This window comes from Gemmatimonadota bacterium (genome assembly GCA_016713785.1).
Lineage (GTDB): Bacteria > Gemmatimonadota > Gemmatimonadetes > Gemmatimonadales > GWC2-71-9 > JADJOM01.
The window spans coordinates 57,672-114,054 of record JADJOM010000001.1 but is presented as its reverse complement, the minus strand read 5'-3'; the positions used below and the strand labels follow the sequence as shown (position 1 = coordinate 114,054).

Genomic DNA, 56,383 nt, shown 5'->3' with positions numbered 1-56,383 from the left:
GAAGCTCACCACCACGCCGTCGTCCCCCTCGCGGGCCACCTCCATGGCCAGCCGCGCGCCGGCCACGCTCCAGTCGGGGTCGTAGTCCCCCCGCTCGAACATCCCCTGGTCCACCTCGAGGTCGAGGCCCCGTTCCCGGAGCAGCGCGCGCGCCTCCGGGTCCACCGGCGGGAGCTCGTTGTGCCGCATCTGCTCGCCCAGGGCGCTGGCCACGGGGGTGCCATCGGCGTCGTGGTGGCTGACCCGGGCGCTGCCCGGGGCGGGCTCGTGGTACGCCTCGCGCCGCCGGGTGAGGGTGTTGGCGTAGTTGATCCCGTGCGCGAAGACCGTGTACTCCTCGATCAGGCCGCCCCGGGCGGGGCTCAGGATGGCGGAGTAGGTGGCGTCATGGATCCACAGCTCCTCGTGGCCGTCCTGGTCGATGTCGCGGAGTTCCCACGCCACGCCTTCGCCCTGGCGCAGGATGGCCTCCGCCCGCGCCAGCTCGGCCCAGATCGCGTCGCGCAGGTGGGGCAGGTAGAGCCCGCCGAAGACGCCGTGCCAGTAGGCGTCGTTGCACTGCGCCCGGCCCACCGCCCGCCGGGCCTCGGGGGGGTCGCCGGCGCGGCGGCACAGGGCCGAGAGCGCCACCATCTTCTTGTGCATCCGGTTGGACTCGGGGTACTTCACCAGGAAGTTGCGCCAGTGCGCCCCCCGGAGGAGCGCGCCGTCCGGTCCCGCCAGCCGCTCCTCGCCGAGCTCCCGCTCCAGGGCATGCAGCCGGCGGGCGCCTGGGGCCGGCAGGGACCACGCCTCCATCTCGCGGTAGGACGCGGTGGGGAGGTACGCCAGCCCGCCGGAGGGGATGGCCTCGAGCGCCTCCGCGAAGGTGGTGAGGTGCACCTCGCCGCCGTCCACCAGCGCGCCCAGGGTGGAGAGGAACTGGTCCAGCCAGCCGTCCTCGTACACCCATTTCCGGGTGCCGGGCCAGCCGCCGAACTTCTCGCCGTCATCGGCGAAGACGGCCAGGGGCTGGCCGGCCGCGGCCAGCTCGCGCAGGTGCGCGGCGGTCTCGGCCGGGGGGCGGAAGGGGATCAGGTAGCGGAGCCGCTCGTCGATGGGGAAGAGCGCCAGCTGGCGGCCGTCGTGCTCGGTCCGGAAGGGGACGTGGAGCCGCTCCCGCTCGAACCCGCCGACCAGGAAGTGCCGGTCGTCCACCAGGGCGTAGCGCACCCCGGCGTCGACCAGGTCGGCGGTGAGGTCGGGCTCCCACACCCGTTCGGTCAGCCACAGGCCGGTGGGGTTCACCCCGAAGCGCCGGGCGATCGCCTCGCGCAGCCAGCCCACCTGCTCCACCCGGTCCTGCCGCGGCAGGCTGGCGAGGATCGGCTCGTACATCCCGCCGCAGAGGAGTTCCAGGCGCCCGTCGCCCGCCAGCCGCGCCAGCTGGTCGAGGTAGCCCGGGTCGTGCCGCTCCAGCCACTCGAGCAGCGGCCCGGAGAGGTGCAGCACCACCGGGAGGAAGCCGCGCTCGTCCACCTTCTCCAGGAAGGGGCGGTAGACGTCGGCCAGGTGCTGCTCGAAGACCGAGTCGAAGTTGCCCACCGGCTGGTGCAGGTGGACGGCGAAGACGAACCGGATGGGGTTGGGCATGCGGGAAAGCTAGGGGCGGAGCGGGCGGGGGGGGAGGACGGGGCCCCGCCGGCGTGTGGCTGGGCACGGTGTCGGTCGTCCCCAGCCGCGACCGGTTCCGGCTCACCCCTCACTTCGAGTCCCCTCATGCCCCTCCCAATGCTGCCTGCCTGGGCCCTCGCTGCCCTGCTGGTGCCCGCCCCCGCGCCCAGCCACGTCTCGATCACCCTGGGTACTCTCCACGCCGCCGCCCTCACCACGGCCCGCGGCAGCGCCGACCAGGCCGACGCCCCGTACTTCCTGGTCTCCGTGGTCGGCCCACGGGTCTCCAGCAGCGCCCGGCTCCCGGCCGGGGCCCGGTTCGGCATCGTGAACAACGGCATCGTCCAGCCCACCGAGCTGCAGCGGCTCGAGCTGGCCCCGGGCGACTCGGTGCGGGTGGTCATCTCCGTGCTGGAGGCCGAGTCGGGGGAGCTGGCCCCGGAGACTGACGCCGCGAAGGCCGCCACCCTGGCGCTCTCCGGCCTGCCGCGGCCGCTGCTTGATCCGGCCGGCCCGGCGCTCGGGCCCACGGTGGCCGGCCTCCAGGGCGCCGGCGCCCACTGGATCGGCGCCGTGTCGCTCCTGCTCACCAACGAGGGGGGGAGCCCGTACTGGCGCCGGATGGAATGCGCCCAGGACTGCGAGGTGCTGCAGGGGCTCCCGGGCGCCGCCGGGGCCGCCCTCACGGGGCCGGTGAACGGCGTGTTCGAGCTGCGCGGGGCAGGGGGGACCTACCACATGCAGCTGAGCCTGCGGCCCGCGGCCTAGCCGCCGCCGGACCGGCCGCCGCCCCGGCGGCGGCGCCGCCCGCCGGGGGCGCGGCGCCGGGGGGTGGGGGGCATGGAGGAACGGCCGTTTTGGGGTAGATTCTCCCGCGCTGGAACGGGGGCCGCCCGTTCCTCCGGTTCCCCCGACTCCCCCGTCTTCCCGACATGCATCACGAAACCGTGAGCTGGCAGAGTCCCCTGCTGGGGCGCGAGATGACCCTGCAGGTGATCGGCCACGCCGGCGCCCGCGTCCTGGTCTTCCCCACCAGCATGGGCACCCACCGCGAGTGGCCCGACCGCCGGATGCACCTGGTGCTCCAGGACCACATCGACAACGGCTGGATCCAGCTCTACTGCCTGGACCAGCCGCACCACGAGAACTGGGGCAACGAAGAGTGCTCCCCGGGGCACCGGGCCTGGACCCACGTCCAGTACTACCGCTACGTCCGGGAAGAGGCGCTCCCCTTCTCCGCCTGGCGCAACCCCAATCCCTTCGTCATCGCCACCGGCGCCAGCCTCGGCGCCAGCCACGCGGTCACCTTCGGGCTCAAGTACCCCGAGGCGGTGCACCGCATCCTCGGCATGAGCGGATTGTACGACCTCACCCGGATGACCGGCGGGTACGCCGACGACAACGTGTACCAGGTCAACCCGATGCAGTTCATGCCCCACGAGCACGACCCGGGCCGCCTCGCCGCCTTCCGGCGGCAGGACATCATCCTCGCCATCGGCCGCACCGACCCGATGTACCAGAACAACAGCGACTTCTCCGGGATCCTGTGGCAGAAGGGCATCGGCAACGCGCTCCGCGTCTGGGACGGCCACGCCCACGACTGGCCCTACTGGGAGCAGATGGTCCGGATCTACCTGCAGGGGCACGACTAGGCGGTAGGGCGGCGACCGAGCGCCCTTCAGGAGCCGCGGAGCGGCGACTCGGGCGCGAGGGAGTGGCGGTAAGGCGGTAGGGCGGTAGGGCAGTAGGCTACGGCCGAGTCGCCGAGCCGACATCTCATCACCTGACTCCAGGATTCGATTTCCCATGACCAAGCGCGTCGGACTGCTGGTGGGCCGCGAGTGGAGCTTTCCGCCCAGGTTCCTTGAGGAAGTGAACCGCCGGGAGGCCGGCGTCACCGCCGAGATGGTCTCCGTCGGCGCCGTGGCGATGGACCAGCCCTGTCCCTACGACGTGATCGTGGACCGCATCTCCCACGAGGTGCCGTTCTACCGCACCTACCTCAAGCAGTGCGTGCTCGAGGGCGTCGCGGTGGTGAACAACCCCTTCATGTGGACCGCCGACGACAAGCTCTTCGGCGCCGCGCTGATCACCAAGCTCGGCGTGGCCAGCCCGAAGACCGTGGTGCTCCCCAACAAGGACTACGTGCCGGGGATCGTGCCGCAGGAGAGCCTCAAGAACATGCAGCTGGTGGACTGGGAGGGGCTGGTGCGGGAGATCGGCCTCCCCTGCGTGCTCAAGGACGCCCACGGCGGCGGCTGGCGCGACGTCTACATCTGCCACACCCTCGAGGAGCTCCTCCGGCGCTACGACGAGTCCGGCCTGCTCACGATGATCGTGCAGGAGTTCATCCACTTCGAGCAGTTCGTGCGCTGCATGTGCCTGGGCCAGGAGGAGATCCTGGTCATGCACTACGACCCCAAGGGCCGTCGCTACGTCCCCGACGACGACTACCTCGCCCCGGCGCTCAAGGAGCGGGTGACCCGCGACTGCCGGACCATCGTGCGCGCGCTGGGGTACGACATGAACTCGATCGAGTTCGCCATCCGGGATGGCGTGCCCTACGCGATCGACTTCATGAACCCCGCGCCCGACATGGACATCTACTCGCTCACCCCGAAGTACTTCGACTGGGTGGTGACCCACATGGCCGACCTGGTCATCCGCCTGGCCCAGGGCGGCCGGCGCCAGGTGGCGCAGGCGGGCTGGGCGCAGCTCTTTGCCCAGAGCCGCCGGCCGTAGCGGCCGGGACTGCCATGACCGACGCCATCCAGGCCTACCACGACCTCCTCGCCGACGCCGACCTGGCCGAGGCGAGCCACGCCATGCTCGACGCCGAGCTGCGCCGCCGCCACGTGGTCTTCGGCGGGCGGCCGCTCTGCACCGTGCTCCGCCCGCGGTTCCTGACCCCCGAGCGCCATCGGGCCATCGCCACCGGCATGGAGCGGCTGCTGCGCGCCTTCGGGCGGGTGCACCAGGCCGCGATGGCCGACCCCGCCCTCCGGGCCCAGTTCCGCCTGGCGGAGTGGGAGGAGCCGCTGGTGCTGGCCGATCCCGGCTACGGCAGCCCGAGCCCGCACGGCCGGCTCGACTGCTTCGAGGATCCCGTCACCGGCGCGGTGATGCTCACCGAGTACAACGCCGAGACGCCCGCGGGCGCCGGCTTCAACGACGCGCTCACCGACGCCTTTGCCGCCATCCCGGTGATGCGCCGCTTCCGGCGCCAGTTCGACCTGCGCCCGCTCCCGGCGCGGCCCGGCGTGGCCACCGTGCTCCTCGACGCCTGGCGCGAGTTCTCCGGCGGCTGGAACCGGCCCCGCATCGCCATCGTGGACTGGGACGACGTCCCCACCGTGGTGGAGTTCGAGATCTTCCAGGCCTACTTCCAGTCGCTGGGCCTCGAGACGGTCATCGTCGACCCACGGACCATGGAGTACCGCGGCGGGCGGCTCTACGGCGGCGGCGGCCCGGTGGACCTCATCTACAAGCGGGTGCTCATCAACGAGCTGGTGGAGCGCGAGGGGCCGGAGCACGCCATGGTGCGCGCGGTCCGCGACCGCGCCGCCTGCATGGTGAACCCGTTCCGCTGCAAGATGCTGCACAAGAAGGCGAGCCTCGCGGTGCTCTCCGACGAGCGCAACGCCCGGCTCTTCCCCGCCGCCGAGCGCCTCACCATCGCCGCGCACATCCCGTGGACCCGCGTGGTGGAGGAGCGGCACACCGTCTACCGGGACGAGCGGATCGACCTGCTCCCGTGGATGGTGGAGCAGCAGGCCCGCCTGGTGCTCAAGCCCAACGACGACTACGGCGGCGCCGGCGTGGTGCTGGGCTGGACCGTCTCCGCCACCGAGTGGCAGGCCGAAATCCGGAAGGCCCTGGCGGAGCCGTACATCGTGCAGGAGCGGGTGGGGATCCCCGCCGAGCCGTACCCCACCTGGGCCGACGGCACCCTGCACCTGCTCGACCGGATGATGGACACCGCGCCCTTCGTGCTCCACGGCGCGGCCATGGACGGCTGCCTCACCCGCCTCTCCACCGCCGCCCTGCTCAACGTCACCGCCGGTGGCGGGAGCACGGTGCCGGTGTTCGTGGTGGAGCCGCGGACGGCCTGACGGCGGGAAACGGGAAGCGGAAAACGGGAAGCGGGAAACGGGGAACGGAACGCGGACGCGCGCCTGCGGATGGGCCGGCCGCTTCCCGCTTCCCGCTTCCCCTGATTGCTCGACCATCTCCACCCCAGGGACTGCAATGAAAGCCCCCAGCCTCACCCTCGGCGTCGAAGAGGAATACCAGATCATCGACCCGGTGACCCGCGAGCTCCGCTCCTACATCACGGAGATCCTCAAGGAGGATTCCGTGGTCCTGGGCGAGGTGAAGCCCGAGCTGCACCAGTCCATGGTCGAGGTGGGCACCAAGGTCTGCCACCACCCCGCCGAGGTGCGCGCCGAGCTGGTCCGGCTGCGCCGGCTGGTCATGGACCTCGCCGCCAAGCAGGGGCTGCAGGTCATCGCCGCCGGGAGCCACCCCTTCTCCTCGTGGCTGGAGCAGCAGATCACGCCGCTCGACCGCTACATCGGGGTCAAGGAGGACCTGCAGGAGCTGGCCCAGCGCCTGCTGATCTTCGGCACCCACGTGCACATCGGCATCGAGGACCGGGAGTTCCTCATCGACGCGATGAACGTCTCCCGCTACCTGCTCCCCCACGTGCTCTGCCTCTCCACCAGCTCCCCCTTCTGGATGGGCCGCCAGACCGGGCTCAAGAGCTACCGCAGCATCGTCTTCCGGGACTTCCCCCGGACCGGCATCCCCCGGTCGCTGCACAGCTGGTCGGAGTTCGAGGGGCTGGTGAACACCATGGTGGGAACCAACTGCATCCCCAATGCGTCCAAGATCTGGTGGGACGTGCGGCCCAGCTGGAGCTACCCCACCCTCGAGTTCCGGGTGTGCGACGTCTGCACCCGGGTGGACGAGGCGGTCTGCATCGCCGCCATCTTCCAGGCCATCATCGCCAAGCTGTGGAAGCTGCGCCGCGACAACCTGACGTTCCGGGTCTACCCCTCGGCGCTGATCGACGAGAACAAGTGGCGGGCGGTGCGCTACGGGCTGGACGGCAAGCTGATCGACTTCGGCAAGAGCCAGGAGCTGCCGGCCCGCGCCCTGATCCGGGAGATGATCGAGTGGTTCCTCGACGACGTGATCGACGAGCTCGGCACCCGCAAGGAGGTCGAGTACGCCTTCAAGATCCTCGACGGGGGCACCAGCGCCGACCGCCAGATCGCGGCCTTCAAGCAGACCGGGGACATGAAGTCGGTGGTGGACCACCTGGTCCGGGAGACCGCCGAGGGGGTCGTCTGAGGGGGGGACGGGCCCCGTGGCGCGGATGTTGCCAGCGGAATATGAAGGATTTCACGACCCGACTTCATCGTGTACTCGCGGACCCGGGACGATAGTATTCCCCATATGCCACAGCGCCAGAACCGCCCGGTCATCGGGCTGACCACCCAGACGCTGCACTCCATCGACGGCATCCCCGCCGGGCTGCCGGAGTCCTGGGTGATGAACCAGCGGTACTTCCTGGCCACGACCATCGTGGGCGGGGTGCCGTGGATGGTGCCGCTCCTCGACGACGACGAGGACACCCTCTACGAGATCTACCGCCACCTCGACGGCATCCTGATCCCGGGCGGCGTGGACATGGACCCCGCCACCTTCGGCGAGGACCGCCACCCCAAGCTCGGCGCCGTGGACCCCGCCCGCGACCGGGTGGAGCTGCAGCTCACCAAGTGGGCCATCGAGGACCGCAAGCCGGTCCTCGGCCTCTGCCGCGGCATCCAGGTCATCAACGTGGCCCTCGGCGGCACGCTGTACCAGGACATCGCCGACCAGATCCCCCAGGCCATCAAGCACGACTACTTCCCCACCGCGGGCTTCGAGCGCGATCACCTGGCGCACGAGGTCACGGTGGCCCCGGGGAGCCGGCTGCATGGGGTGATGGAACGGCAGACCTTCAAGGTGAACAGCATGCACCACCAGGCCATCAAGGCCCTGGCGCCCGACCTGGTGCCCTCCGCCACCTCGCCCGACGGGGTGATCGAGGCGGTGGAGTCGCCCTCGGACCACTTCCTGGTGGGGGTGCAGTGGCATCCGGAGGTGTTCGAGCTGACCGACCCGCACACCCGCCACCTGTTCCACGAGTTCATCAGCGCCGCCAAGCAGTGGCGGCGCCAGTGGGTCGGCTGACCCGCTAGCCCGCCACGAACCCCATGCGGTGGGCCAGGCGCGCCATGGCGCCCTCGTCCGCCCCATGGGCCTGCCAGACCCGGTAGAACGCGGTCTGCGCGTCGAACGGCACCGCCTGTCCCAGCTGGTCCAGCAGCACCAGCAGCTCCGTCACCGCCGCCAGGGCCGCGGGGCTCCGGTCCTCCGCCAGCCCCTGCACCCGCCGGGTGAGCGCCTGCCGCACCAGCGGCCGCAGCTCCTCCCCCTGTTCCAACCGGGCGTGCTCCTCCACCGTCAGCAGCCGGCGCAGCTCGCCCCCCCGGATCGCCCCCGCGATGGCGCTGCGCTGCCGCTCCGGGAGATCCGTCAGCGCCAGCACGATCCCGGCCCCGTCGGGGAGGGCTCGCACCGTGGCCCGCAGCTCGAGCCCCTCCCGCTCCAGCGCCACCGCCAGGCGGATGCCCCGGCCGGTGCGCCGGTCGGTCAGCGTCAGGTCGCCGTCCGGGCCGCTCAGCTCCCAGGCGGGGCTCGCCGCCGCGGCCGGCGCCAGCGCCCGCGCGGCGGCCAGCCCCGCCGCGATCCGGAGCGGCGGGTCGAGGTGCGGCCGGGCCCGCTGGAAGTAGATCTCCCGCCCGCTGCCCAGGGTCCGGGCGTTGCTCTCGGCGGCGGCCAGCCGGGTGGTAAGGCCATCCTCCAGCGCGGCCGCCTCCGGCCCCGCCAGCCCCACCACCCGCGCGGCGTAGCGCAGCACCTGCAGCGCCTCGATCCCCCCGATGTCGTCGAAGAACCAGGCGCACGAGGTCAGGCTGCGCAGCGCGCCCCGCTCCAGTTCCAGCAGCTCCGCCGCCCGGCAGAGCTGCTCCGGGGCCAGCCCCGGGCGGGCCGCCGCGAGGGCGTAGGCGTGCACCGCCGCCGGCCCCTGGCCCATCACCTCGCCATAGCCCGCCAGCGCGGCGGCGGGGTCGGTGAACAGCGTCGGGGCCTCGTGATCGTAGATCCGGTGCGCCGCCTCGGTGAGCCAGCCCATCGCCTCGCGCAGCGGCCCCCGCCAGCGCTGCTGGGTCGGCGGGTCGTGCGCCATCTTGCAGCCGCAGTCGCTGCGCCACCGCTCCACCCCATGGCTGCAGCTCCAGGCGCTCGGCGCCACCAGCCGGGCCTCGTGCGTCACCCCGTGGCGGGCCAGGAAGCTGGCGTAGTTCTCCACCCGCACCCCGGGGAACTCCCGCAGCCGCTCCAGCATCATGGCCAGCGCCATCTCGCCGAAGGCGTGGTGGTGGCCGAAGGTCTCGCCGTCGGTGGCCGCCGAGACCAGCACCGGGCCGGCGGCGTCGGCGTGGCGCTCCAGCATCCGGGCGCCCCAGGCCAGCCCGTCGCGCACCAGCGGGCCGAAGGCCACGTCGTGGGAGATGGGGCCGTCGTAGACGAACACCCCGATGCTGCGGCCGCCCAGGGTGCGCACCAGGGCGGGGAGGCCCGCGGGGGGCACCGGGTCCACCTGCGTGGGGGCCAGGATGGTGAAGCGGATCCCCTCCTGCGCCAGCACGTCGAGGGTCTCCTCGTCCACCGCCGTCTCCGGCAGCCACATCCCCTCGGGGTCGCGGCTAAAGCGCCGCCGGAAGTCCGCGATGCCCCAGCGGACCTCGGTGACCTTCTCGCGCCGGGTGGAGAGCGGCAGGATGGCGTGGTGGTAGGGCATCGCCACGGCGTTGCCGTGGCCCAGGCGCGCGGCGCTGGCGCGGTCGGCCTGGAGGAAGAGCCGGTAGGTGTCGGGCGCGGCGTGCTCCAGCCACTCGAGCAGCGTGGGCCCGACGTTGAAACTCATCCACTCGTACAGGTTGACGATCCGCGCGATGCGGCCGCCGGCGCCGGGGAGCCGGGCCGCGCCCACCGCCCGGTAGCACTCCTGCTCGATGCGCGCGTTCCAGTCGTGCGCGGGGGCGGCGGAGGGATCGGCCTCCACCTCGTCCAGCCAGGGATCTTCCCGCGGCGGCTGGTAGAAGTGGCCGTGGACGACGATCGAACGCGGGACGGTCACGCCGCGGGGGCCGGTCGCTTTGCCAGCACCTGGGCCACGGTGTCCAGCACGTCGGGAAAGACGTGGTCGCGGCGCCACTGGGTGGCGGCCTCGGCCTGGGCGCCGGCGACGGCCGCGGGACCGCCCTCCAGCGCCGTGAGGAACAGCTCCGCGTCGGCGCAGTGCTCGGTGAACCGCTTGATGGCGTAGTCGGTCACCGCGCCGGTGGAGATGATGAACTGCCAGTCGGAGCTCATCGCGAGCAGCATGGCGCGCGCCGCCTGCGCCAGCACCGGCCGCGCCGCGTCGTCGCCGAGCGCGGCGGGGGCGGCGGCCCAGAACCGCGCCTCGATGGCCCACAGCCGGGGCCAGGTCCACGCGGTCTCGTCGTTGAGCCACATGCTGAAGTTGCCGTTGGCGCCCCACGAGCCGGTGGTCAGGTGGATGGCCCGCTCCCCGGTGGCGCCGGCCAGGTGGCGGCTCGCGGTCACCGGCCGCACCCCCGGGTAGCCCCGCACCGCGCGGTACACCTGCGACAGGAACTCCACCCCCTCGAACCACCAGTGCCCGAACAGCTCGGTGTCGAACGGCACCGCCACCAGGTTGCCGGCCGCCCGGCGCATCGGCGAGTCGGCCAGCGTGCCGAGCAGCGAGGCGAAGTGCCGGCCGTGCGCCCCGGCGCGCTCGATGGCGCGGTCGGGGTGGTACGGCGCCTTGGCGCCGAGCTCGGAGCCGGGGGCGCTCACCCGCCAGTAGCGGAGCCCGCCGGGCCACCGGATCTTGTGGAACTCGAGGTACCACTCGTCGCCGGGGTACCCCTCCTGCCGGCTCCACACCTGCCGGGAGGCCACCGGGTCGCGGACAAAGGCGTTGACCGGGCTCGGCCCGTCGGCGCCGGCCACGCGGTACGCCTCGTACGGGGTGTTCGGGGCCTCCGGCTCGTCGCCCGGGTCGACGAGTCGCCGGGCGGCGCCCTCCGCCAGCTTGCCCTCCACTTCCACCCGCCACTCGCCCCAGTCCGCGCCATAGAACCGGAACGCCTGGCCGGCGGCGGCGAGGTGGCTGTCCACGAAGAAGTAGCGGAAGCCCGCCTCCGCCACGTGCGCCTCGATCCCCTCGCGCACGCCGGGGTGGGGCGCCTCGGGGAGCGGCTGCCAGTGCCCCCGCGGCCGGTAGGCGCACTCGGGGAGCCACAGCCCCGCCGGCTCCATGCCGAAGATGCGGCGGTGCTCGGCGCGGCCCAGCAGCAGCTGCAGCCGGATGCTCTCGTCGGTGGCCAGCAGCGGCAGGAAGCCGTGGGTGGCGCCGCACGAGATGAGCTCCACCCGGCCCGCCTCCGCGTGGCGCCGGAAGGCGCGGGCCAGGTTGCGGTCCTCGGCCCGGAACAGCTGCCGGAGGCCGAGCAGGTGGGCGCGCCAGAAGTCGGCCAGCGGGATCAGGTGGGCGTCGCCGGTCTCGGTGAGCGAGGCTGCCGCCTCCTCGCAGGCCGTGAGCCGCTGGGTGAAGTACGCCTCGAGCTCCGCCGCGAAGTCGGGGCTCTCCAGCTGGTTGGCCAGGATCGGGGTGATGCCGATGGTGAGCGGGGCGGGCACCTCCTCCGCGGCCAGCCGGTCGAGCACCGAAAGCAGCGGCAGGTAGGTGTCGATCGCCGCCTCGCAGATCCAGTCGCTGCCGTGGGGCCACCGCCCGTGGTTGAGCACGTAGGGCAGGTGGCTGTGCAGCGCGAGGACGAAGTCCATGGCGGCTCCTACGCGACCGGCGGGTGGTCGAGGATGCGGCGGTACACGGCCAGGTACTTCTCGCCGGACCGGTTCCACGAGAAGTCCTTCTGCATGGCGTTCCGCATCATCAGCTCCCACGCCGGCGGCTCGTGGTAGCGGTCCATCACGTGGCGCGCCACCCGGAGCAGGTCCTCGGAGCTGTATTCGTCGAACAGGAAGCCGGTCTGTCCGTCCTCGATGGTGTCGGCCAGGCCGCCCACCCGCCGCGCCAGCGGCACCGCGCCGTAGCGCTCCGCCCGCAGCTGGGCCAGCCCGCACGGCTCGTACAGCGAGGGCATCAGGTAGATGTCCGCCCCCGCCATCAGCCGGTGTTCCAGCCGCTCGGAGAAGCCCAGGTGCACGCTGATCCGGTCGGGCCAGCGCGACTCGTACATCTTGAGCAGCGCCTCGTACTTGGACTCGCCGGTGCCGAGGAAGATGAACTGGGCCTCGAGCATGAACAGCGAGTACTCGCCGGTGATCAGCTCGAGCCCCTTCTGGTGCGTCATCCGCGCGGTCATGGCGAACAGCGGGATCCGCCGCCGCTGCGGCAGCCCGAAGCTCCGCTGCAGCGCCGCCTTGCAGCGCGCCTTCCCGGCCAGGTCCTCCACCGCGTAGGTGGCGGTGATGTGCGGGTCGTGGGCCGGGTCCCACTCGGTCATGTCGATGCCGTTGACGATGCCGGTGAACCGGTCGCCCAGCGCCAGGAAGACGTCATGCAGCCCGAAGCCGCCCACCGGGGTGCGCAGCTCGTGCGCGTGGGTGGGGCTCACCGTGGTCACCGCGTCGGCGAACTTGAGCCCGCCCTTGAGCAGGTTGAGCTTGTCGTGCCACTCGAGGTGCTGCCAGGTGTACAGCTCCCACGGCAGCCCGATGTCGGGCACGCCGTCGGCGGCGTAGTGGCCCTGGAAGCCGGCGTTGTGCACCGTGAGCACGCTGCGGATCCCGCGCGCGAACGGGAGGTCGTGGTGGTACACCCGCAGGTACACCGGGGCCAGCGCCGTGTGCCAGTCGTGGCAGTGCAGCACGCAGGGGCTGCGCGCCACCCGGGGCAGCATCTCCAGCGCCGCGCGGCAGAAGAACGCCCAGCGCTGCAGGTTGTCGCCGTAGTCCATCCCCGACTCGCCGTACAGCCCCGCGCGGTCGAAGTAGTGCGACTCGATGCAGTAGATCTTGGGCTTGCCCGGCTCGGTGGGGATGCGGAACAGCCGCGCCTCCTCCATCCGCGGGCCCACCCGCACGTGGAACGGCCCCGCCACCCGCTCCAGCCCCGGGGCCCCGCTGCGCACCGAGCGGTGCAGCGGGATGATCACCGCCACCGGGATGCCGGCCGCGGCCTGGGTGGAGGCCAGCCCCGCCACCGCCTCCGCCAGCCCGCCGGTGCGGGCCAGCCAGCCGTACTCCGCGGCCAGGTGCACCACGCCCACCGCCTGCCCGTCCACCAGGCCGAGCGGGCTCGGGGCGGCGCGGTGCTCCCCGGTGCTCCGGTGGTCAGATGGGCGGGACACTCGACGGCATCTCCCCCCGCATCGCCGGGGCGTAGTAGCGGGTGACGTAGTCCTGGACCATGCGCCGGGCGCTGAAGTGCTCCCCGGCGTGCCGCAGCGCGTGCTTCATCCGCAGCAGCCACTCGGTCGGGAGGCCGCGGGCGTCGCGCTTGTAGTAGATCGGCACCACCTGCTGCTCCAGCAGGTCGTAGAGGTGCTCCACGTCGGTGGCGTCGGGCTGCTCCCCCGGCTGCACCGGGGGGATGGCCCACCCGTTCATCCCGTTGAAGCCCTCCGCCCACCAGCCGTCGAGGGTGGAGAGCTGGGGCACCGCGTTGAGCGCCGCCTTCATGCCGCTGGTGCCGCAGGCCTCGAGCGGCACCCGGGGCAGGTTGAGCCACAGGTCCACGCCCTGCACCAGCCGGTGGGCCAGGTGCATCTCGTAGTCCTCGATGAACGCCACCCGCCCCTCGAGCCGGGGGTCGCGGGTGAAGGCGTACACCTGCTGCAGCACCTCCTTGCCCGGCTGGTCCTCGGGGTGCGCCTTGCCGGCGAACACCAGCTGCACCGGCCGCCACGGGTTCACCAGCAGCTCCCGCAGCCGGTCGAAGTCCGAGAACAGCAGCGCCGCCCGCTTGTAGGTGGCGAACCGCCGCGCGAACCCGATGGTCAGCGCCCCCGGCGAGAGCAGGGTCCCCGCGCCCACCATGTGTGCCGCTTCCTTCCACCGCTCCGTCCACCGCCGCCGGGCATCCTCCCGGATGAAGGTGAACAGGTTGAGCTTCATGTCGGTGTGGAGGTTCCACAGCTCCTGGTCGTCGATGGTCAGCACCGACTCCCAGAAGCCCGGCTCGTCCCGCCGCTCCAGCCACCCCTCGCCCAGGTGCCGGTCGAGCAGCTGCCGCAGGTGCCCCGACATCCAGGTGGGGAGGTGCACCCCGTTGGTCACCGCGCCGATCGGCACCTCCTCCGGCCGCGCCGCGGGCCACAGCGGGTTCCAGATCTCGCGCGACACCTCGCCGTGCTTCTGCGCCACGCCATTCACCCGGGCCGAGAGCCGGATGGCGGTGGCGGTCATGTGGAACAGCGGGTGGGCGTCCTCCGGGTGGCTGCCGATGGCCACGAAGCGCTCGGGGCTGATGCCGAGCTCCTCCCACACGTTGGCCGCGCAGGCCAGCACCTGGTCCACCCCGAAGCGGTCATGCCCCGCCGGCACCGGGGTGTGGGTGGTGAAGATGCTCCGGGCCCGCACCTCGGCCCATGCCGCCTCGAACGAGTGTCCCGCCGCCACCAGCTCGCGCAGCCGCTCCACCAGCATGAACGCCGCGTGCCCCTCGTTGGCGTGCCACGCCGCCGGGTCCACCCCCGCGGCGCGCAGCACCCGCACCCCACCCACGCCGAGCAGCCACTCCTGCCGCAGCCGCATGTCGGGGCCGCCGGCGTACAGCTTGGCCGACAGCTCCCGGTCGGCGGGGTCGTTGAGCTCGAGGTTGGTGTCCAGCAGGTACACCGGCACCCGGCCCACCTGCATCCGCCAGGCGCCGAGGTGCACCGGCCGCCCGAAGGTGCGCACCACCGTGAGGTAGGGCTCGCCCCCCGGGCCGAGCATCCGCTCCAGGGGGATGGTGTCGACGTCGAACCGGACGTCGCTGTCCTCCTGCCAGCCGTCGAGCCGCAGCTGCTGGTCGAAGTAGCCCTTGGTGTAGAAGAGCCCCACCCCCACCAGCGGCAGCCCCAGGTCGGAGGCCGTCTTCAGGTGGTCGCCGGCCAGGATGCCGAGGCCGCCGGAGTAGATCGGCACCGAGTTGTGCAGCCCGAACTCGGCGCAGAAATAGGCCACCGGGCGGGCCAGGTCGGGGTGCTGCCGGTGGAACCAGGTGTCCGGCGACCCCAGCGCCCGGGCCGCGGTGTCCATGAGCCGGTCGTACTGGGCCAGGAAGCCGGGGTCGGCGGCGCAGGCGGCCAGCCGGGCGGGGTCCACCCGCTTGAGCAGCGCCAGCGGGTTGTGCTTGGACATGTGCCACAGCGGCTCGTCCACCTTGCGGAAGAGCGTGCGGGCGTCGGTGGACCAGCTCCACCACAGATTCGTTGCGAGGGTGGCCAGCCCCTCGATCCGGGGGGGCAGATAGGGCAGGCGAAGGCGCGGCTGGGTCATTGCACTCGGGTCTGGGCGGGGCGCGGACTGGCGAGGGGGAAGGTACTCAGAATCCGGGGGGACCGAAACCCGCCGGGGCGCCCCTCATCCGGCGGGGAGCAGCAGCCGGGCGGCGAGCAGCGCCCGCACCGTCCACAGCACCGTCCGGATCCAGTTGGTGGCCACCAGCCGCCGGTGCGCCCGGGCGTCGGCGCCGGCCAGCAGGTGGCCGTGCATCGGCATCTGCAGCATGGCGGTGGAGGCCCAGATGAAGACCAGCATCGCGAGGCCCACCGCGGGGATGGCCCGGCTGTACGCCAGCGGCGGGGACGCCACCAGGGCCAGCGCGGTGATCCCCTCGAGGAGCATCACGGGGCCCACCACCAGCGAGACCCGCCGCTGGTGCGAGGCGGCGTACCCCGGCGCCTCCCCCAGCCCCACCCGGCCCATGAGCGGGTAGTGGACCACCTGCACGAACCAGATCAGGCCGGCCATGAACCAGGTCACGGCGGCGTGGATGACGGCGAGCAGCATGCCGGAAGGAAGCCTCCCGGGGTGGAAGGCATCAGGAGGATGGGATGAAGCGGGCTTCCTGAAGGCGGGAGGCGGTACGGCGGTAGGGCGGTACCGCCCTACCGCCCTACCGCCTTACCGCCTTACCGCCCTAGCGATGCAGCGGCTTGAACTTCACCCGGTGCGGCTGGCTGGCGTCGACGCCCTTCCGCTTCTTGAAGTCGGCGGCGTAGTCCTGGTAGTTGCCCTCGTACCAGGTCACCTCGCTGTTGCCCTCGAACGCCAGGATGTGGGTGGCGATGCGGTCGAGGAACCAGCGGTCGTGGGAGATGACCACCGCGCAGCCGGCGAAGCCGAGCAGCGCGTCCTCGAGGGCGCGGAGCACGTCCACGTCGAGGTCGTTGGTCGGCTCGTCGAGCAGCAGCAGGTTGCCGCCGGTCTTGAGCAGCTTGGCCATGTGCAGCCGGTTGCGCTCGCCGCCGGAGAGGTCCTTGACCCGCTTCTGCTGGTCGGGGCCCCGGAAGTTGAACCCGGTGCAGTAGGCCCGCGCGTTCACCTTGCGGGTGCCGAAGAGCAGCTCGTCCTGCCCCCCCGAGATCTCCTCGTACACCGTCTTGGCGCCGTCGAGGGCGTCGCGCGACTGGTCCACGTACGAGAGCTTGACCGTCTTGCCCACGATCAGCTCGCCGCCGTCGGGCGTCTCCTGGCCGGCGATCATGCGGAACAGGGTGGTCTTGCCGGCGCCGTTGGCGCCGATCACCCCCACGATGCCGCCCCGTGGCAGCGCGAAGCTCAGGTTCTCGAACAGCAGCCGGTCGCCGTAGCCCTTGCTCACGTTCTTGGCCACGACCACCTCGTCGCCCAGCCGCTCCGGCACCGGGATGAGGATCTCGACCGACCCCTCGCTCACCCGCTCCGCCTCCTCCCGCAGCTGCTCGAACCGCTGCAGCCGCGCCTTGCTCTTGGCCTGCCGCGCCTTGGGCGCCATCCGCACCCACTCGAGCTCCCGCTCCAGCGTCTTCTGCCGCGCGCTGGCCTGCTTCTCCTCCACCGCCATCCGCTTGGACTTCTGCGCCAGCCAGCTGGAGTAGTTCCCCTCCCACGGGATCCCCGCCCCGCGGTCGAGCTCCAGGATCCACTTGGCCACGTTGTCGAGGAAGTACCGGTCGTGGGTGATCGCCACCACGGTGCCCGGGAAGGTCTCCAGGTACTTCTCCAGCCACGCCACGCTCTCGGCGTCGAGGTGGTTGGTGGGCTCGTCCAGCAGCAGCATGTCCGGCTCGGAGAGCAGCAGCCGGCACAGCGCCACCCGGCGCTTCTCGCCGCCCGAGAGCGTCGTGACGTCGGCGTCGCCCGGCGGCAGCCGCAGCGCGTCCATCGCCAGGTCGAGCTTGTGGTCCAGCTCCCAGAGGTTCAGGTGGTCGATCTGCTCCTGCAGCCGCCCCTGCTTCTCGAGCAGCTTCTCCATGGCGGCGTCGTCCATGGGCTCGGCGAACTTCATCGCGATCTCGTTGAAGTCGTCGAGCAGCTTGCGCAGGTGGGCCACCCCGTCCTCGACGTTGCCCCGCACGTCCTTGGCGGGATCGAGCTGCGGCTCCTGCGGCAGGTAGCCGATCCGCGTCCCCGCGAGCGGCTTCGCCTCGCCCTGGAAGTCCTTGTCGACCCCCGCCATGATGCGCAGCAGGGTGGACTTCCCCGCGCCGTTCGAGCCCAGCACGCCGATCTTGGCGCCCGGGTAGAACGACAGGTAGATGCCCTTGAGGATCTCTTTGCTGGGGGGCACGACCTTGCGGAGGTCGCGCATCGTGAAGATGTATTCGCCGGCCATAGGGCGGGGAATATGACGAGGGCCCCCCACCATGCCAAGGCGTCCCCCGGAAACGCGAAGGGCGCCCCGACGGGGGCGCCCTTGGAACACGTTCCGGCAGGGACCGCGAGCTAGCTCAGGTTCTTGTTGGCGATCTTCGCCAGGTCGAACATGGTCACCTGGTCCTTCTTGAACAGCGGCTTGAGCTTCGCGTCGGCGTTGATCGCGCGACGGTTCTTCTTGTCCTGCAGGCCGTTCTTCTTGATGTACGCCCACAGCTTCTTGATCACCTCGGTCCGGGCCAGGGCCTTCTCGCCCACGACGGCCGCGAGCAGGGGCGAAGGCGTCAGGGCCTTCATAAACGCCGCATTCGGCTTCCGCTTCGTGGCCTTCTTCGCGGCCTTCTTCTTGGCCGGCGCCTTCTTCTTCGTGGCCATCAGGTGCCTCCATCAGGGGTGATTTGGTGCTTTCCGCGCGAGCGACGCCGCGCCGCGCGAGACCCAAACTAAGGTGTTCCCCCCCGAGTGCAAGAGGGAAAACGGCATTTTCCCCTCTGGAAACGGCCTCACGGGGGGCTATCTTCCCTCGGAGAACACCCCCTCCCGGAGTCCCCCGATGCGGTTTGTCCCTCTGCTTTCCCTCGGTGGCGCCCTGCTTTCCCTCGGGCGCGACACCCTTCCGACCCCCGCGCCGACCCCCACGCCCCCCGCCTGCACCCGGGCGAGCGGGCTCGTCCTCCCCGAGGGATTCTGCGCCGTGGTCGTCGCCGAGCGCCTCGGACGCGTGCGCCAGATCACCGTCCTCCCCAATGGCGACGTCGCCGCCGCCCTCGGCGGCGGCGGGCCCGGCGTGGTCCTGCTCCGCGATACCAACGGCGACGGCGTGGCCGATATCCGGAAGGCCTTCGGCGAGGAAGGCGGCACCGGCATCGCCTTCCGCGACGGCTACCTCTGGCTCGCCGCCCCGAGCCGCCTGGTCCGCTGGCGCCTCACCCCCGGCGAGGACCAGCCCCAGGGCGCCCCCGAGACGATGGTCGACCGCCTCCCCACCGGCGGCCACGGCGCCAAGACCCTCGCCTTCCTCGGCGGCGACACGCTCATCGTCAACCTCGGCTCCGAGACCAACAGCTGCCAGCACGCCGACCGCAGCAACCGCTCCCCCGGCCACGACCCCTGCACCGAGCTCGAGGAGCGCGCCGGCCTCTGGCGCTTCAGCGCCACCCGGCCCGGGCAGCGCTACCAGGACGGCGCCCGCTACGCCACCGGGCTCCGCAACGCCATGGCCCTCGCCGTGCAGCCCGGCACCGGCCGCCTCTTCGCCGCGCCCCACGGCCGCGACCAGCTGGGCGCCAACTGGGGCTATACCGACGAACAGAACGCCGAGCTCCCCGCCGAGGAGTTCCTGCAGGTGGACGCGGGCGACGACTTCGGCTGGCCCTACTGCTACTTCGACCAGCGCCAGGGGAAGCGGGTCCTCGCCCCGGAGTACGGCGGCGACGGCCGCCGCACCACCCGCTGCGAGGCGAAGAAGGCGCCCCTGATCGGCTTCCCGGGCCACTGGGCCCCCATGGCCATCGCCTTCTACGCCGGCACCCAGTTCCCGGAGCGCTACCGCGGCGGGGCATTCATCGCCTTCCACGGCTCCTGGAACCGCGCCCCGCTGCCCCAGCAGGGGTACCGGGTGGCCTTCGTCCCCTTCGACGCCAGCGGCCGCCCCACGGGGCAGTACGAGACCTTCGCCACTGGCAGCCGCGGCCCCACCAGCCTCCGCCCCGCCGGCGTGGCCGCCGGCCCCGACGGCTCGCTCTACATCGCCGACGAAGGGTCGGGGACGATCTGGAAGGTGATGGTCGGGCGGTAGGGCGGTAGACAAAAGCGACCCCTCGGGATGCTGTCCGCGGGGTCGCCTGCCTTTGGTGTACCGCCTTACCGCCTTACCGCCTTACCGCCTTACCGCCTTACCGCCTTACCGCCTTACCGCCTTACCGCCCTGCCGCCTTCGCAATCGCCTCCCGCAACTCCACGTAGGCCTGCGGATCCACCTCGCGAAACGGCGCCATCACGTGCGCGACCTTCCCGCCCGGCGCCACCACGAACAGCGTGCGATTGTCCATCCGGTACTTCGGCTCCCAGGCGCCGAAGGCGCGGCCCATCGCGCCGTCGGGATCGCTCAGGAAGGTGAACGGGTAGTCCTTGTCCTTCGCCCAGCTGGCGAGCTCGGCCGCCGGGTCCACGCTGACGGCCAGCAGCGTCACCTTGCTGGTGTCTCCTACGAGCGTCGCGTACTGATCACGGTACGCGTCCATTTGCACCGTTCAGCCGCTGGTCCGCGCCTTGTAGAAGAACGCGATGACGAGCGTGTGGTCGCGGAGCTCGCTCAGGCGCACAGGGCGCTGGAGCACTCCGCCCCGGGTGGCGCCAGTCAGCGCCAGGTCCGGGATCTGGTCACCGGGCTTGAGGGGCACCGGTGCCTGCGCGGTGAGCGCGGTGGCGGCGAGCAGCAGACCCGCCGCGGTGAGCATGCGTGGCATTCCGTCTCCGGAAGGAGGGTTCCCCAATCTACCGCCCTACCGCCCTACCGCCCTACCGCATCACCCGCTCCACCTCCCGCAGGTCCGCCGCGATCTCGATGGGGCGGTTGGCGCGCGCGGGCGGCGGCTCCAGCTCCTGGTGATAGGTGATGAGCGCCCCCGGGTCCTTGAGCACGTGGCCGGTGAGCACCGCCATCACCCGCGCGTCGTGGGCGATCACCCCCGCCTCGCGCAGCTTGCGCGCTCCCGCCACGCTCGCGGCGCTGGCCGGCTCGCACCCCACGCCGGCCGCGTCGATCACCGCCTTCGCCTCGAGGATCTCGGCGTCGGTCACCGCGGTCACCACCCCGTCGGTGTCGCGGATGGTGCGCACCCCGCGGTCCCAGCTCGCCGGGTCGCCGATCTTGATGGCCGTGGCGATGGTCTCCGCCTTGACCGTGTGCCGCGCCCTGAACCCCTCGGCGAACCCCCGTGCGAACGGTGCCGCCCCCGCCGCCTGCACCGCCGCGATCCGCGGCAGCCGGTCGATGAGCCCCGCCGCCTTCGCCTCCACCAGCGCCTTCCCGAACGCCGCCGTGTTGCCGAGGTTCCCCGCCGGCAGCACGATCCAGTCGGGCACCTCCCAGCACAGCTGGTGCAGCAACTCGAGCACGATGCTCTTCTGCCCCTCGAGCCGGTAGGGGTTGATGGAGTTGAGCAGGTAGACGCCGAGCTGGTCGGCGGCCTGCTGCACCAGCGCCAGGCAGGCGTCGAAGTCGCCCCGCACCAGCAGGGTGCGCGCGCCGTAGGCCAGCGACTGCGACAGCTTGCCCAGCGCCACCTGGCCCGCCGGCACGAACACCAGCGCCGGGATCCCCGCCTGCGCCCCGTAGGCCGCGAGCGCCGCGGAGGTGTTGCCGGTGCTGGCGCAGGCGATGGCCCGGGCGCCGATCCGCTTGGCCTGGGTCACGCCGACGGTCATCCCCCGGTCCTTGAACGACCCGGTGGGATTGTGGCCCTCGTGCTTGAGGCGGAGCCGCGGCAGCCCCGCCCACGTGGCGATGGCCGGCCGGCGGAGCAGGGGGGTGTTCCCCTCGGGGTGGGTGACCATCTGCTCCCCCACCGAGGGGAGCACCAGCTCGCGGTAGCGCCACACCCCGGAGAGGTTGGCGTCGTTGCGCTGGCCCCAGCGCTCCTCGAACAGGCGCCGCAGGCTCGCGCCATCCTCGGCGGGCGGGTCGTGCCGCAGCTCGAGCAGCCCGCCGCAGTCACAGCGCACCGCGGGATCGAGCTCGCCGTACTGGTCGCCGCAGGCGGCGCAGACCTGGAGGCTGGCCATCAGTGCCCCTCGAGCAGGCGCGCGCCGGTGGCGCTCACCTCGGTGACCCGGGTGGTGCAGGGCACCCCGGCGGCGGCGTAGGCCCGCGCCATCGCCGCGGCGACGATCACGCCGGCGGCGTCGTTCGCCGCGAAGGCGAAGGCCGTCGGCCCGCTGCCGGAGATGGAGCAGCCCAGCGCGCCGGCCTCGAGCGCCGCCGCCTTGGCGGCCGGGAAGCCCGGCAGCAGCGGCGCCCGCGCCGGCTCCGCGATGCGGTCGTCGAGCGAGCGGCGCAGCAGGTCCAGGTCGCCGGTGGTGAACGCCAGTACCATCCCCGCCACCTGCGCCGCCTGGTACACCGCCACGTCCCGCGGGATCTCCCGCGGCAGCACCGCGCGCCCCTCGGCGGTGCGCAGCCGCTGCCCCGGGTGCGCCACCACCACCCGCAGCCCGGCGGGCCACGGGAGCCGGGCGTAGTCGCAGGCGCGGGCGTCGCGGATCAGCACGATCCCCCCGATCAGCGACGGCAGGATGTTGTCCAGGTGCCAGCCGGCCACGCACGCCTCGGCGGCGAGCGCCGACTCGAGCAGCTGCTGTTCGGTGAGGTGCAGCTGGAGCAGGGCGTTCGCCGCCACCGCGCCGGCCACGGCGCTCGCGGCGCTCCCGCCCTGGCCGCCGGAGAGCGGCAGCCCCTTGGTGATGCGGAGGGTGAGTCCCGCCTCGGGCCGGCCGGCGGCGCGGATGGCCGCCTGGGCCGCGAGCGCGGCGGTGTTGGCGCCGGCTTCCTTCGGGAGGTCGGGGTGACCGGCGTCGAGCACCACCACGCCCGGCTCCGCCGCGTGCGCCGCCTCCACGACATCCCCGGGGCCGGCCAGCGCCATCCCCATGATGTCGAGCCCGGGGCCCACGTTCCCCACGCTCCCCGGCGCAAACACCCGCACCCGATCACTCACCGATAGCCGCCCTCACCCCGTGTGCCTGCCCGAGTGTCCGTTACCCGTTTTCCGCTTCCCGCTTCCCGCTTCCCGCTTCCCGCCGCTCGGGCACCGCCGAACCGCCGAGGCGCCGAGCCGCCTATCTCCTCGCCAGCGCCAGCACGTCGTTCAGCACCCCCGCCGCCGTCACCAGCGGGCCCGCGCCCGGGCCGCGGATCACCAGCGGGTGCTCCTTGTAGCGCGCGGTGGTGAACACGATCTGGTTGTCGGTGCCCTTGAGCGCGGCGAAGGGGCTCTCGGGGCTCACCGCCGTGAGCCCCACCCGGAGCCGCCGCGGGGACACCGTGGCCACGTAGCGCAGCACCTTCCCCGCCTGCCGCGCCTCCCGGACCTTGCGGGCAAAGTGCTCGTCCCAGGTGCCGAGCCGGGCCAGGAACTGCTTGAGCGGCAGCGCCCGCGCGTCGGGCGGCACCAGCGACTCGGTCACCACCGAGCCCGGCTCGCCGCTGAAGCCCATGAGCCGGCCCAGGATCAGCGCCTTCCGCGCCACGTCGGCGCCGGAGAGGTCGTCCCGCGGGTCGGGTTCGGTGAAGCCCTTGTCCATGGCGGCGCGGAGGGCGTCCGAGAACGTCGTTCCCCGCTCCAGCTCCGACAGCAGGAAGCCCAGGGTCCCCGAGAGGCACCCCTCGATGGAGAGCACCTCGTCCCCGGTCTCGAGCAGCTTGGCGAAGGTGTCCATCACCGGCAGGCCGGCGCCCACCGTGGCCTCGTGCCGCAGCCGCCGGCCGTGGGTGCGGGCCAGCGCCAGCAGCGCCTCCGCGCCCGCCGCGCTTCCCGCCAGCGGCTTCTTGTTGGCGAGCACCACGTCCATCCCGTGGCTCAGCGCCCCGCGCAGCACCTCGGTGGTATCGTCGGCGGTCACGTCCACCAGCACCGGGTGCGACAGCGCGTGCCGGGTGGCGGCCTTCACCGCGAACTCCGCGTTCCACGGTGCCCCGCCCTCGAGGTGCCGCAGCGAGTGGCCCTTGGCCTTCTCCCGCGCCACCGCCGTGAGCCGGTGCGCCGAGAGGCCGGCCGGGTCGAACACCACGCCGCTGCGGTCGGCCACGCCCACGATCCGCACCTTGGGCCCCTGCGCCGGCAGCTCGCCCACCAGCTCGGTGAAGCTGCGCCCGATCCGCCCGAAGCCGAGCAGGAAGACGTCCAGCCGGTCGCGCGGCGCGGCCGAGCCGCCGCCCACCTTGCCCAGCTGGAAGGCGGCGTGGATGGCGCGCTGCGCGTCCCGCGCCTGCGCCTCGCCCACCACCGCCGAGATGTTGAGCTCGCTCGACCCCTGCGCGATCGCGATGACGTTGATCCCGGCCTCGGCCAGCGCCGAGAACACCCGCCGCGCCACCCCCGGCGTCCCCGCCATGCCGAGGCCCACCACCGCGATCGTCGCCACGCCGGGCGTGAGCCGCACCCCGTCGATCTCGCGGTGGGTGATCTCGTCGCGGAAGGCCTCGGTCAGGCAGCGCCGCGCCGCCTCCGCGCTCTCCGCCGGCACCGAGAAGCAGATCGAGTGTTCCGAGCTGGCCTGGGTGATGAGCGACACCGAGATCCCCTCGCGGTGCAGCGCCGCGAAGGTCCGCGCCGCCACGCCCGGTACGCCGAGCATCCCGTTCCCCTCGACCGTCACCAGCGCCTGGCCGCCGGCGCCGGAGAGCGCCTTCACCGGCACCTCGAGCCCGGTCACCCGTTCCGACACCTCCGTGCCCTCGTCGGCCGGGGCCGCGAAGGGCCGCACGAAGAGCGGCACCTTGCGGCCCAGGATCGGGATCAGGGCGCGGGGGTGGAGCACCTTGGCGCCGTAGTAGGCCAGCTCCGCCGCCTCGCGCACGTTGAGCTGGGGCAGCACCCGCGCGTCGGGCACTACCCGCGGGTCGGCGGTGAGCAGCCCCGGCACGTCCTTCCAGAGGCTCACCCGCGCGGCGCCGAGGGCGCGGCCCACCAGCGCCGCCGTCAGGTCCGAGCCGCCCCGGCCCAGCGTGGTGACCTCCCCCGACGGCGCCTGGCCGATGAAGCCAGTGACCACCGGCGTCACGCCCCTGGCCAGCAGCGGCTTGAGCGCCTTCCGCATCCGGGCGTCGGTGCCGTCGAGGTCGGGGGAGGCGTTGCCGAAGCCGGCGTCGGTGCGCACCACCTCGGTGGCGTCGATATGCTTGGTGCTCACCCCGGCGGCGAGCAGCGCGGCGGTCACCAGCCGCGCCGAGAGCCGCTCGCCCCGGGCCACCAGGAAGTCGCTGGTGCGGGGCGTCAGCTCCCGCAGGATCGACAGCCCCTTGGCCAGCGTCTCCAGCTCGTCCACCTGCGCGTCGATGAAGGCCAGCAGCTCGTTGCGCACCGCGCCGGCCGGGGCCAGCGCCTTCGCCGCCGCGTGGTGCCGCTCCCGCAGCTGCGCCGCCGCCTGGTACGCGGCCGTGACGTCGCCGGCCTGCGCCTTGGCGGCGGCGGTGAGCAGCAGGTCGGTCACCCCCGCCATCGCGGAGACGACCACCACCCGCGGGCCGGGGCGGCCCTGCAGGATCGACACGGCGTGCCGCACCGCCGGGGGATCGGCGAGCGAGGCACCTCCGAACTTGTGGACTTCCAGGGGGGCAGTCTGACGGGCCATGGCGCGCGAAGGATATCACCTCCCGACGGGACCGGTAAGGGCGGCGCGGAGCCCCTCGCCCCCGTGCCGTTCGGTGCCGCCGCGCGCTTCTGGTTCTGGCTCGGCTGCGTGAGTTTCGGGGGGCCGGCGGGGCAGATCGCCATCATGCACGAGGAGCTGGTGGAGCGGCGCCGCTGGGTGAGCGAGGGCCGGTTCCTCCACGCGCTCAACTACTGCATGCTGCTCCCCGGCCCCGAGGCCCAGCAGCTCGCCACCTACATCGGCTGGCTGCTGCACCGCACCCCCGGCGGGCTCGTGGCCGGCGCCTGCTTCGTGCTGCCCTCGCTGGTGCTGCTCATCCTGCTCTCGTGGACCTACGCGGCGCTGGGTCACCTCCCCGCCGTGGCGGGGGTCTTCGCCGGGCTCCAGCCGGCGGTGCTCGCCCTGGTGCTGCACGCGGTGCACCGCATCGGCCGCCGCACCCTCACCCACCCGCTCTTCTGGGGCATCGCGCTGCTCGGCTTCGGCGCCAACACGCTGCTCGGCGTCCCGTTCCCCCTGGTGATCGCCGCCGCCGCGCTCGCGGGGCTCGCAGGCCAGCGGCTCCTGCCCGCCGCCTTTGCCCGGGCCACGCCCGCCCACGGCGCGCCCGCGGCGGTGGTCGATGACGCCGCACCGCCACCGCCCCACGCCCGCTGGTCGCTGCCGCGCTTCGTGCGCGTGGTGGCGCTGGGGCTCGCGTGCTGGATCATCCCCATCGGCGCGCTGGCCCTGGCCCACGGCTGGCACGGCGCCCTCACCCAGATGGCCTGGTTCTTCACCACCGCGGCGCTGCTCACCTTCGGGGGCGCCTACGCCGTGCTCCCCTACGTGTACCAGGGGGCGGTCGGCCACTACGGCTGGCTCACCGGCCCGCAGATGATCGACGGCCTGGCCCTCGGCGAGAGCACCTCCGGGCCCCTCATCATGGTCGTGACCTTCGTGGGCTTCGTCGGCGGGTGGCAGGTGACGCCCCTCGGCGCGGCGCATCCGCTCGCCTCCGGCATCGCCGGGGCGCTGGTGGCCACCTGGTTCACCTTCCTGCCATCGTTCCTGTTCATCCTGGCCGGCGGGCCGCTGGTCGAGTCCACCCACGGCGAGCCCCGCTTCACCGCGCCGCTCACCGGCGTCACCGCCGCCGTGGTGGGCGTCATGCTGGGCCTCGCGGTCTTCTTCGGCCGCCACGTCTTCTGGCCCGACCTCCGGGGCGGCGGGTTCGACCTCCCCAACCTGCTCCTCGCCCTCGCCGCCCTCGTCGCGCTGGTCCGCTTCAAGGTCGGCGTCCTCCCCGTCCTCGGCGCCGCGGCCCTCCTCGGCATCGCCCGCGCGCTGATCTCCTAGCCCCACCGCTTCCCGCACTCCCTCGCGCCCAAGTCGCCGCTTCGCGGCTCCTGAAGGGCGCTCGGTTGCCGGTTCCCGCTTCCCGCTTCCCTTTTCCCTCTTCCCTTTTCTCTACCCCCAAACCCCGCCTATTCTTCCGGGTATGCTGACGGTCCTCAAGCTCTTCCAGTCCCTGTTCAAGACCCTCCACTCCGACGGCACCCCCGGTCAGGTGGCGGCGGGGATCATGCTGGGCGCCGGGATCGGGCTTACCCCGCTGCTCTCGGCCCACAACCTGGTGCTCTTCGCCGCCATCGTCCTGCTCAACGTCTCCTTCGGCGGCGGGATGCTCGGCCTGGCGCTGTTCACCCCGGTGGGCTTCCTGCTCGACCCGCTCTTCGACCGCGTGGGCCTGGCGCTGCTCCGCGCCCCCGGCCTGGCCGGCCTGTGGACCGACTGGTACAACATCCCGCTGCTGCCCTACACCAACTTCAACAACTCCGTGACCCTCGGCAGCATCGTCACCTGGCTGGTGCTCACGGTACCGATCTACTGGGGCGCCAAGCTGGCCATCGCCCGCTACCGCGCCACCTACGGCGCCAGGGTGATGAACTCCCGCTTCATGAAGGGCCTCAAGGCGTCGAAGGCCTACAACGTCTACGCCTGGTTCAACCCCGAATGACCCGCGCCGCCTTCAAGATCTTCCGCTGGCGCGCCGTCGGCGTCATCCTGCTCGCCTTCGTGGCGCTGGTGATCTGCTGGTTCCTCTTCGCCGAGACGCTGATCCGGAAATCCGCCGAGGACAGCCTGTCGGAGACCCTGGGCACCCAGGTGGACATCGGCCGCCTCGTCATCCGCGAGGGCGACGTGGCGGTGGACGTGGGCGACCTCGCCATCGCCGACCCGCGGAACCCCGCCCGCAACCTGCTCGAGGCCGGCACCATCACCGTGGACCTCGACCCGGTGCCGCTGGCCGAGAAGAAGATCGTCATCGACCAGGTGCAGCTGTCGGGCCTCCGCTTCCTGACCACCCGCGCCACTCCCGCGCGCCCCGCCGACCCCAACAGCCCCGCCGGCCGGCTGCTGCGCGAGACCGAGGCCTGGGCCCGCGACAAATTCAACTTCCCCAAGCTCGCCCTGGGCCGGGTGGACACGGTCAAGAGCCTGGTGCTCAACCCCGAGCAGCTCGGCTCGGTGCAGGCGGCCAAGGCGTTCCTCGGCCAGGTGGATTCCACCCGCGCCGCCTTCGAGCAGTCGCTGGCCGCCCTCGAGCTCACGCCGCTGGTCGACAGCGCCGGCGCGCTCGCCACCCGGCTGGCGCAGACCGACCCGAAGAAGCTCGGCCTCGCCGGCGCCCGCGACGCCGCGCAGCAGGTGCAGCGCACCCTCGACCGGGTCAAACAGGCCCGGCAGCGGCTGCAGGCGCTGGAACAGACCGCGCGGGGCTCCGCCGCGGCGCTGGGGCAGGGCCTCGCCGACGTCGATGCCGCCCGCCAGCGCGATTACGCCTTCGCCAAGGGGCTGCTCAACCTGCCCAGCTTCGACGCCCCCAACATCGGGCAGTCGCTCTTCGGGCAGCAGAGCACCGACTACTTCCAGCAGGCGCTGTACTACGCGCAGGTGCTGCAGAAGTACGTGCCGCCGGGCCTGCAGCCGTGGAACCGGCCCGGTCCCAAGCGCACCCGCCTGGACGGCACCACCGTCGAGTTCCCCAGGGAGCGGGAGTATCCCCGCTTCCTGCTGCGGCAGGGGAGCATCGACCTCGCGGCGGGGCAGGGGGAGCAGCACCGATTCGAGGCCAGCTTCGGCGGCATCACCAGCCAGCCGGCGCTCTACGGCCGGCCCGCCACGCTGAGCGCCGCGGGGCGGATCGGCGGCGCCACCCCGCTCGACGTCACCCTGGCGCTGCTCTCGCGGCACTACGGCGCGGCGCCCACCGATTCGCTGGTGGCGCGGGTGGGGGGCGTGCCGCTCCCGGCCATCCCGCTCCCGGGGCTGCCCTTCGCCGTGAACCCCGGGACCAGCACCGTCGGCTTCAGCTTCAGCCTCTCCGGCGACCGGCTGCACGGCAGCTGGGACCTCACCAGCGACCGCGCCGCGTGGAGCGCCGACACCAGCCGGCTCCGCGCGGCCGGGCTGGTCGAGAACACCGTCTGGCGGGTGGTGAGCGGGCTGACCCAGCTCCGGGTGCGGGCCGAGCTGGGCGGCACCATCGCGAGCCCCACGCTCCGGGTGCAGTCCAACCTCGACGACGCCATCGCCGACCGCCTCAAGGGGCTGGTGAGCGAGGAGCTGGCGCGGGCGGAGCAGAAGGCGCGCGCGGCGGTGGACCAGCTGGTGGACCAGCAGCTCACCGCACTGCGCGGCAGGGTGGGGGAGTTCTCCAGTCAGGCGCTGGCGCGGCTGCCGGTGGAGAAGTCGCAGCTCGACGGCGTGCAGCAGCGGCTGGAGACGGAACTCAAGCGCCTCACGCGCGGGGCGGCCGGCGGGCTTTCCCTGCCCCGGCTCCCATGAGCCTTGCCCTCGCGGCTGGCCTGGTCCTGCTCGGGCTCCTGGTCCTCGCCGGCGGGGGCGAACTGCTGGTGCGCGGCGCCACCGCCCTCGCGCGCCACGCCGGTGTCACCCCCGCGGTGATCGGCCTGACGGTCGTGGCGATGGGGACCTCCCTGCCCGAGCTGGTGGTCAGCGCCACCGCCGCCCTTGGCGGGCAGCCGGCCATCGCCATGGGCAACGTGATCGGCTCCAACATCTTCAACGTCGTCGGGGTGCTGGGGATCACCGCGCTGATCACGCGTCTGCCGGTCACCGGCTCCACCGTGAAGCTGGAGTGGCCGGTCATGGCGCTGGTGAGCTGCCTGGTGCCGGTGGTCGCCCGCGATGGCCTGGTCGACCGGAGCGAGGGCGCCTTCCTGCTGGCCGGCCTCGTCGCCTTCACCGGCTACATGGTCTACGTCGGGCGGCGGCAGGTGGGGGGGCCGGAGGAGGCGCAGTTCGCCGCCGAGGCGGAGCGGCGCTCCGTGCGCGGGCCGATGGCGCGCCTGGCGCTGGCCGCCGGGGCGGTGGGCGCGGGGCTGCTGCTGCTCGTCTTCGGCGGGAAGATCCTGGTGCTGGGCGCGGTGGAGCTGGCGCGCTTCGCCGGCCTCACCGAGCGCGTCATCGGGCTGACCGTGGTGGCCATCGGCACCTCGATGCCTGAGGTGGCGGCCTCGGTGGTGGCCGCACTCCGGGGCCGTACCGACGTGGCCGTGGCCAACCTGCTCGGTTCCAACATCTTCAACATCCTCGGCATCCTGGGCGTCACCGCCGTGATCCAGCCGGTGCCTGTGGCCGCCGAGACCCTTCGTGTGGACCTGGTCTGGATGCTGCTGACCGCCTTCGTGCTGTTCCCGGTGCTTCGCAGCGGCATGCGGGTCAGCCGCCTCGAGGGGCTCCTCCTGCTCGGGATCTACGCCGCGTACCTGGTGACGCTGCTCCGCTGACCCGGCCCCGGACCGGATTCATGACAGCCCGGCCCGGGTTTGTGATCTTCCCCCTCGCGTCTCGCGCCGGACCGGATAGATTCGGCACACCCGTCACATAAATCGAGAGGCCCGATGCGCATCGCTGTACCCGCGGAGACCGCTCCCAACGAGCGGCGGGTGGCGCTGGTTCCGGAGTCCTGCAAGAAACTCATCCAATCAGGGTACGAGGTGGCGGTGGAGGCCGGGGCGGGGGCCGCCGCGGGCTTCGCCGACGCCGCCTACACCGCGGTCGGCGCCCAGGTGGTGGCCGATGCCCGGGCCCTGGTGGCCTCCGGCGACCTCGTCCTCAAGGTGAATCCGCCCACCCACGGCGGCAGCCGCGACGAGGTGTCCTGGCTCAAGCCCGGCGCCATCGTGGTCTGCTCCCTGATGCCGCTGCGCAACCTCGGCGTGGTCCCGCCGCTGGCCGCGAAGCAGGTCACCGCCTTCGCCACCGACGCCATCCCGCGCACCACCCGGGCCCAGGCCATGGACACCCTCTCGTCCATGGCCAACATCACCGGGTACAAGGGCGTGCTGCTCGCCGCGGCGGAGCTCAACCGCTACTTCCCCATGTTCATGACCGCCGCCGGCATGGTCACGCCGGCCAAGGTGTTCGTGATCGGCGCCGGCGTGGCGGGGCTGCAGGCCATCGCCACCGCGCGGCGGCTCGGCGCCAACGTGCTGGCCACCGACGTGCGGCCCGAGGTCAAGGAGCAGATCGAGAGCGTCGGCGCCAAGTACGTCGGCATCGACCTCAAGGACGGCGCCGCCGCCGGCGGCGGCTACGCCAAGGAGCTCTCGGCCGAGGACCAGGCCCGGCAGCGCCAGATGCTGGTCGACCAGTGCGCCCAGTCGGACGTGGTCATCACCACCGCGCTCATCGGCGGCGTGTTCGCGCCCAAGCTGCTCACCGCCGAGACGGTGCGCTCCATGAAGCCGGGGTCGGTCATCGTGGACCTGGGCGCCGACGGCGGCGGCAACTGCGAGCTCTCGAAGCCCGGGCAGCTGGTGGTCGAGGGGGGCGTCACCATCCTGGCGCCGCTCAACGTCCCGGCCACCATGCCCAACCACGCGAGCCTGCTCTTCTCCCGGAACCTGACCTCGTTCGTCCAGGCGTTCACCAAGGACAAGGCCTTCGTGCTCGACTTCAACGATGACATCCAGCAGGGGGCGGTGATCACCCACGCGGGCGAGGTGAAGCACGCCCGCACCCGGGACGCCCTCGCCAAGGCGGGCGCATGAGCCGCCTCACCGCCACCACCCAGGCGCCGGACCAGCCCGCGCCGGCCCCCACCCACGCCACCGCCGACGTGGACTTCTGGGGCCTGCTGTTCGTCTTCGTGCTCTCGTCGTTCATCGGCATGGGCGTCATCCGCCGGGTCTCCCGGCTGCTGCACACCCCGCTCATGTCGCTCACCAACGCCATCTCCGCCATCGCGGTGGTGGGCGCCATCATCGTGGCCGGCGGCGAGTACCCGCCGCTCATCCGCGCCATGGGCGCGGTGGCGCTGTTCGCCTCGATGACCAACATCGTGAGCGGCTTCCTGATCACCAACCGCATGCTCAAGATGTTCAAGACCGACGAGAAGCGGCCCGGCGGAGGGCACGCGGCATGACGCACGCCCTCGCGCAGGTCGCCTACATCGTCGCCACGGCGCTGTTCATCTTCGCGCTGCACTGGATGAACACCCCGGCCACCGCCCGCAAGGGCGTGATCGCCGGCGTGGCCGGCATGGCCATCGCCATCCTGGTCACCTGGGCCCAGCCCACCGTGGTGCACCACCTCTGGATCGTGGTGGCCATCGTGGCCGGCGTGGCCGTCGGCGTGCCGCTCGCCAACGTGCCGCTCACCGCCGTGCCGCAGCGGACCGCCCTCTCCCACGCCTTCGGCGGCCTCGCCGCCGGCCTGGTGGGCACCGCCAAGTACTACCTCTGGTTCAGCGAGGGCCCCGAGAACCTGACCGCCTTCCGCATGGTGGCGATCATCCTCGAGATCATCCTCGGCTTCCTCACCTTCACCGGCAGCCTCATGGCCGCCGGCAAGCTGCAGGAGATCAAGTGGATCCCGCAGCGGCCGGTGACCTACCCGGGCCAGAACCTCACCAACCTCGTCCTGCTGCTGGTGGCGGCGGGCCTCGGCGTGGCCCTCACCCTGCACCCCACCGCGGACTGGGCCCCCCGGCTCTTCCCGGTGATCATCGTGCTGGCGCTGCTCTTCGGCGTGCTGCTCATCATCCCGATCGGCGGCGCCGACATGCCGACGGTCATCGCCATCCTCAACGCCTACGCCGGCCTCTCCGCCGTGGCGATGGGCTTCGTGCTCGACAACAAGCTCCTGATCACCGCCGGCGCCCTCGACGGCTCCAGCGGCCTCATCCTCGCCATCATCATGTGCAAGGCCATGAACCGCTCCTTCACCAACGTGCTCTTCGGGGCGTTCGGGCAGGTGCAGGCCGCGGCCGCGGGCGGGGAGCAGAAGCAGTACAAGGGGGAGACCGCGGAGGGCGCGGCGCAGGTGCTGGAGCAGGCCAGCCTGGTGGTCATCGTCCCCGGCTACGGCATGGCCGTCGCCCAGGCCCAGCACAAGGTCCGCGAGCTCTACGACCAGCTCAAGAAGCGCGGCATCACCGTCAAGTTCGCCATCCACCCGGTGGCCGGCCGCATGCCGGGCCACATGAACGTCCTCCTCGCCGAGGCCGACATCCCCCTACACCGACCTGGTGGAGATGGACGAGATCAACGGCGACATGCCCCAGTGCGACGTCTGCCTCGTGGTCGGCGCCAACGACGTGGTCAACCCCGCCGCCCGCGCCGACAAGTCGAGCCCCATCTTCGGCATGCCCATCATCGATGCCGACAAGGCCCGCACCATCTTCGCCATCAAGCGCAGCAAGAACCCCGGCTTCGCCGGCATCGACAACGAGCTCTACTTCTCCGACCGCACCTGGATGCTCTTCGGCGACGCCAAGAACGTCATCGGCGAGCTGGTGAAGCAGCTGGCGGGAGAGTCGGGGATGCACTGACGGGCGGTAGGGCGGTACGGCGGTTCAAAGGCGGCCCACGGGATGCACCCGCGGGCCTTGCGTTGCCATCACCGAAGGGTCGCGTCGCCGTACTGCCCTACCGCCCTACCGCCTTTACCGCCTTTACCGCCTACCGCATCCCCGGCATCTTCATCTCCTGGTACCCCGCCGGCACCTGGAACGCCGAGGCATCCACCGTCTTCGGCTCGAGCTTGGTCACGATCATCATCTGCTCCGCCTTGCCGCCCTCGAGCTTGCTCACCCGGAGCGGGAAGAAGCCGTCCTTGTAGAGCCGCGCGTACTCGGGGTTCGCCGCGGCGCCGGTCACGTCGGCCATCGGGTCGCGGCGGCCCATCCCGCCCCCGGAGCCCATGAGGAAGTAGCCCAGCCCCTTGGCCACGCACATCTCCATCTTGTCCGGCTTGCCCTCTTCCTCGGCGTAGCGGTACACCTCGCAGCTGCGGCCCGCGATCGTCTCGGTCTTGCCGGTGGCGGTGATCTTGGGGGTCTTGGCCGGCCCATGGTCCATGCCGCCCATCGGGCCGCCCTGGCTCCGGTCCATGGTCATGTACATCTTCTCGGAGGGCATGATCATCGTCATCTTCTTCCCCGCCGCGTCCATGATCATCACCGCCTGCCGCCCCTCCCGGCCCATCTCGGTGCGCACCATCCCGCCCTTGTAGGTCTGCACCATCTGCTGGTTCTTCTCGCTCATCTGCCAGGTCACCACCCCCTCGAACGCCTGGGCCGCGAGGCCGCCGGACGCGAGGGGTACAGAGGAGGGCGCCGGACAGGGCGCGCGCGAGCGGGGATGCCATGGGTTGCCTCACCGTTGGGGTACGAGTCACTTGGCCGGGCCGGTCCAGCGGCGATCCTCGATCGCCTGGTGCTGCTCGATCACGTCCTGCGCCTTGCGGTAGTTGTCGAGGAACTCCTGCTCCCACGCCCGGGGCATGTTGGCCCGGAGCCAGGGTGGCGTCAGGATCTCCTTGTCCGACCCGGGGTGCACCGCCTCGACGTGCCCGAGGAAGTGCGTGGCGTAGCCGGCGTCCATCGTGTTGAGCACCCGGAGCTCGAACGCCGCCACCCGGTCCTCCAGCACCGGCAGGCCGAGCCGCCCGAGGTGGTGCGGCACCGCCGCGAGCTTGTCGCCGTCGCGGCCGCTCTTGAAGCCCAGGTCGTAGACCAGGTCGAGCTGGCCCCGGTGCAGCAGGTGGATGCACAGGAGCCCGCTGTTCCAGACCAGCTCGTGGCTCAGGTGCCACTTGTGGATGTAGACGGAGAGGCGCGGAACGCTGGGGGAGATCGACGCGCGCACCGCGCTGTCGGCGATCATCCCGTTCCGCCGGCCCTGCCACGCCGAGGTGATGGCGATGGTGGGCGACGCGAACTGCCGCAGCAGTTCGTACGCGGCGTCGGTCTTCATGCCCCCAATCTTAACACCCCGGCGGGTGCAATCGGTGTCTGTACGGGCGTCCCCTTGCAGCACGAATTACCCTTCTCGTGCATCCTACCCGATGCACCGGGGGCAGCCCCGGCAGGAATGGCTCCGCCGCGTGGAAACCTCGTGGAAAAGCCCCCACGGGATCTGTTCGGGAAGCGGCGCTTTAAGTGATTGCAGCACAGATACTTAAAGTTATGTTTGGTTTTCCACGCGTTACATCTTATATTGGGCGGTCGTCCACCGGACCCTGACGGTGGATGTCCCAAGCCCAAGGAGGGGCGCCGAGTGACCATGCAGCCTCGCCGGAAGCGGCGCACGGTACGGCCGGCCCAGATCGCCAAGGCGGTCGATGAGGGTCGTGAGTCTGGACCTGTATCTGGACGAGATCAGCAAGGTGCCGCTGCTCTCGCGTGACGAAGAGATGGAGCTGGCCCGGAAGGCGTTTCGCGGAAACGTTGCGGCCCAGGAACGCCTGGCCCGGCACAACGTCCGCTTCGTCGTCTCCGTCGCCAAGAAGTTCCAGAACCGCGGGGTGCCCCTCGTGGATCTGATCGGCGAGGGCAACCTCGGCCTGATGACCGCCGCCCGGAAGTTCGATCCCGATCGCGGCGTCAAGTTCATCTCGTACGCGGTGTGGTGGATCCGGCAGGCGGTGCAGGCGGCGATCGCCCGGCACGGCCGGCCGGTGCGGGTACCCCTCAACCGGACGGCGGACCTGTCCCGGCTGGGGCGCACCACCACCCTGCTCAAGGGACAAGCTGGGCCGCATGCCCACCACGGAAGAGCTGGCGCGGGCCACCGGCCTCACGGTGGAAGCGGTGCGCAGTCTCGGCGCCCTCAACACCGAAGCGGTGCGGCTGGATCACCCCACCCGCGACGGCGACAACTCCGAGCGGATCGAGCGGTTCACCGCGCTGGACCAGGAAGGCACCGACGCCCCGGCCATCGCCAACAGCCAGACGTCGGACATCGAGGCGGCCCTCGCCACGCTGCCCCCCCGCGACGCGAAGGTCCTGCGTCTGTACTTCGGGCTCGAGGACGGCAACAGCCGCACCCTCGAAGAGATCGGCCGCATGATGGGCGTCACCCGCGAGCGGATCCGCCAGCTCCGCGACCGCGCCCTGACCCGCCTCCGCGAAGGCGAGCAGGGACAGAAGTTGAAGGATCTGGTGGCGTAAGGCGGTAGGGCGGTAGGCGGTACGGCGGTACACTAAGCGCGCGCGACCCCCCGGAGTGCATCCCGGGGGGTCGCCTTGTTACCGCCCTACCGCCCTACCGCCCTACCGCCCTTACCGCCCTGAGCGCGTACGACCGCAACACCCGCATGTAGTTCGCCCGCTCCAGCGCCGCCGGCTCGGCGCACGACTGGTGGCTCATGCTCCCCTGCATCTGCCGGATCGACTCGTACTCGTGGCTCTCCATCCACTCCCGCACCCCGTCGAGCAGGGTCCGCACGTGCTCCGGGCCGTGCCGCAGCACCGCGCTCGCCACCATCGCCACCCGGGCACCGGCCATCATGCTCTTGAGCACGTCGCCGGCGCTGTGCACCCCGCCGGTGATGGCCAGGTCGGCGCTGGTGTTGCCGTACATGATCGCCGCCCACCGGAGCCGCAGCCGCAGCGTCCACGCGCTGCTCAGGTTGAGCGACGGCACCACCTCCAGCTTCTCCAGGTCGAAGTCGGGCTGGTAGAAGCGGTTGAACAGCACCACCCCGCGCACGCCGAGCTCCCCCAGCCGCCGCGCCACGTGGGCCGGCGCACTCAGGAACGGCGTCAGCTTCACCGCCACCGGGATCTTCACCGCCCCGACCACCTCCTGCACCAGGTCGAAGTACATCTGCTCCACCTCCGCGCCGGTCTGCCGCGGGTCGGTGGGGACGTGGTACACGTTGAGCTCCAGCGCGTCGGCGCCGGCGTCCTCCATCTTCCGGGCGTAGCGGGTCCAGCCGCCGGTCGAGACCCCGTTGAGGCTCCCGATCACCGGGATCTTCACCGCCTTGCGCGCCTCCTCCAGCCGGTCGAGGTAGCCCGACGGCCCCAGGTTGTAGGCCCACATGTCGGGGAAGTAGCTGGTCGCCTCGGCGTAGCTCTCCGCGCCGTGCGAGAGGTACTGGTCCAGGTCGTGGCTCTCGATGCTGATCTGCTCCTCGAACAGCGAGGGCAGCACCACCGCGCTCACCCCCGCGTCCTCCAGCCGGCGCAGCTCATCCAGCTTCTCGGTCAGCGGGGAGGAGCTGGCGACCAGCGGGTTGGGCAGTGACAGGCCCAGGTAACTCGTCGTCAGGTCAGTCATGGGCGGCCTCCGGACGGGGCACGGCGCCGAAGGCGGCGGGCGCCTGCGCCAGGTACTCGTAGCGGTGCCAGCGCTCCAGCAGGTCCTGCTCGGCCTGCGCCAGCAGCGCGGCGGCCTCGTCGGGATGGCTGTGCGCCAGCATCGTGTAGCGGGTCTCGTTGTAGGCGTACTTCCGCAGCGGCACCGTCGGCGCCTTGCTGTCGAGCTGGAAGGGGTTCTTGCCCTCCGCCGCCAGCGCCGGGTCGTAGCGGAACAGCGGCCAGTGGGCCGACTGCACCGCCAGCTTCTGCTGCTCCAGCCCGTGCACCAGGTCGTAGCCGTGGGCGATGCAGTGACTGTAGGCGATGATCAGCGACGGCCCGTCGAACGCCTCCGCCTCGCGGAAGGCCTTGAGGGTGTGGCTGTCGTCGCCGCCCAGCGCCACCTGCGCCACGTAGATGTGCCCGTAGCTCATGGCGAAGAGCCCCAGGTCCTTCTTGGGCGCCCGCTTGCCCCCCGCGGCGAACTTGGCCACCGCCCCCCGCGGGGTCGACTTGGACATCTGCCCGCCGGTGTTCGAGTACACCTCGGTGTCGAGCACCAGCAGGTTCACGTCGCGGCCGGTGGAGAGCACGTGGTCGAGGCCGCCGAAGCCGATGTCGTAGGCCCAGCCGTCGCCCCCCACGATCCACACCGAGTGCCGCACCAGGCTGTCGGCCAGCGCCGCCAGCTCCCGCGCCGCCGGGGTGTCGAGCCGCGCCAGCCGCCGCTGGAGCTCGGCCACGAAGGCGCGCCGCGCCGCCAGCTCCACCTCGCTCCGCCCCTCGGCCGAGAGCAGCCCCGCCGCCACCTCGGCGCCGACCTCCCCGGCCAGCTCCGTGAGCAGCGCCTGCGCCCGGGCCCGCTGCTGGTCCAGCGCCAGCCGCATCCCCAGGCCGAACTCCGCGTTGTCCTCGAACAGCGAGTTGGCCCACGCCGGCCCCCGCCCCTCGCGGTTCACCGTCCACGGCGTGGTGGGCAGGTTGCCGCCGTAGATCGACGAGCAGCCGGTGGCGTTGGCGATCATCGCCCGGTCGCCGAAGAGCTGGCTCAGCAGCTTGAGGTAGGGCGTCTCGCCGCAGCCGGCGCACGCCCCCGAGAACTCGAACAACGGCGTGAGCAGCTGCACGTCCTTCACGTGGTCCGGCGAGAGCAGCTCCCGGGGCACCTCGGGCAGGGCGCGGAAGAAGGCCCAGTTGGCCTGCTCGGTGGCGCGGATCGGCGCGTGCGGCGCCATGTTGATCGCCTTGAGCCGCACCTCCCGCTTGTTCTTGACCGGGCACGCCTCCACGCACAGCCGGCAGCCGGTGCAGTCGTCGGTGCTCACCTGCAGGGTGTAGCGCTGCGCGCCGAACTGCCGCCACCGCGCCGCCGCCGACTTGAACCCCTCCGGCGCGCCGGCCAGCGCCGCCGGGTCATAGACCGCCGCCCGCACCACCGCGTGGGGGCAGACCAGCACGCACTTGCCGCACTGGATGCAGATGTCCGGGTCCCAGACCGGCACCTCGTGGGCCAGGTCGCGCTTCTCCCACTGGGTGGTGCCCGCCGGCCAGGGCGCCGTCGGCGGGGATGGCGCTCACCGGCAGCGCGTCCCCCTCGCCGGCGATGAGCCGGGCCGAGACCAGCTGCACGAACTCCGGCGCCCCCGCCGGCACCGCCGGTCGCATCGGGATCCGGCTGGTGGCCACCGCCGGCACCGCCACCTCGGAGAGCGCCGCCACGCTGGCGTCCACCGCGGCGAAGTTCCGCTCCACCACCACCTCGCCCCGCTTGCCGTAGCTCTTCTGGATCCCGTGCTTGATGGCGGTCACCGCCTGGTCCTGCGGCATCAGCCCGCTCAGCGCAAAGAAGCAGGCCTGCATCACGGTATTGATCCGCCCGCCGAGCCCCGCCTGCTTCGCCACCGCGAGCGCGTCGATCACGAACAGCCGCAGCCGCTTGTCGATGATCTCCTGCTGCACCCGGGTGGGGAGGTGCTCCCAGGTGCGGTCGCCGCCCCACGGGCTGTTGAGCAGCACCGTGGCTCCCGGCTCCGCCAGCGCCAGCATCTCCATCCGCTCCAGCAGGTGGAACTGGTGGCAGGCCACGAAGCTGGCCCGGCTGATCAGGTAGCTCGAGCGGATGGGGTGCGGCCCGAAGCGCAGGTGCGACACCGTCACCGAGCCGGACTTCTTCGAGTCGTACACGAAGTAGCCCTGCGCGTGCAGCCCCGCGTCCTCGCCGATGATCTTGATCGAGTTCTTGTTGCCGCCCACCGTGCCGTCGGCGCCCAGCCCGTAGAACACCGCCCGCACCGTCTCCGCCGCCTCGGTGGAGAACGCCGCGTCGAACGGCAGGCTGGTGTGGGTCACGTCGTCGGTGATCCCGACGGTGAAGTGGTTGCGCGGGGCCGGGGCGGCCAGCTCGTCGAGCACCGCCCGCACCATGGCCGGGGTGAATTCCTTGGAGCCCAGGCCATAGCGGCCGCCAAGGATCAGCGGCGCTCCCTCCCCATCCGCCCGAATCGCCGAACCGGCGAACCGCCCCGGGTGCGCCTCCGCCAGCGCGGTGAGCACATCCTGGTACAGCGGCTCCCCGGCGCTGCCGGGTTCCTTGGTGCGGTCGAGCACCGCGAGCGCGCCGACCGTGGCCGGCAGCGCGGCCAGCAGCGCCGCGGCGGGGAAGGGGCGGAACAGCCGCACCTTGAGCACCCCACCTTCTCGCCCCGGGCCACCAGCGCCTCCACCGCCTCGTGCGCCACCTCGGCCCCCGACCCCATCAGCACCACCACCCGCTCGGCGTCGGGGGCGCCGACGTAGTCCACCAGCCGGTAGCCCCGCCCGGTGCGGGCGGCCAGCCGGTCCATCGCCCCCTGCACGATCTCGGGGCAGGCCAGGTACCAGGCGTTGCCCGCCTCGCGCGCCTGGAAGTAGACGTCGGGGTTCTGGGCGGTGCCGCGGATGGAGGGGTGGGCCGGCGAGAGCGCCCGCCGGTGGTGCGCCAGCCGGGGCAGCTCGGGGAGCAGCGCCCGCACGTCGGCGGCGTCGAGCGGGTGCACCCGCGCGATCTCGTGGCTGGTCCGGAAGCCGTCGAAGAAGTGCAGGAAGGGGAGCCGGCTCTCCAGAGTGGCGGCGTGCGCCACCAGCGCCAGGTCGGCCGCCTCCTGCGGGCTGCCGCTCACCAACTGGGCAAAGCCGGTGCCCCGCGCCGCCATCACGTCGCTGTGGTCGCCGAAGATGGAGAGCCCCTGCGTGGCCAGGGCCCGCGCCGCCACGTGGATCACCAGCGGGGTCAGCTCCCCCGCGATCTTGTACATGTTGGGGATCATGAGCAGCAGCCCCTGCGACGCCGTGAACGTCGTCGTCAGGGCGCCGGCCATCAGCGCGCCGTGCACCGCCCCCGCCGCGCCCCCCTCGCTCTGCATCTCGATCACGCTCGGGATGGTGCCCCAGGCGTTGGGCTTCCCCTCCGCGGCCCACTGGTCCGACAGCTCCCCCATCGGCGACGCGGGGGTGATCGGGTAGATCGCCACCACGTCGCTGGCCAGGTAGGCCACCCGCGCGGCGGCCTCGTTGCCATCCATCATCATGTACGGCTTGGACATGTCATGCCTCCCGACGAAGCCTCGCCGCCCCCGGGGGAGGGGAGGGTGAACGGGGCGTGAGGGGATTTTCACGATGCGCGGGGCGGGCGGGAAGCGGGAAGCGGGAAGAGGAAAGAGGGAAGGCGAGTCCACCGGCGGCTGTCATCCCGAGCGCAGCGAAGGATCCCTCCCGGTCCGTGCCGCACCGGGAGGGATCCCTCGTCGCTACGCTCCTCGGGATGACAGTCAGGGGGGCTGGGCGCAGCGCGCGGAGCGCGAGGATGTTCTCGCGTCAGCGATGGATGCCGAGCCGCGGCTTCAGCCGCGGATCGCGGGATCGCGGGGCGGGTCGCGCAGCCCCGTTTCCCGCTTCCCGCTTCCCGCTTTCCCGCTTCCCGTTTCCCGCTTCCCTCTTCCCTCGTCTCTCCTACTGCCCCACCCCCCACCGGATTCGGGAGGAGCATCGGGGTCGTCGGTTCGTCCGGCGTGGCGGGCCGGCTGGGGCCCAGCACGTTGGCGGCGCTGCGCCAGGCGGCGAGGAGGTCCGGCTCCTTGGCGAAGCGGAAGCGGTTGAAGCCATCGAGCACCCGCACCACCTGGTTCAGCTCGTTGCCGGCCTCCTCCAGGGCGCGGGCGGCGCGGACGTGCTGCCGCCGGGCGGTGGCCGTGGCGTCCATGGCCTGGTCGAACGCCGCCAGCTTCTCGCCCACGCTGGTCAGCACCGCCTCCGAGAGGCCGAAGGGCACCAGCGCCTCCTGGTGCTGCCGGGCGGCGTCGAGCATGGCCTGGGCCGCGGTCCGGAACGCCTGGTAGCTCCGGCTCTCGCGCACCCGGCTGAACACCGGGACCAGGGCCGGCAGCGCGTCGGCGGCCGCGGTCACCACGCTCGAGAGGTGCAGCAGCTCGCTCTGCTCCAGCGCGGTGCGGAGCTCCTGCTTGGTGGCCACGCTGGCGCGTTCGGCGGTGACCCCGGCGCGCTGCTCGGTGGCGAGCTGGGTGAGTTCCAGCAGCAGGGCGCTGAGCCGCGCGGTGGCGGCGGCGTAGCCGGCGCTGGCGTCGGGGTGCGCGGTGCAGAACTCGAGGGCGCGCACGCCCATGGACTGGATCCTCCGGATGGTGGCTTTCATGGACTGCTCCTCCTGCCCGCAGGACGGGCCGATCAGGTGGGTGCTGCAACGACGCTGTCGGGGGTAGTGCGGACCGGGGGGTGGTAGGTAGGAGGCCGGTCGGGGGTGCCCTTACGCCAAAGCTGTGCCAGCGCGGAACGGCCCGGGTCCGCGGCGGGCCCGGGACGGCGTGTGAGGCGGTGGCCCCGCGGCACGCCAAATAACGCGCGATTCTATATGCGCATCCGCACAGGGCACGGGGCGGTGGGGCTTCCGGCGGGCCGAATCGGGGCTTCGGCAGGTGTCCGCGATGGCGGGCGGGTGGCTCGAGTGTCCGCGATCGAGGACACTCCGGTCCCGAAGTGTCCTCGAAACAGGACGGTCGGGGGGGCGCCCCTGGCCGGCCGCGGGGGGCCGCTGGTGGGTAGGCGGGGTCGCCGCCGCCCCCATTCCAGGTACCACGGCCGTACGGGTGCGCGCTCGACGGTGACCGGGGTCGGCTCCAGGCCCCCTCCTGGCGGCTGCGGGGGGAGGTACCGAGCCGGGAGCCTCACGGGATCCAGGGGCGAGGGGCGGGGCCCCCTGGTCAGGTCCGCGCGACCGGTCTGGTGGGAGCATGGAAGCGGGCCGGCGGGGCGGGCCGGGCTACCGGGCGGGCGGCCGGGGCGATAGGATCTTGCTCACCCAGGATCCCATCGGCCTAGCTGGAGGCGTGAACCTCTACGCCTACGCGGGCGACAATCCAATTGCGTCTGACGATCCCTTTGGGCTCTGCGATCCGCCGGATTCGCCAATCTGCAAGTTCATTGTGGGCGTGGCTTCTCATCCAGGAGTTCAGCTACTAGACAAGAATCAGAGTGCGATCCTGGCGGTTGCGAGCCTTCCGGCGGCAGGAATGGGAGGTGGTGCAGCGATTAGCCCCGAGGTAGCTGCCCTTGGCAACGTTCTCAGGACATCAACCAACGGCCTCTTGCGCGCAGGTGGTGTGGCAACTCGTGTGGCAGAGGCGGTAGGGGGGACGGTTTCAGGGCTGGCCAAGTCTGAGGGCTACAAGGTTACGGTCGATGGAGCGAAGCACATCGTCGCTAGAATCAAGGCCACCGGCGACATCCGGGTCAGTATCGACAAGGTTGGATCACTTACCCGGGAAGGGCTCGTTTCCGCCGACAGAGCGCTGACCCATCTGAAGAATCTTTCCACAGAAGAGATCGTCGGCCTGATCGACAAGGCTAAAGACCTTGTCGGAATCCCCAAAGTAGAAAGACCATGGGGAGAGAGAGAAATGGAACGGACGGAGCTGAATGGCATCCTGACTGGTGGTTCCATCGAGCAGTATGATCTCGATGTGCGGCGGAACCGCCTGACCATGGTCATCCATGTGCTGGAGAATGGGACACTGTCGCAGCACGATGTGCTGTTTGAGAAGGTGAGCCGTTTCACCTATGAGACTGAAAGCAAGAGTGATGCGGGCGAGCGTCTAGAGGTTACGGAGCTGTGGGTAGATGCCGGTCCTGAATCATCAGCTACGGAGGAGTGGGATATTCTGATTAGCATCTTCGACTTGTCCCACATCCGGATTCAATGCTCCTCTGTCTCGCTCGACGGGGAGCCGATGCAGTAACGCCCTCTGGCTTGAGCTTCGCCTCGAGGTGCAGGGCGCCCTTACTACTAGGGGCGCCCTTTGCTTTTCTTGACGACCTCGTTGCGATGTCAGCTAGCTGCTTTGGTACGGCTTCGAGTCGCTAAGAGTGCGTCAACCACCTTGAGGACTGCACGCTGATCGGCCGGGGAAGTGCCTCCACCTGCTGCAGACGTTTCAGGAGTCGCGCAGTCTTGGGGCCCGGCCCTCCGGCAGGCTATTCACACCGAGCAGCTCATCAGTGGTCACTCGCAGCGCCTGGGCCAGAGCGGGCAGCTGCGGCCCGGGCGCCCCTGCGTCCGCCCGCTCGTAGTAGGCGATCAGCGGATTGGAGAGCCTCACCCGGGCTCCCAGCTCATCCTGAGTAAGCCCACGGTTCTGGCGCAGGCGCGCCACGCGCGGCCCGAACCCCTCGGCGGACCCCGCACTCTTCCCTCTCTTCGGTGTGGCCCTGGCCGCCACCGCCGGGTCCCCTTGACGGAGTATGCCAGAACACGCATACTTCAGCATGCGCCTCCCGCCGCGGCTCCCCGTCATTTGGGTCGGCTCCTCGCGGGAGGATCTCAAGGCCTGTCCCGAGTCGGTGCACAGCGTGATGGGCAAGGCCTTGCTTCAGGTCCAGCTGGGGCAGATCCCGCGGATAGGGAAACGCCTGAAGGGGCAGCTCAGCGGCCTGGTGGAGTTGGTGGATGCCTTTGATGGCGACGCCTATCGCGCCATCTACACCCTCAAGCTGGCCGGCGTGGTGTACGTGCTCCATGTCTTCCAGAAGAAGTCGACGCACGGGATCGCGACGCCGAAGCATTTGGTCGATCTGATTCTTCAGCGCCTCCGCACGGCGCAGGCCCACCATGCAGAGCACTTTGAGAAGGAGACGTGAGATGAGCGAGCGCGTGAAGGTCACGATGGGCAGTGGCAACGTCTTTCAGGACCTGGGCTATCCGGACGCGGAGGAGCGACTGGTAAAGGCCAGCCTGGCGCTGGAGATCGAGCGAATCATCGACCAGCGGAAGCTCACCCAGCGGGCCGCGGCGAAGCTGATGGGGATCGATCAGCCGAAGGTCTCCCATATCATGTGCGGGCGGCTGGAGGGTATTCCACTGAGCGGCTCATGGGCTTTCTGACCGCCCTGGGGCGCGACATCGAGATCGTGGTACGGAAGGTCCCCGCTCGCGGCGGCACGGTCGGCTCAAGGTCATCGCAGGATAACTGGCGCTCCCGCGCGCTCGTCTTCTTTGGCTGCTCACCTAGCAGCTGCTCACACTGACCCGCCCAACTAACGTATGACGTTGCCAGGCGCTGCGCGCCTGCAGCTCGTGCGGTGGCGTTGGGACGGCCCCGGGCGACCGGCCGAGTCGGTCTCGTCACTCGCGTCTAGGGCCAAAAGGAATGAGTCATGATGCACGCAGCTGAGACGGGGCCGCTAAAGAAACAAGCAGCAGCGAGTTAGCGAGCGGCATCGGTACGACGGATCGCAATGGGGTGCTTGCTCACCAAGGATGACATGGTCCTCGAAGCGGCGGTCAACGGGCGCTGCACCCGGATCGTGACCTCTAACCGCCGGGACATTGCGGGGAGTGAGCGCGTTGGGGTGACACCGGCGTCTCCCCTGGCCTTCTTGAACGAATCAGAGGGATGCCATGAGTGCCCTGAGTCTCAGACTGCCGAACTCGCTCCACGCCCGCGCCCGCGAACTCGCCGAGCGGGAGGGCATTTCGCTCAACCAGTTCGTCAGTACGGCGGTGGCGGAGAAGCTGGCAGCCCTCCTGACCGAGGAGTACCTGGGTGCCCGGGCGCGGCGCGGGTCCCGGGCGGCCTACCTGAAGGCCCTGGGAAACGTGCCGGACGCCCCACCCGCACCCGGAGACGAGCTCGCGTCGGGACATGGGACGCCGAGGACTCGGCCGCGGCGCAAGCGGACGGGCAAGGCGGGCCGGGCGTAGCGGGGCACCCGAAGCTGGCCGGACAGATGGACCTACGCTCCGGCCCGTGGACGCTTGCTCGCCAAGACCGCCCGGCTCCCCAAGCGCCTCCAGCTGGTCAGGCAGCTCCCTGCCGCTGGTCAGCGGACGGTGCTCAAGCTGGTCGAGGCGCTGGTGTAGGCCAGGCGCTCAGCCCAACCGCGCACCATAGCGCGCGCCGTTGGCTGAGCCAGCGCGCTCAGGCTAACAGGGCACCCGGATGGATGCCCTTCAAGCCGACCAGCCCGAAAGCGCCATCAGCCACCCTGGCGCAGGCTATCCACAAGCGCCTGGACCTTCTCCCACGTGGCTGCCCGCGGGGTCCAGGTTGTCTTGGCGTCATTCCCGTAGTGCCCAAAGTCGTAGCCACCAGTCGCGGTTCCGCAGACCTTCCAGCCCGCGGCGCCGTCTCGAATCAGCCTCCAGGAGAAAGTGTCAGTCGCGATCCGCACGGTTGCCACCCGCCGATCATACACCCTGGAATCGGTACGCTCTTCAGCCACCGTGGTCACTTCGGCTGAGACCTGTGCCGAGTCCCCCTCAAGGCTAGAAGCGAGTACCTGAAAGGTGGCAAGCGTATAGATGGGGTCGATCATCCCATCCGGAGGGCAGGCCTGAAGCGAATCCCCGAGTGCCCCGAGCACTCGGCGTCACTCCGACAGAGCGATCCAAGAAGAGAGCGAGGGTCCGCTCCGCATCCGGTGCTCGCGGACTCTGCGCGCTGGATCGCGAGTCTGTAGGAGCTGCCGCGTTTCCCTGGGGACGGCGCTCACATGCGCTAAGCGAAACGGCAAGTAGCGCAGCGGCAGCCCAAAGACGGGGAGACATGGGATTACTCCTCCTTGATCGGGCGGTAGAATGTCGGTGCGCCCTTCCCGTAGCTGCCCTCGTTGAACTTGCGTGCGCCCGTCGTGCCGTCGTTGTACCCAGAGCCATCCGCACGGTGCGGCGACCCGTTGTTTGCCCATCCCCACACGTTCCCGCCTTTGTCCGTTCCGATGTAGAGCCCAGCATGACCACCTTGGACGACCACATCACCCGCCTGAGCGTCGGAGGCCTCCACTTGGGTGTACCCGGGATGGTCCCCGCCCTTGAACATGCCAGTCGAGGCCTTGTGCGAACTCTTCCAGTCGCTACCCAAGCCGTCCTGAGTTGACCTGCGACAGAAGTCTGTGCAATCCCCAAGGTGGCGAGAGCCGTAGTCGACCGCCTGCGGATCCTTCTTGATTCCTCCGGAGAAGTACTGCGAGTAAGTCCACTCTCCGCTCTCAATCCCAGAGGCGAGAACCTGCGCACCCTGTTGCGCGGAGATCATCTTGTTGCAGTCCTTCCAGCCGTCTGCCTTGGTGCAGAGCCCGTACGGGTCGCTGAAGGCAATGGGGTTATTGCCTGCGTAGGCGTAGAGGTTGACACCTCCCGCCAGCCCGATGGGATCCTGGGTGAGCAGGGTCCTGCGCTCGCCATCATAGCCGCGACCGCGCCGGGTCGGAATCCCGAGGTGCCGAGCCCTTGCCGGGTCATCCCTGATGTTGTACAGTACTGTTGTACAGTTTCTCGGAGGTCGTCATGCCGATCCAGACCACCTACTCCAACGCCCGCGAGACCCTCGCCGACCTTTGGCGGGAAGTGGAGGAGAACGGCGAGATCATCATCATCAATCGCCGTGGCCACGAGGATGTGGCCCTGATCTCTGCCGCGGAACTGAGCAGCGTGCTGGAGACGGCGCACCTGCTGCGGTCCCCCGCGAACGCCCGCCGGCTGCTGACCGCCCTGCAGCGCGCCCTTGATGGGCGGACAGCACCGGCAACGGTCGAGGGCCTCCGCCGCGAGTATGGCCTTGAGCCGGCCGCCGAGTAAGCCTCCCCGCCGCGGGGTGTTCCAGAAGGAGTTTCGGGAGGATCTGCGGTTCTGGGTGGAGACCGACCGCCGGGTCGCGTTACGCTGCTTGGACTTGGTGGAGGCCGCGCTGCGGGAACCGTTCGCGGGCCTGGGGAGCCGGAAGGGCTCAAGCACCTCGGGGCAAACGTCTGGTCGCGGCGACTCACCCAGGAGCACCGGGTTGTCTACCTGGTGCGCGACGACGAGATCGACTTCCTGCAGGCCCGCTACCACTACTGAGTCGCTGGCACCTTCAGCGGCACCATCCCGATGGCCCTGGCCGCGCGTTCAGAGTGACCGCCGACGAGCTGCTTGGCCTCAAGCCGGTCAACGACGAGTCGTTCCCAAAGGCCCCCGTTTGCCCAAGCGCCCGGAAGGTATCGCTGATCTCCCGGCCGCTGATCAACGCATAGTCCTCAAGCTCGTCATGGCGCCCACTGAAGCGAGGCGGCACACGAAGCCGCGAGCGGGGGCGCGGGGGTGAGCTTATTCGGGAATCAGGCAGAAGGCATCCCGTGGATCGCCCCCAACGAGAATAGCGAGAACGATCAGTCCACCAGGTCGATCTGGACGCGGGCGCCGTCCGGAAGATCGTGGATCTGAGTTGCGAGCTCTCCCATGAACCGCATCCCAGCGATTGCGTCTGCGCATCGGAGATTCGATAGGCTGTACTCCCCACCCAACACAAACGGGTACCTCGCGAAGAGTCGTTCCCCCTCACTGAGGGGTCGATTCTGCAGCTGCCAATCGCGGGCAAGCGGATGTGCGGTTAGTCTGGGCACATCTCGAAGGATCATGCCCGCCCACTCGTCCACGCCGTCAGCGAGTCGATCCCTTTCCCCGTCTCCGGATCAAACCGCCACACAACCCCTTCGTGAATGCAGAATTGACCTGCCAGAGCATCCTGGGCGAAGAACAAGCACCCTTGAGTCAGGTTCCCGAACGACTCCCGCCACAGCGCGGTCGAGTTCCAGACCTCGAGGGTCAGGCGCGCTCGCCCACCACAAGGGAAGACATGCAGCGCTGACTCGAAAGCCATGAACCCATTCTTGAGTGCGAGCAGGCATTCGAGTTCTGGCGCACAAGCCCCAGCCAAGCTTCTGAGTTCATCTGTTAGAATGGCCTCACCCTCGCTCAGAGGCGGGCCACCGAGGGCAGCGAGCTTCCGAATGCTCTCGCCTGCAGTCATGGGACCACCGTGATACTTACATAGGAGCCATCCGGTACTTGGCGGAGCTGGTTCCCGATCGAGGCACCCGCCCCGCGATTGTCGCTCGGAGTCACGTAACGCACACTAGCTCCTGTGCCCCCAGTGTTAAGGATCGCGGGAGGGTACTCGTCTCGGTCGAATCCCGACCTTGTCGGTGTTCCTGACAACGCCTGGTCACGCCTTGCGGTGTTGCCTGCGCGATTGACGACACCGCCTGTCGGATGCCCGGCTGCTTGGGCTTCCTCGATGTGCGCAGCCGATTCAGGAATCTGCCCCGGCTAACCGTAATGGTGGTTGTAGCCTCTGAAGCAGCTGCCCTGCCCAGTGCCGCAGCCGGCCCGACAATGCCAGAAAGCCCAAGCCCCCCTCTGTGAATTCCATTCTGGTGAATCTCATGAGCTTGGCGCCAGGTCTCGGCTTTGAAATACGGACTGAGCGCGGCTCCGAGGCGGCTTGCAAGGCGACTGAACGCGGCTCGGTCATCCGCGGTAATGCAGCACGTTAGTCCGTATGGGTCGCTGAAAGCAATGGGATTGTTGCCCGCATAGGCGTAGAGATTCACGCCGCCCGCCAGCCCGATGGGATCCTGGGTGAGGAAGATCCCATGGCACATGGGCCGGCGAAGGACCTGGCGGAGGCCAGCGCGCCGATGCCGCCCCGTCGACTGCGCGTGACACCATCATGTTGCCCAGGGTGTCCGCCGGCCGCCCGTGCCCTCCCCCTTCAGGAGTCCACGAAGCCCTGGGCCTTGTCCCACTCGGCCTCGACGTCCAGACGCCGGGCCCAGCGCTCGAGGGCGCCGCGATCCACCAGGTCCTCGCTGACCCGCAGCATCTGCCGGATGTCCCGCAGGTGGCGGTCCGAGCCTCCGGCCCTGAAATAGCGGAGCTTGTTCAGGATAACGTACTCGATCGGAGCGAGCGCGACCTCGTCGGCATCGACCTGCCGCCGGACCACCCGCGCGAAGGCCCATGCGGTCAAGGCATCGTCGCCGGGCAGGTAGACATCGGCCCGCATCGTGGTGTCGTGATGCAGAACGTTGAAGTGGCCGTGCGCCGGGCGGGCACTCTCCGCCGCGATGACCTCGATGGGGGGCAGGTAGAACGCGTCCTGCGACCAGGCGCGGGCGAACCGCCCCGCGTCGGCCGGCTCGAGGGCCACGACCACGTCAATATCCCGGGTCAGGCGGGGCTCGCCATACACGACCGAGGCCACCCCGCCCGTGACCATGTACGGAATGCGGAGCCGGTTGAGGGGGCGGACGAACAGGGAGATCAGGTTCGCGTCCATCACGAGGACTCGCGAAGGAACACCCGCCGCACCTCGGCGTCGACCTGCGGCGGACTCCACTCGGGATGGCGCCCGCGCACCCCGGCCGCGGTCAGCGCCCAGGCCTGCTGCCAGAGCGCGTGCAGTGGGCCACCTTGTCCGAGGCGGACATGGCGCGCAGCCGGCGCACTTCGAACTCAAGCACGGAGGGCATCACTGAAAACTGCCGCCCCAGACACGCCACCACAAGTCGGCCGGGGGGCGCTGGCTCAAGGGGGTCCGGACACCAATAGGCCGCGACCTGGCGCCTCTGAAGGCGGGGGCCCGGGGCGGGCACCTGAGCCGGAGGTCCCGGCGCAGGCACTGGTACGCGGGGCGCTGGCCGCATCGCTGCGCCGGGGGCGCCGGGCGGCGAACGCCAGGGCGCATGAGGGCCGCCGGGGAGGGTGGCGCTGGAGCCGGCCCCCTGACAGCCGCCGGGGGCGGGCCGGACTACCGGGCGGGGCCCCGGGGCGATAGGATCTTGCTCACCCAGGATCCCATCGGGCTCGCCGGGGGCGTAAACCTCTACGCCTACGCTGGCAACAATCCCATTGCGTACTGGGACCCTTTCGGGCTCGAAGTCCGTGTCCTCGGACCTGAGGTCAGGGCTGCCATCGAAACGCTGAAGAAGTCCCCGACCTTCGCGCGGTTGTTCGAGGCAATGGACAGGCAACCTGCGGAGAAGCTCTTTCTACTCATCAGGCCATCCCGGTACGAGGAGGGTGGTAAGGTGGCGGAGAGCGGAGGAGGGCTGTTCGACCGCCAGCTGCCGTGGAGCCCGAACGGCAACATCGTCCTCGACGTGAGCAAGGACAACCTCGTGGACATTGCACTCCACGAGTTCATCCATGCGGCATCCTGGCTCGGGGATAAGGCCGGCACTGGGGTGGGAACAGCCTGTTCGTACGATGGCACACCTGCTGCGCAGCAGTGCATGACCGACTGGACCAAGAAGATCCGGGATGAGGTCGCGCAGGCCGAGGGTGCGGAAGGGAAGGATGGTGATCAATGAGCAGCCTCCGCAAAGTTGGCTACGCGTTCGGGGCGCTCGCCGCAGGTGCTACCGCATGCGTGCCGACAAGGGCGGCGGGCGGGGCGGCAAGTGACGTCACTGCCGCCAACGACACTCCTGTCGCATGGCTGGCCAGTAGTAATCGAGTGGTATTTCGCCGCGTTCTGAAGTCATTCAATGGGGATGTTGCCACTACAGCGTGCGCCCTTACGGGCATCTACAGCGTGGCGCCGACCGATAGCCCGAGTGGCGAAGAGGAGGTTCGGGTAGGCGGGGTAATGTGTGATGCGGTGTGGCAGGAGGATCATCTGGCTCTCAGCCCAGATGCCAGGTACCTTGTTCATACTCGGTTCGGCCCGCACGGCGAGCTGATGCGCCTCGACCTCAACGATCTCACCCAGTCGGCAATCGCGCGCTCTTGCTCCGCCCCTCGGCCTCACCGTCTTGGGCTCCCGGCGGCGGAATGATTGCGTTTGCATCACTCTGTGATCGGCCTGACGAGCTCCCTGCGCTCCACATCGTGCTTGCCGATGGGACCAGGGAGTGGGCTGTCGGTGGGCCTGGAGACAGCGCGGGAGATGCGACTCCGACTTGGGCGCCAGACGGGCGACGATTGGCGTTCGCGCGCTCACGCCCATCACAGTCCGACATTGTTACCATCGACACCGGGGGACGATTGAGCGTGTAGTGGGCCCCGGCTTCTCGCCCGCTTGGAGTCCTACGGGTGAGTGGATCGCAGTCTTGAGCGCGTCTCAGGTATCACAGGAACGGCGGTCGATCGTTCTGATCCGCCCCGACGGATCGGATCGTCGGGTCCTCCTCGACGCCTCGGATGCCCGCCTCCCCGCTGAGCCGAACGGACTGGGTCGGATTGTCGGGCCACTTGTGTGGGCCCCGGGCGGGAATGCTGTCGCCTTTGCTTATGCCGATGCCGTGTGGATCGTTTCACTCGAGGGGCCGAGTCTTCGGCGGCTCACTCGGGGCACCCCGCCAGCTAGGGGGTCCGCGGACGATCCCAAGTAGCAACCTTTGCTCCTCGAGGTATCCTAAGACCGGGAAGCCTGCCTCGTGACAAGGGGGCGCCCATTCTGGGGTGCCCCCTTGCTGCGCGGCAGAGGCCCAGCAGCGGGGCTGGCGCCAAAGGATCATGGTGTGGGCAACGCTCGTCCTGCCCGAAGACGAGGGCGTCGGCACTGACCCGGAGAGCGCGGGCGAGCTTACGGATGCCGTCGAGGGTGGGCTGGGCGCTGCCGGCCTCGTCGCGGAGGATCTGGATGCGGGGAGGGCGACCGGTTCGGCCAGGGTCTTCTGGGTGAGGCCGCGGGCCTTGCGGAGAGCTATATTCCGCTCAACCCGGAGGCCACATGACCCCATCTCTTCCCGACGACCTGGCCGCTCGTGTCCGGCGCCTACCGGTGCCCGACCAGGAGCGAGCCTTGGCCTATGTCCGGGCCCTCGAGCGCGCCACGAGCCCGACTCCCCTGCTTGCGCTCAGCGGGACAATTCCCCCCGAGGACCTCACTCGGATTGCGGCCGCGATCGAGGCAGACTGCGAGCGCGTGGATGCCGCCAACTGGTAGGTACATCCTTGATACCAACATCCTGATCGCCCTCCTGGCTGGGGAGCCCGCCGCGCTCACCGAAGCCGGGAGGGCGGCGGCAACGTTTATCCCCACCATCGCCCTTGGGGAGCTCTACTACGGCGCCCGGAAGTCGGGGCGGCCAACCGAGAACCTCGAGGTGATTGAGCGCCTTGCGGCCAGCGCGGCGCTCCTGCCGTGCGGACCGGAGACCGCCCGCCGCTACGGCGAGGTGAAGGCCGAGCTGCGAGCGGCCGGGACACCGATCCCCGAGAACGACATCTGGATCGCGGCGCTGGCCCTGGAACACAGCCTGACGCTGGTCACGCGAGACGCGCATTTCGCCGTGGTCGCCGGCATCACGGCAGTTCCTTGGCGGTAGCCCCCGGCGGGTAGCGGTACGACCCCATACAGGGGATCCTGCTCACCCAGGATCCCATCGGGCTCGCGGGCGGGGTCAACCTGTATTCGTACGCGGGGAACAACCCCATTGCGTTCAGTGACCCGTTTGGGTTGTGCCCGCCCGAGTGGCTGTGCAGGCTAGCGCACTTCTCTGCGGGATTCGGTGACGCGGTCTCATTTGGACTGACCGACCTGGTTCGTGATGCCATTGACGCGAACAGTGCCGTAGACAAGGGCAGTGGGTCCTACGTCGGTGGATTTGTCGCTGGGATGGCGGTCGATGCGGCGCTAGGGAGCGCCATGGCCGCCGAGGCAAGTGCGTCTCGCGCCTCAGGAGTCGTCTACCGCCGCACGAATCTCAAGACAGGCGAGCAATACATCGGTAGAAGCAAGAATGAGGCTGCGTTCGAGGGGCGAGTGGGGGCCCACGACAGGAAGTTTGCCACTAAGCACAAGTATGACATCATTGATCGAGCCGACGGAACCCAGCTTCGCGTTGCCGAGGAGTCGGCTATTCGCCGGCACGGCGGTCCGAGCAAGCTAGCGAACAAACGCTTCGAGATGAACGACGAGGCCTACCGCGCGGCCGGTGGCACCGTTCCCAAGCCCTAGAAGAGATGCCCATGGGTAAGAAGAAGCAGACTTGGCAGCCGGGGGATACCTTCATCGTCCCGCAAAGCGATGGGGTTGGTACTATCGGGCAAGTGCTTGACCACATGATGACGAATGTTGTGTCTTGCGCCTTCTATGACATTCGAGTGCCATTGAAGGTAGCCCAGGGGCCATTCGACCTCGATGACGACCTCATCATTTCAGGGATCTCCGTTACCAGGGAGCAGCTGGACTTCAATGTCTGGAAGGTCATTGGATGGCAGCCTGTGGCGTTGGCGAAGCGGTTCTGGCCCAATGAGAATACTCGCGACCAGAATTGGGTTGGCGCAGAAGTGTACGACGCCGCGGTGGCTGAGGAACTTCTTGAAGCGTATAACGGTCTCACCGCCTGGGATGACTGGAAGGACCCGAACTTCTTGGATACACTCCTTGCCAACCCAGACAGAAGACCCAAGAATGTCGTCCTGAAAAGGCGGAAAGGCTAACATCGCCGGCCTCTCGTGGAGTCTGCTGCAGAACGGAGGCCCGACCTCACGAGAGATCGGGCTTCTGCGTTTCCGCGAGTCGGCCTCCAAACTCGCGTCTAGGGCCAAAACGCCTAAGTTGTGATGCACGTGGCTGAGAGCGGGCGACTAAAGAGAACAGCAGCAGTGAGTTAGCGCGGCGCATCGGTACGACGGATCGCAATGGGGTGCTTGCTCACCAAGGATGACATGGTCCTGGAAGCGGCGGTCAACGGGCGCTGCGCCCGGATCGTGACCTTCAACCGCCGGGACGTCGTGGGGAGTGCGCGCGTTGGGGTGACACCGGTGTCTCCCCAGGCTTTGCTTGAACAGATCCGAGGGATGCCATGAGTGCCCTGAGTCTCAGATTGCCGAACTCTCTCAACGCCCGCGCCCGCGAACTCGCCGAGCGGGAGGGTATTTCGCTCAACCAGTTCGTCAGTACGGCGGTGGCGGAGAAGCTGGCGGCCCTCCTGACCGAGGAGTACCTGGGTGCCCGGGCGCGGCGCGGGTCCCGGGCGGCCTACCTGAAGGCCCTGGGAAAGGTGCCGGATGCCCCACCCGCACCCGGAGACGAGCTCGCGTCGGGACATGGGACGCCGAGGACTCGGCCGCGGCGCAAGCGGACGGGCAAGGCGGGCCGGGCGTAGCGGGGCACCCGAAGCTGGCCGGACAGATGGACCTACGCTCCGGCCCGTGGACGCTTGCTCGCCAAGACCGCCCGGCTCCCCAAGCGCCTCCAGCTGGTCAGGCAGCTCCCTGCCGCTGATCGGCGCACCGTGCTCAAGCTCGTCGAGGCCTTGACCGAAGCCCGCCGCTCAGTGCGCCCCCGCGCGAAAGCTCGCGCTGCAAGTTGACAGAAGCGAGAAGCCCGGCCACGGGGGCCGGGCTTTGCCGGAGGTTGGCCACTAGATCACTACTCGGTCCTGGCTCGCCAAGTCTCGTAAAGCTCACGAAGCCGTGTCCCCTTGTACGTACCATCGGCCAATCCGTACGCCAGTGTAATGGCCAGCCGCACAGGGTTGCAAACCAATCCCCCTTGAATGGCTGGAGGATCGGCTGTCCGTAGTCAGCTTCCTGTTTGTTGCCCTTGAGTGCTTTCCATTGCAGCCTGGTAGCCGATTGACGCAGTATCTCACCCAGATACATGCCGATGTCCATGGCGAGCGAGAAGGTCTCCTCGGTCAGTTCTTCACCAGGCACCTCTACCTGCGTGAACCAGTCGGGTCCCTTTGCATAGATACCTTGGATCTCCTCAGTGGTGCGTTGACGTAAAGTGACCGTGTGCGTGAACCACTCCCCGAGCGCACCAAGCGATTCAGGAGAGCGATCGGGTATCCAAGACGAGAAGGGCTCGCTGGAACGAACGTGAGTGCTTAGCACCTCAATCCGCTCCGGAATCGACGCAAGGAACCAAGCGAAGTAGCGTTCAAGCTCCTTCGGCTCCATTTCTCGGAAGCGAAGTGAGGTTGGCGGGGCAATCAAGGTGTAGCTAGTCATATGTTGCGCTCAATGAACGAGTACTTCGATGCCGTTCTTGATGAGTTCGTCGCGTAGTGGGCCGGAAGGCCCGCCCTTCCCGGTCGCCGCGCTCTTGAAGAAGTGCCAGACAACCTTCTTGACCTGGCCGGTGCTCAGAAGCTCGGCGTCCTTGGCAATCTGACTGCGTGCAAGCTTTGTCAGAGAACTGGCCCCAACCTTCGATTCGTGGGCGATCCCGCTGACGAGTTGATCTACGTACCGCGCCCCTTGACTCGTTCGGAAAAAGACCTGCGACTCTCCACCTAGCTCTGCAAGAGCTGCTTCACCCGCACGACCCGTGGCGCCGATCGCCCCCGTCGCACCCTTCGCAGCAAGTCCTTCCGCGAGGCTCCCACCAAGGCTAGCAACAGCGAGCACCCCTTGGCACAGAGCACTCTCCCCGCATGTCGCTAACGATCCCCCAACCCAGTTGACTGCGGCGTTTCCTTGTCCAGTAGCAAGCCGATTGGCGTACCATCCGGAGCTCCCGGGGGAACAGTCACTGTAGTCGTCGGGGTTCTCAGGTGGACACAGGCCAAACGGATCGCTAAAGCTTGTCGGATTATTGCCCGCATACGCGTAGAGATTGACCCCGCCCGCCAGCCCGATGGGATCCTGGGTGAGCAAGATCCTATCGCCCCGGGGCCCCGCCCGGTAGCCCGGCCGTCGGCCCGCCTCTGGCGGGGGGCATGCCCGTGTGCCACCCTCGCTCCTCCCAACCTGGAGCGCCCCATGCACCCGTGGCTCACCCGCTACCTCGACTGGCTCGAGGCCACCAACCATGCTCCCGCGACCCGCCGCAACTGCCGCCGCGCCGTGGAACGCTTTCTCGCCTGGGCCGGGCCCGAGGGCGACCCGCTCCCCGGCCTCCTCCCGGACACCCTCGAGGCCTACCAGTCGGCGCTCGCCCGGGCCTGCCGCCCCGATGGCGCGCCGCTGGGCTGGGGCACCCGGGCCGAGTACCTCGGAGCGCTCCGCGCGTTCCTGCGGTGGGCGGTGGCCCAGGGGCTGCTCGCCGCCGACCCCACGCGCCAGCTCATCCTGCCCCGGCGCCCGGTGCAGCTGCCCCGCGCGGTGCTCTCCCATCGCGAGGCCACGCGAGTGCTCCGCCAGCCCGATGCCACGACCCCGCTCGGACTGCGCGACCGCGCGCTCCTCGAGCTGCTCTATTCGAGCGGCATTCGTCGCGCGGAGGCGGCCGGGATCCGGATCGCGGACCTCGACCCGCCGCGGCGCGTGCTGCTCGTCCGCGCGGGGAAGGGCCAGCGGGACCGCGCGGTGCCGGTCGGCCGCCGGGCGCTGCGGTGGCTGGGACGGTACTTGCGCCGAGCCCGGCCCCGGCTGGCCGGGGCCTCCGATCCGGGATGGCTGTTCCTCTCCACGCGAGGCACCCGCGTCCGCCTCAATCACCTCTCCGCGCGGGTGGCCCGATACGTCGCCGGCGCCCGGGTGGGCAAGCCCGGCAG

At 70.3% G+C, this 56,383-nt stretch carries 49 protein-coding genes and 6 pseudogenes (2 of these 55 only partly in view); 29 read left to right on the top strand and 26 right to left on the bottom strand.

Annotated elements, in window-relative coordinates; all coding sequences use genetic code 11:
* Positions 1-1,632 carry the 5' portion of a DUF1925 domain-containing protein gene (locus IPJ95_00505; protein MBK7922108.1) on the bottom strand. It extends 312 nt beyond the left edge of the window, so 1,632 of the gene's 1,944 nt are visible here — the first part of the coding sequence; its start codon is at positions 1,630-1,632; its stop codon lies off the left edge, out of view.
* Positions 1,633-1,758: 126 nt separating this feature from the next.
* Here IPJ95_00505 and IPJ95_00500 point away from each other — a divergent pair, with 126 nt between their 5' ends.
* The 6 genes from IPJ95_00500 to IPJ95_00475 all read left to right on the top strand — a co-directional run bounded on the left by IPJ95_00500 (position 1,759) and on the right by IPJ95_00475 (position 7,893).
* The gene (locus IPJ95_00500) at positions 1,759-2,421 is read left to right on the top strand and encodes a hypothetical protein (protein ID MBK7922107.1); all 663 of its coding nucleotides are present in this window, start codon (positions 1,759-1,761) and stop codon (positions 2,419-2,421) included.
* A gap of 164 nt (positions 2,422-2,585) precedes the next feature.
* A complete protein-coding gene (locus tag IPJ95_00495; protein MBK7922106.1) occupies positions 2,586-3,305 on the top strand; it encodes an esterase in 720 nt (239 codons plus the stop codon).
* A 154-nt stretch (positions 3,306-3,459) separates the two neighbouring features.
* The gene (locus tag IPJ95_00490; GenBank protein ID MBK7922105.1) at positions 3,460-4,395 is read left to right on the top strand and encodes a hypothetical protein; all 936 of its coding nucleotides are present in this window, start codon (positions 3,460-3,462) and stop codon (positions 4,393-4,395) included.
* 14 nt (positions 4,396-4,409) lie between these two features.
* Complete coding sequence (locus IPJ95_00485; GenBank protein ID MBK7922104.1) at positions 4,410-5,765, top strand: hypothetical protein; 1,356 nt, start codon at positions 4,410-4,412, stop codon at positions 5,763-5,765.
* 136 nt (positions 5,766-5,901) lie between these two features.
* On the top strand, positions 5,902-7,008 hold the full coding sequence (locus IPJ95_00480; protein ID MBK7922103.1) for a carboxylate-amine ligase: 1,107 nt from the start codon (positions 5,902-5,904) through the stop codon (positions 7,006-7,008).
* Between the two features lie 105 nt (positions 7,009-7,113).
* Positions 7,114-7,893 (top strand): gamma-glutamyl-gamma-aminobutyrate hydrolase family protein, encoded by a 780-nt coding sequence (locus IPJ95_00475; GenBank protein MBK7922102.1) that lies wholly within the window; start codon positions 7,114-7,116, stop codon positions 7,891-7,893.
* A 4-nt stretch (positions 7,894-7,897) separates the two neighbouring features.
* Here IPJ95_00475 and IPJ95_00470 read toward each other — a convergent pair whose 3' ends face one another.
* The 7 genes from IPJ95_00470 to IPJ95_00440 form a co-directional block, all read right to left on the bottom strand.
* A complete protein-coding gene (locus tag IPJ95_00470; protein MBK7922101.1) occupies positions 7,898-9,907 on the bottom strand; it encodes a DUF3536 domain-containing protein in 2,010 nt (669 codons plus the stop codon).
* Positions 9,904-11,625, bottom strand: coding sequence for a DUF1957 domain-containing protein (locus IPJ95_00465; protein MBK7922100.1), 1,722 nt, complete (start codon positions 11,623-11,625; stop codon positions 9,904-9,906). Before IPJ95_00465 ends, IPJ95_00470 begins: the two co-directional genes overlap by 4 nt.
* Positions 11,626-11,633: 8 nt before the next feature.
* The gene (locus IPJ95_00460) at positions 11,634-13,154 is read right to left on the bottom strand and encodes a glycogen synthase (GenBank protein ID MBK7922099.1); all 1,521 of its coding nucleotides are present in this window, start codon (positions 13,152-13,154) and stop codon (positions 11,634-11,636) included.
* Positions 13,138-15,288 carry an alpha-glucan family phosphorylase gene (gene glgP, locus IPJ95_00455; GenBank protein MBK7922098.1) on the bottom strand — a complete coding sequence of 717 codons (2,151 nt, stop codon included), beginning with the start codon at positions 15,286-15,288 and terminating at the stop codon, positions 13,138-13,140. The genes IPJ95_00460 and glgP overlap by 17 nt, the downstream gene beginning before the upstream one ends.
* 84 nt (positions 15,289-15,372) lie before the next feature.
* A complete protein-coding gene (locus tag IPJ95_00450; protein ID MBK7922097.1) occupies positions 15,373-15,801 on the bottom strand; it encodes a hypothetical protein in 429 nt (142 codons plus the stop codon).
* Positions 15,802-15,931: 130 nt separating this feature from the next.
* A complete protein-coding gene (ettA, locus tag IPJ95_00445) occupies positions 15,932-17,608 on the bottom strand; it encodes an energy-dependent translational throttle protein EttA (protein MBK7922096.1) in 1,677 nt (558 codons plus the stop codon).
* A gap of 110 nt (positions 17,609-17,718) precedes the next feature.
* On the bottom strand, positions 17,719-18,024 hold the full coding sequence (locus IPJ95_00440; GenBank protein MBK7922095.1) for an SWIB/MDM2 domain-containing protein: 306 nt from the start codon (positions 18,022-18,024) through the stop codon (positions 17,719-17,721).
* Between the two features lie 178 nt (positions 18,025-18,202).
* On the opposite strand from IPJ95_00440, the gene IPJ95_00435 reads away from it, so the two are divergent.
* Entirely contained in the window at positions 18,203-19,447 is a 1,245-nt protein-coding gene (locus tag IPJ95_00435; protein ID MBK7922094.1) for a PQQ-dependent sugar dehydrogenase, read from the top strand.
* Between the two features lie 121 nt (positions 19,448-19,568).
* Here IPJ95_00435 and IPJ95_00430 read toward each other — a convergent pair whose 3' ends face one another.
* The 5 genes from IPJ95_00430 to thrA all read right to left on the bottom strand — a co-directional run bounded on the left by IPJ95_00430 (position 19,569) and on the right by thrA (position 25,002).
* Positions 19,569-19,892, bottom strand: a complete 324-nt coding sequence (locus IPJ95_00430) for a peroxiredoxin family protein (GenBank protein MBK7922093.1) — start codon at positions 19,890-19,892, stop codon at positions 19,569-19,571.
* Between the two features lie 9 nt (positions 19,893-19,901).
* Positions 19,902-20,117 (bottom strand): hypothetical protein, encoded by a 216-nt coding sequence (locus tag IPJ95_00425; GenBank protein MBK7922092.1) that lies wholly within the window; start codon positions 20,115-20,117, stop codon positions 19,902-19,904.
* A 52-nt stretch (positions 20,118-20,169) separates the two neighbouring features.
* Positions 20,170-21,435, bottom strand: coding sequence for a threonine synthase (locus IPJ95_00420; protein MBK7922091.1), 1,266 nt, complete (start codon positions 21,433-21,435; stop codon positions 20,170-20,172).
* On the bottom strand, positions 21,435-22,367 hold the full coding sequence (locus IPJ95_00415; protein MBK7922090.1) for a homoserine kinase: 933 nt from the start codon (positions 22,365-22,367) through the stop codon (positions 21,435-21,437). Before IPJ95_00415 ends, IPJ95_00420 begins: the two co-directional genes overlap by 1 nt.
* Positions 22,368-22,488: 121 nt before the next feature.
* Positions 22,489-25,002 (bottom strand): bifunctional aspartate kinase/homoserine dehydrogenase I, encoded by a 2,514-nt coding sequence (gene thrA, locus IPJ95_00410; GenBank protein MBK7922089.1) that lies wholly within the window; start codon positions 25,000-25,002, stop codon positions 22,489-22,491.
* Positions 25,003-25,014: 12 nt separating this feature from the next.
* On the opposite strand from thrA, the gene chrA reads away from it, so the two are divergent.
* The 7 genes and pseudogenes from chrA to IPJ95_00375 all read left to right on the top strand — a co-directional run bounded on the left by chrA (position 25,015) and on the right by IPJ95_00375 (position 32,866).
* Entirely contained in the window at positions 25,015-26,361 is a 1,347-nt protein-coding gene (gene chrA, locus IPJ95_00405; protein ID MBK7922088.1) for a chromate efflux transporter, read from the top strand.
* Between the two features lie 142 nt (positions 26,362-26,503).
* Positions 26,504-27,022, top strand: coding sequence for a TIGR03546 family protein (locus tag IPJ95_00400; GenBank protein ID MBK7922087.1), 519 nt, complete (start codon positions 26,504-26,506; stop codon positions 27,020-27,022).
* On the top strand, positions 27,019-28,854 hold the full coding sequence (locus IPJ95_00395) for a TIGR03545 family protein (protein MBK7922086.1): 1,836 nt from the start codon (positions 27,019-27,021) through the stop codon (positions 28,852-28,854). Before IPJ95_00400 ends, IPJ95_00395 begins: the two co-directional genes overlap by 4 nt.
* Complete coding sequence (locus IPJ95_00390; protein ID MBK7922085.1) at positions 28,851-29,819, top strand: calcium/sodium antiporter; 969 nt, start codon at positions 28,851-28,853, stop codon at positions 29,817-29,819. Before IPJ95_00395 ends, IPJ95_00390 begins: the two co-directional genes overlap by 4 nt.
* Positions 29,820-29,933: 114 nt before the next feature.
* Positions 29,934-31,085: a Re/Si-specific NAD(P)(+) transhydrogenase subunit alpha gene (locus IPJ95_00385; GenBank protein MBK7922084.1), complete on the top strand. Its 1,152-nt coding sequence runs from the start codon at positions 29,934-29,936 to the stop codon at positions 31,083-31,085.
* A complete protein-coding gene (locus tag IPJ95_00380; protein ID MBK7922083.1) occupies positions 31,082-31,459 on the top strand; it encodes an NAD(P) transhydrogenase subunit alpha in 378 nt (125 codons plus the stop codon). Before IPJ95_00385 ends, IPJ95_00380 begins: the two co-directional genes overlap by 4 nt.
* A pseudogene (locus IPJ95_00375) lies at positions 31,456-32,866 on the top strand (NAD(P)(+) transhydrogenase (Re/Si-specific) subunit beta). The gene IPJ95_00380 and the pseudogene IPJ95_00375 overlap by 4 nt, the downstream one beginning before the upstream one ends.
* Positions 32,867-32,996: 130 nt before the next feature.
* Here the strand turns inward: IPJ95_00375 and IPJ95_00370 are convergent.
* A complete protein-coding gene (locus IPJ95_00370; protein ID MBK7922082.1) occupies positions 32,997-33,593 on the bottom strand; it encodes a DUF4412 domain-containing protein in 597 nt (198 codons plus the stop codon).
* Between the two features lie 117 nt (positions 33,594-33,710).
* Entirely contained in the window at positions 33,711-34,292 is a 582-nt protein-coding gene (locus IPJ95_00365; GenBank protein MBK7922081.1) for a flavin reductase, read from the bottom strand.
* A 367-nt stretch (positions 34,293-34,659) separates the two neighbouring features.
* On the opposite strand from IPJ95_00365, the pseudogene IPJ95_00360 reads away from it, so the two are divergent.
* Both IPJ95_00360 and IPJ95_00355 read left to right on the top strand, forming a co-directional pair.
* A pseudogene (locus IPJ95_00360) lies at positions 34,660-35,004 on the top strand (sigma-70 family RNA polymerase sigma factor).
* A 73-nt stretch (positions 35,005-35,077) separates the two neighbouring features.
* On the top strand, positions 35,078-35,488 hold the full coding sequence (locus IPJ95_00355; protein ID MBK7922080.1) for a sigma-70 family RNA polymerase sigma factor: 411 nt from the start codon (positions 35,078-35,080) through the stop codon (positions 35,486-35,488).
* 94 nt (positions 35,489-35,582) lie between these two features.
* Here the strand turns inward: IPJ95_00355 and IPJ95_00350 are convergent, their stop codons facing one another.
* The 3 genes and pseudogenes from IPJ95_00350 to IPJ95_00340 all read right to left on the bottom strand — a co-directional run bounded on the left by IPJ95_00350 (position 35,583) and on the right by IPJ95_00340 (position 41,309).
* Positions 35,583-36,602 carry a dihydroorotate dehydrogenase-like protein gene (locus tag IPJ95_00350; GenBank protein MBK7922079.1) on the bottom strand — a complete coding sequence of 340 codons (1,020 nt, stop codon included), beginning with the start codon at positions 36,600-36,602 and terminating at the stop codon, positions 35,583-35,585.
* A pseudogene (gene nifJ / locus IPJ95_00345) lies at positions 36,595-40,203 on the bottom strand (pyruvate:ferredoxin (flavodoxin) oxidoreductase). The gene IPJ95_00350 and the pseudogene nifJ overlap by 8 nt, the downstream one beginning before the upstream one ends.
* A gap of 68 nt (positions 40,204-40,271) precedes the next feature.
* A complete protein-coding gene (locus IPJ95_00340; GenBank protein MBK7922078.1) occupies positions 40,272-41,309 on the bottom strand; it encodes a hypothetical protein in 1,038 nt (345 codons plus the stop codon).
* A 691-nt stretch (positions 41,310-42,000) separates the two neighbouring features.
* On the opposite strand from IPJ95_00340, the gene IPJ95_00335 reads away from it, so the two are divergent.
* Positions 42,001-42,909 (top strand): hypothetical protein, encoded by a 909-nt coding sequence (locus tag IPJ95_00335; protein MBK7922077.1) that lies wholly within the window; start codon positions 42,001-42,003, stop codon positions 42,907-42,909.
* A gap of 195 nt (positions 42,910-43,104) precedes the next feature.
* Here the strand turns inward: IPJ95_00335 and IPJ95_00330 are convergent, their stop codons facing one another.
* Complete coding sequence (locus IPJ95_00330; GenBank protein ID MBK7922076.1) at positions 43,105-43,323, bottom strand: helix-turn-helix transcriptional regulator; 219 nt, start codon at positions 43,321-43,323, stop codon at positions 43,105-43,107.
* A gap of 112 nt (positions 43,324-43,435) precedes the next feature.
* On the opposite strand from IPJ95_00330, the gene IPJ95_00325 reads away from it, so the two are divergent.
* The 3 genes and pseudogenes from IPJ95_00325 to IPJ95_00315 all read left to right on the top strand — a co-directional run bounded on the left by IPJ95_00325 (position 43,436) and on the right by IPJ95_00315 (position 44,870).
* A complete protein-coding gene (locus IPJ95_00325; GenBank protein ID MBK7922075.1) occupies positions 43,436-43,807 on the top strand; it encodes a type II toxin-antitoxin system RelE/ParE family toxin in 372 nt (123 codons plus the stop codon).
* Position 43,808: 1 nt separating this feature from the next.
* A pseudogene (locus tag IPJ95_00320) lies at positions 43,809-44,194 on the top strand (XRE family transcriptional regulator).
* A 373-nt stretch (positions 44,195-44,567) separates the two neighbouring features.
* Positions 44,568-44,870, top strand: a complete 303-nt coding sequence (locus tag IPJ95_00315; protein ID MBK7922074.1) for a toxin-antitoxin system HicB family antitoxin — start codon at positions 44,568-44,570, stop codon at positions 44,868-44,870.
* Positions 44,871-45,145: 275 nt separating this feature from the next.
* Here the strand turns inward: IPJ95_00315 and IPJ95_00310 are convergent, their stop codons facing one another.
* Both IPJ95_00310 and IPJ95_00305 read right to left on the bottom strand, forming a co-directional pair.
* Positions 45,146-45,484 (bottom strand): hypothetical protein, encoded by a 339-nt coding sequence (locus tag IPJ95_00310; protein ID MBK7922073.1) that lies wholly within the window; start codon positions 45,482-45,484, stop codon positions 45,146-45,148.
* Between the two features lie 236 nt (positions 45,485-45,720).
* Positions 45,721-46,425: a hypothetical protein gene (locus tag IPJ95_00305; GenBank protein MBK7922072.1), complete on the bottom strand. Its 705-nt coding sequence runs from the start codon at positions 46,423-46,425 to the stop codon at positions 45,721-45,723.
* A 29-nt stretch (positions 46,426-46,454) separates the two neighbouring features.
* Here IPJ95_00305 and IPJ95_00300 point away from each other — a divergent pair, with 29 nt between their 5' ends.
* The gene (locus IPJ95_00300; GenBank protein ID MBK7922071.1) at positions 46,455-46,745 is read left to right on the top strand and encodes a type II toxin-antitoxin system prevent-host-death family antitoxin; all 291 of its coding nucleotides are present in this window, start codon (positions 46,455-46,457) and stop codon (positions 46,743-46,745) included.
* Positions 46,720-47,006: pseudogene (locus IPJ95_00295) on the top strand (Txe/YoeB family addiction module toxin). Before IPJ95_00300 ends, IPJ95_00295 begins: the two are co-directional and overlap by 26 nt.
* Before the next feature lie 945 nt (positions 47,007-47,951).
* On the opposite strand, the gene IPJ95_00290 reads toward IPJ95_00295, so the two are convergent.
* From IPJ95_00290 to IPJ95_00280, 3 genes and pseudogenes are all read right to left on the bottom strand, one after another.
* Positions 47,952-48,245: a DNA-entry nuclease gene (locus IPJ95_00290; protein MBK7922070.1), complete on the bottom strand. Its 294-nt coding sequence runs from the start codon at positions 48,243-48,245 to the stop codon at positions 47,952-47,954.
* Positions 48,246-48,478: 233 nt separating this feature from the next.
* Positions 48,479-48,589, bottom strand: a pseudogene (locus IPJ95_00285) (hypothetical protein).
* 110 nt (positions 48,590-48,699) lie between these two features.
* Positions 48,700-49,266: a hypothetical protein gene (locus IPJ95_00280; protein ID MBK7922069.1), complete on the bottom strand. Its 567-nt coding sequence runs from the start codon at positions 49,264-49,266 to the stop codon at positions 48,700-48,702.
* A gap of 406 nt (positions 49,267-49,672) precedes the next feature.
* On the opposite strand from IPJ95_00280, the gene IPJ95_00275 reads away from it, so the two are divergent.
* From IPJ95_00275 to IPJ95_00250, 6 genes are all read left to right on the top strand, one after another.
* Entirely contained in the window at positions 49,673-50,299 is a 627-nt protein-coding gene (locus IPJ95_00275) for a hypothetical protein (GenBank protein MBK7922068.1), read from the top strand.
* Positions 50,300-50,762: 463 nt separating this feature from the next.
* Positions 50,763-50,987, top strand: a complete 225-nt coding sequence (locus IPJ95_00270) for a PD40 domain-containing protein (GenBank protein MBK7922067.1) — start codon at positions 50,763-50,765, stop codon at positions 50,985-50,987.
* A gap of 875 nt (positions 50,988-51,862) precedes the next feature.
* Positions 51,863-52,261: a type II toxin-antitoxin system VapC family toxin gene (locus tag IPJ95_00265; GenBank protein ID MBK7922066.1), complete on the top strand. Its 399-nt coding sequence runs from the start codon at positions 51,863-51,865 to the stop codon at positions 52,259-52,261.
* 26 nt (positions 52,262-52,287) lie between these two features.
* The gene (locus IPJ95_00260; GenBank protein MBK7922065.1) at positions 52,288-52,893 is read left to right on the top strand and encodes a hypothetical protein; all 606 of its coding nucleotides are present in this window, start codon (positions 52,288-52,290) and stop codon (positions 52,891-52,893) included.
* A gap of 11 nt (positions 52,894-52,904) precedes the next feature.
* On the top strand, positions 52,905-53,378 hold the full coding sequence (locus IPJ95_00255) for a hypothetical protein (GenBank protein ID MBK7922064.1): 474 nt from the start codon (positions 52,905-52,907) through the stop codon (positions 53,376-53,378).
* Positions 53,379-53,743: 365 nt separating this feature from the next.
* Positions 53,744-54,046 (top strand): toxin-antitoxin system HicB family antitoxin, encoded by a 303-nt coding sequence (locus IPJ95_00250; protein MBK7922063.1) that lies wholly within the window; start codon positions 53,744-53,746, stop codon positions 54,044-54,046.
* Positions 54,047-54,179: 133 nt separating this feature from the next.
* Here IPJ95_00250 and IPJ95_00245 read toward each other — a convergent pair whose 3' ends face one another.
* Both IPJ95_00245 and IPJ95_00240 read right to left on the bottom strand, forming a co-directional pair.
* Positions 54,180-54,896, bottom strand: coding sequence for a hypothetical protein (locus tag IPJ95_00245; GenBank protein ID MBK7922062.1), 717 nt, complete (start codon positions 54,894-54,896; stop codon positions 54,180-54,182).
* 9 nt (positions 54,897-54,905) lie between these two features.
* Positions 54,906-55,544: a hypothetical protein gene (locus IPJ95_00240; protein MBK7922061.1), complete on the bottom strand. Its 639-nt coding sequence runs from the start codon at positions 55,542-55,544 to the stop codon at positions 54,906-54,908.
* A 105-nt stretch (positions 55,545-55,649) separates the two neighbouring features.
* Here IPJ95_00240 and IPJ95_00235 point away from each other — a divergent pair, with 105 nt between their 5' ends.
* Positions 55,650-56,383, top strand: partial view of a tyrosine-type recombinase/integrase gene (locus tag IPJ95_00235; GenBank protein MBK7922060.1) — the 5' portion only. 313 nt of this gene lie beyond the right edge of the window; the window shows 734 of its 1,047 coding nt (coding positions 1-734); its start codon is at positions 55,650-55,652; its stop codon lies off the right edge, out of view.

Bases quoted from the DNA above. Each gene is read 5' to 3' on its own strand.
- IPJ95_00500 (MBK7922107.1), top strand. From the start codon at position 1,759: ATGCCCCTCCCAATGCTGCCTGCCTGGGCCCTCGCTGCCCTGCTGGTG.
- IPJ95_00495 (MBK7922106.1), top strand. From the start codon at position 2,586: ATGCATCACGAAACCGTGAGCTGGCAGAGTCCCCTGCTGGGGCGCGAG.
- IPJ95_00490 (MBK7922105.1), top strand. From the start codon at position 3,460: ATGACCAAGCGCGTCGGACTGCTGGTGGGCCGCGAGTGGAGCTTTCCG.
- IPJ95_00485 (MBK7922104.1), top strand. From the start codon at position 4,410: ATGACCGACGCCATCCAGGCCTACCACGACCTCCTCGCCGACGCCGAC.
- IPJ95_00480 (MBK7922103.1), top strand. From the start codon at position 5,902: ATGAAAGCCCCCAGCCTCACCCTCGGCGTCGAAGAGGAATACCAGATC.
- IPJ95_00475 (MBK7922102.1), top strand. From the start codon at position 7,114: ATGCCACAGCGCCAGAACCGCCCGGTCATCGGGCTGACCACCCAGACG.
- IPJ95_00465 (MBK7922100.1), bottom strand. From the start codon at position 11,625: ATGGACTTCGTCCTCGCGCTGCACAGCCACCTGCCCTACGTGCTCAAC.
- glgP (MBK7922098.1), bottom strand. From the start codon at position 15,288: ATGACCCAGCCGCGCCTTCGCCTGCCCTATCTGCCCCCCCGGATCGAG.
- IPJ95_00450 (MBK7922097.1), bottom strand. From the start codon at position 15,801: ATGCTGCTCGCCGTCATCCACGCCGCCGTGACCTGGTTCATGGCCGGC.
- ettA (MBK7922096.1), bottom strand. From the start codon at position 17,608: ATGGCCGGCGAATACATCTTCACGATGCGCGACCTCCGCAAGGTCGTG.
- IPJ95_00440 (MBK7922095.1), bottom strand. From the start codon at position 18,024: ATGGCCACGAAGAAGAAGGCGCCGGCCAAGAAGAAGGCCGCGAAGAAG.
- IPJ95_00435 (MBK7922094.1), top strand. From the start codon at position 18,203: ATGCGGTTTGTCCCTCTGCTTTCCCTCGGTGGCGCCCTGCTTTCCCTC.
- IPJ95_00430 (MBK7922093.1), bottom strand. From the start codon at position 19,892: ATGGACGCGTACCGTGATCAGTACGCGACGCTCGTAGGAGACACCAGC.
- IPJ95_00425 (MBK7922092.1), bottom strand. From the start codon at position 20,117: ATGCCACGCATGCTCACCGCGGCGGGTCTGCTGCTCGCCGCCACCGCG.
- IPJ95_00420 (MBK7922091.1), bottom strand. From the start codon at position 21,435: ATGGCCAGCCTCCAGGTCTGCGCCGCCTGCGGCGACCAGTACGGCGAG.
- thrA (MBK7922089.1), bottom strand. From the start codon at position 25,002: ATGGCCCGTCAGACTGCCCCCCTGGAAGTCCACAAGTTCGGAGGTGCC.
- IPJ95_00400 (MBK7922087.1), top strand. From the start codon at position 26,504: ATGCTGACGGTCCTCAAGCTCTTCCAGTCCCTGTTCAAGACCCTCCAC.
- IPJ95_00395 (MBK7922086.1), top strand. From the start codon at position 27,019: ATGACCCGCGCCGCCTTCAAGATCTTCCGCTGGCGCGCCGTCGGCGTC.
- IPJ95_00390 (MBK7922085.1), top strand. From the start codon at position 28,851: ATGAGCCTTGCCCTCGCGGCTGGCCTGGTCCTGCTCGGGCTCCTGGTC.
- IPJ95_00385 (MBK7922084.1), top strand. From the start codon at position 29,934: ATGCGCATCGCTGTACCCGCGGAGACCGCTCCCAACGAGCGGCGGGTG.
- IPJ95_00380 (MBK7922083.1), top strand. From the start codon at position 31,082: ATGAGCCGCCTCACCGCCACCACCCAGGCGCCGGACCAGCCCGCGCCG.
- IPJ95_00365 (MBK7922081.1), bottom strand. From the start codon at position 34,292: ATGAAGACCGACGCCGCGTACGAACTGCTGCGGCAGTTCGCGTCGCCC.
- IPJ95_00355 (MBK7922080.1), top strand. From the start codon at position 35,078: ATGCCCACCACGGAAGAGCTGGCGCGGGCCACCGGCCTCACGGTGGAA.
- IPJ95_00350 (MBK7922079.1), bottom strand. From the start codon at position 36,602: ATGACTGACCTGACGACGAGTTACCTGGGCCTGTCACTGCCCAACCCG.
- IPJ95_00340 (MBK7922078.1), bottom strand. From the start codon at position 41,309: ATGAAAGCCACCATCCGGAGGATCCAGTCCATGGGCGTGCGCGCCCTC.
- IPJ95_00325 (MBK7922075.1), top strand. From the start codon at position 43,436: ATGCGCCTCCCGCCGCGGCTCCCCGTCATTTGGGTCGGCTCCTCGCGG.
- IPJ95_00315 (MBK7922074.1), top strand. From the start codon at position 44,568: ATGAGTGCCCTGAGTCTCAGACTGCCGAACTCGCTCCACGCCCGCGCC.
- IPJ95_00310 (MBK7922073.1), bottom strand. From the start codon at position 45,484: ATGATCGACCCCATCTATACGCTTGCCACCTTTCAGGTACTCGCTTCT.
- IPJ95_00300 (MBK7922071.1), top strand. From the start codon at position 46,455: ATGCCGATCCAGACCACCTACTCCAACGCCCGCGAGACCCTCGCCGAC.
- IPJ95_00280 (MBK7922069.1), bottom strand. From the start codon at position 49,266: ATGGACGCGAACCTGATCTCCCTGTTCGTCCGCCCCCTCAACCGGCTC.
- IPJ95_00275 (MBK7922068.1), top strand. From the start codon at position 49,673: ATGAGGGCCGCCGGGGAGGGTGGCGCTGGAGCCGGCCCCCTGACAGCC.
- IPJ95_00270 (MBK7922067.1), top strand. From the start codon at position 50,763: ATGATTGCGTTTGCATCACTCTGTGATCGGCCTGACGAGCTCCCTGCG.
- IPJ95_00265 (MBK7922066.1), top strand. From the start codon at position 51,863: ATGCCGCCAACTGGTAGGTACATCCTTGATACCAACATCCTGATCGCC.
- IPJ95_00255 (MBK7922064.1), top strand. From the start codon at position 52,905: ATGGGTAAGAAGAAGCAGACTTGGCAGCCGGGGGATACCTTCATCGTC.
- IPJ95_00250 (MBK7922063.1), top strand. From the start codon at position 53,744: ATGAGTGCCCTGAGTCTCAGATTGCCGAACTCTCTCAACGCCCGCGCC.
- IPJ95_00245 (MBK7922062.1), bottom strand. From the start codon at position 54,896: ATGACTAGCTACACCTTGATTGCCCCGCCAACCTCACTTCGCTTCCGA.